Below are 57671 nucleotides of genomic sequence, written 5' to 3'. Positions count from 1 at the left end.
GATAAGGCGACGAGTGCGAGTCTGTTGGTTAATTTTGCATTGGCGTCCCAGGACGAGGAGAAGCTGGTGTCGGCTTTAGACGTGTTCGCAGAATCGCTGGATTCGGTCTTGCCTGAGGTCAGCGAAATCACGTCATCCGCCTCGACGCTGAACTCGATCACATCCCAGATGCAACAAGAGTCTTATCGCAAAAGCGAAACCATCAATCTTGTTCTCGGATGCATTTGGCCACTGCTGCAAGACCCGAGCGATCTAGCGAGTGCGCCTCAAGTTGCGGATCGGGCGGGTGAGTTGCTGCAACGCACCGCTGGCTTGATTGACTCCGATAGCTACACCTCGAATCGCCATCGAAGCATCGCCAGCAAGCTTCGCCGTTTGATGTTGAAGAGTGCCGCGAAGAGTAGCGACCTCGAACATTTTCAAAACGTGCTCGAGGCTGAGATCGTGACCCGTGAAGCACGCTACGCGAACTATGACGGCGACCGCCGCGATGAATACACCCAGCGTGAACTGGAGCGGTTGCTGGGTGAATTGATTGATGACGGGATGGTGGAGCAAATCCCGGGCTTCATCCGCAAGTTGATCGCAATGAAACTGGCTGATGATTCGAATCGCGATTCGATGACACCGGCCAAGCTGGCGGTTGCAATCAAGGAGTTGCCTGAGTCGACGCAATTTGACCTGCTCATGCAGATTGCAATGGGAGACGACGCCGACAGCCCGATCATGCATTGGACCGGGTTCATTCGGTTTGACACGCCGCCGGAATCCGTTCGTCGGCAAACTCCGCGTTTAGAAGACTTCAAGTCACTGGCCACTTCGACTTCCCAAATTCCAACGGTCAATACTCTGTTGATGCTCGCCGATCTGGCAGCCAAGACAAACAAGTCAGCCGACGTCGCCGAGGCATTGATCGGACGAAGCGAGCGAGCTGGCGATGACGCTGATATTGCCGCGGCATTGGTTCGCTTGGCCGGTCAGTTGAAGGATGGGGGCAACCCAGAGTCTGATTCGCTTCTCAAGACGTTGGACGCCATCAAAGCTGACTTGATTGCCAATAAGCCTACCAAGCAAGACACAACGCTCGAGTATCCAATGTTGGCAACCTATTTGATCGCTCGTTGCATTGATGCCGGAGTGGCGGTCGACCAGACAAAGCCATTGCTCGCAAAACTTTTGCCGTATGCAACTCGAAGTCAGCGAAACACTGTGACGTCTGCTTTGGGAAGAACCATGGCGTTTGCCGGAGTGGGGCGGGCAGCCGGTGCGACGGAGGGTTCGCCGTTGGCGCATTTTGTGCCAGTCAGGTTGCCGGCACGGGCGACTCCTGACACGGAAACCTTGCATCCACTCTTTGCGATGGATGACGAAGGCTGGGTCAGTGCTACGAGTGGTGACAATCAATCGCTTCTAATGCTGCGTTTTCCCGTTTCAGGCGAGTTTGGTTTTTCAGCCGACATCTGGGATGGCAATCCGGGGGCAAGCAACACCGCTTACGGTGGCGTGCTGTATCAACCCGACGGATGGGAAAAGAAAGCTCGCATCACCGCCATGGCGGGCAGCACCGTGAAGGTGTCCGTACCGTCCATTGAAAATGGAAAGGTGAACGAAGAGGAGCTGAACGTCACAGAAAACGAAGTCATCGGACTGTGCAATGACGAACCCTATGTCAAAGATTTGAAAACGCAGTCCTACCCATGGTTGTCGTTCACGCAGGAGATGAGTCGGACGGTCAAGTTCAGCAACATTCGCTTGACGGGGAACCCGGTGATTCCAGAGCAGATCAATCCAATCGATCCAACGATGAGAGGCTGGGGGATTTTGACTTTCGGACGTGGTTTGCCTGATCCTTTGTTGCCTATCGGGGAGGATCAAAACGCCGAGAAAATCGAGGAGGCCCGCAAGGTTGCGAGTGAAAAAGACCAAGGCAAGTGGTCGGTGAAGGATGACGAATTGAAATACATGTCGGCAAAAGCGGACAATGTCTACGATCCGTCGAGCCACATCGAATATCTGCGTCCGTTGCTCGACGGTGAGTCGATGGAGTATTCCTTTTGGTGGGAGTGGGATGATACCGAAGTACAACCGACCGTCGGTCGCATGGCGTTGAAGTTCACCAAAGAGGGCACCCTGCCAAACTGGATCCGCATCACCAATGATTTGGCATCAACCGAATTCATTGCGGTGGACAAACTGGATCCACCAGCCGATCCTGTCGCGCCGGAAAACGTGCCCAATGATCAGGCGTGGAACACGGTGAAGTTGACCCGTAATGGTGACACCGTGCGAGTGGAGTTGAACGACACTCCATTGATCAGTTTGCCAGTCGCTGATCCACCCCGTCCCGGTTTGCTGAGGGAGGTCAAACGAGACGTTCGCATCCGCGACATGAAGCTGACGGGAGATTGGCCCAAGGAAGTTCCCGCGAATTTAATGGAGCGAGCCGAAGTCGGAGACTGATGACCGTGAGAGCAATCTCATGACGCTTGGATAATTGATCCGTTTGGCTAACCGGACTGAACGGCTCCTACGAGGGTGTTGGGAGCTCAATCGCACGGTGGGTTTTTGCTGATTCGTAGCATGCGTCGATCAGGGCCATCGTACGCAGGTTGTCGCGACCGCTTAGGTTGGGTTCGATACCCGTTTCCAACGCGACCAACAGTTCTGCCATCGGTCCGGCGAACGCGTCGGGGAACCAGACTTTGTCCCAGCGTGGTTGTTCCCATCGGCCGATGTCGGTCGTCGTCCAGTCGATCGTGCTGGGGCAGCGAAGAGGGTACTTGGGCCAACCAATGGTTCCGCGAGCCATCCCCTTGGTGCCCTCGACTCGCCAAGTGATCCCCAAGTCTTCGGCCGCACCTTCGCGAGCCGGTCCTGCCCACACGTCATCGCAAATTTGACAACGCAAACCGTTGGCGTACTCCAAGATGTACAACCCGATGCCGTCCATGTGCGAGAACGTCGTTCGCGGATCGGTCCGGAAACTGGCGAAGACACGAACAGGATCACCGAACCAGTACCGCATCGCATCCAAGTGGTGGATCGACATGATCCTGCAGGTCATCCAACCCTGCCGTTGTTGCCAAGGCATCCAGTGCGGGATCGCTCGCATGTCAATGGTCGCTAAAACAGGCTCGCCGAGTTGGCCTTGATCCAGCAGTGTCTTGCACGCCCGAACCGACTGGTCGTAACGCATGTTTTGATTGACACAAAGCGTGATGCCAGCGTCGCGGCAGAGATCAACGATTTGCTTGGCCTCGGCAAGACAACCCGCGATGGGTTTTTGAACCAAGATGCCACGGATGTGCGGGTGCCGCACCGCTTCCTGAATGATGCTGAGTTGAACGTCCGGCGGGACCGCGATGTCGATGACTTCAAGCGAACTGTCGGCCAACAGCTCGCTTGGATTGTCAAAAACCTTGCTGATTCCATGCCGCTCTGCCACCGAGTCGGCTTGTTCTCTTCGCCGGGAAGCGATCGCTGCGGGACAAAAGCCCGCGGCTCGGTACGCCACCAACTGGCAATCATCCATGATGAAGCCGGCGCCGATGCACCCGATGGGCACCTCGCGATCTTTCGGCATAACGGGATCGATACCCAAGTCGACTGAGTCGCTTTCACGCCGCGTCAATTCTCCGCGTCCTTTGTTTGGGCTTTCAGTGAGGTCGCGCTGGCATCTCGATTGGGATCCAGCCACGCCATGGACTGACTTTGCGAGTCGTTTTGGCGGGAGTCCGTGTCTTCAAATCGTTGCTCCCCGATTTCACGCACGGCGGAGTCCGGCAATCGATCCAGTGGTGTGTAGCGAGGGTGATGTGAATCCATGTAAGGATCATTGGACTTGGCGTTGTAGCAACAAATCATGGACCAACGAGGGTTCTCGCTGTGATTTTGATCGCTGCGATGCAACAGATTGGAATGGAAAAAGAGCACGTCGCCCGGGCTCATTTCAACATGCACGAGCTCAAACCGTTTCAAGATTTCAGCCACACGTTCCGGATCCGCACCGGCTTGTTGGCCAGTCAGTTGATGGTGAACGCGTCCGCACGCATGGGAACCCCGAATGACTTGCAGGCATCCGTTTTCTCGCGTCGCGGGATCGACGGCAATGAAGCAACTGACCAAGTTCGGCGTCAAAACACCGTTGCCGTACCAGTAGCCGTAATCTTGATGCCACGCCCACGCACCACCGACTCGGGCGTCCTTCATGATCATCTTGGAGTGGTAGTGATACGGTTCGTCACGCAACAGTTGCTCGGCCCTTTGGACCAACCGGTCGCAGCGTGCGAACGCTCCGTAGATGCCATCGCCGGGATGATTCCAAACCGACAACCGAACCGTGCCGCCTTCGCCGTCGTCGCGACCAAACGCATGGTCATCCAAACGTTTGTCTTCTTTTGCCGAGCGGCGTAGCAGTTCGATCTCATCGGCATCGAACAACGAGGCAGCCAACAAGAAACCTTGGCTGTCGTAGTCGGCAATCTGAGCTTCGTTGAGTGGACCGGGCATTTTCGCTGGGGTAGGTTCGCGGGAACGAATGACAGCGCGTCATTGTATGCGATCCTCAACGCCACAAACTGCTTGAGCTCCTGCCGGTTCAGGAGCTGGTTCGTTTTCACTAACGAATGGCGAAAGCATGCCGTCAGTTGCAGCTCTTTGGTCTGCAGTCGATGTCGCCGCGTTACCCTGTCCCAAGCGGTTTGGTAGATCGCTTGGGCTGGGATTCATTCTCCATCAAGTGGAACTTCGGGAGGAGCCGGGTTGGCATCCGCGTATTCTTGGATGGCATCCGTGGGAGTTGAGGTGGTTTCGGATGCACCGGAGCAGCCGATGGTGAAGCTCAGTGCCGACAAAACGAGAAGGAAATGGAGTGTTTTTTGCATTGGGTTAGCCATTATGGTTTCTAAGAAGAGGGGCTGGTGCATCTTGCGACGCGCCAGCCCCAAAAGAGTTTGAGCCGTGTTGTCTACTCGAGACTTGCTTCCGTTTCTTTTGCCGAGCGAGTACCGAGGGCACCCCAGACGCCGAACGGGCTTTTCGTTCCAGGGGCGAGAGAGCCACCTGCGGTCCCAACGTGGGCACTCATTTGATTTCCAGCTTCGATCGATTCGGTGACGAACTTCACGCTCCCGTCTGCCAACAACACGTGGCATCCACCCTGGTGACGACTGCTTGGTGGCATCGTCCCTGTGTCGAAGTTGTTGCCGTTCGCACAAAGAAGACTGTTGGGAGGACTAACGGTATGAACGCTTCCCCACAAGGTTCGCATCATGAACCACTTGTAGCCTCGACGCTGCTCCGCTTCGGTTCCGCCACCTTGGTGAAGTGCAAAGGTAGCCGTCGATGCCCAGAACTGTGGACGCTCTGGATCGATGTTAACGTTGCAGCTTTCGGTGCCGCCTTCGAATCCAGGGTTGATGGTTGCTCGAGCCGCTCGCGTTGTCACATCATTGTCGCCAAGATCGCTGTTCACTTCGCCTGCAGCAATCGTGTTGGAAAGCCCATCAAGGATGTCTCGAAATTTCACGGTGCGACGCGCGACAAATACACCACGGTTGGCAGCTTGGCTCTCGATCGCGGCACCTGCATTGGTGTTGCCTGAATCGTCAAGCGGTCCCGTTGGTCGGAAGACCGAGTCACCAACGCAGGCGACGTAGTTCCCACGAGCGGCCGCTGGCAGCCCGCTGCCCGGATCACTTGGGCAACGAAAACCGCTGACTTCAGTCGCCCATGGGCTGTAGTAAGCTGCGGCTTGTTGGCCAATCCATCGTCGGGGGCTTGGTCCCATCGGTGGAAAGATCGCTCCGGTGACGGGATCAGCGAGTGGATTGCTGATTTGTTCCCACAATCCCTGTTGCTCGATGTAAGGCAACAACCCAACCAACATGCTGAGTTCGAGACGATTGTTGGATCGTGGAACCTCTCCAGCGTTGTTCGCATCGGGAGCCGCTCCTGCTCTGTTTGGCGTGCCGGTCCCGTGGATGGGCAACTGGTTGAAGCCAGAGTGATAGTTGTGGATGGCGAGCCCAATTTGCTTGAAATTGTTGCTGCAACTCATTCTTCTGGCAGCTTCACGAGCAGCCTGAACAGCAGGAAGGAGCAAACCGACGAGAACACCAATGATGGCAATCACGACGAGCAGCTCAACAAGAGTGAAGCCGAGTTTTCTTCTGGAATTCATGGACAACATTTTGAGAAAGGCGTAAGAATCAAATGATTGATCGGGACGTTGCGAAACACCGACCCGTGCGTGGCAAAAACTACCGCAACCAGCAAAGTTTTCGGGCATGTTGAGATTTGCCATGGCCAAAGGCTCGAAAGCGATGTTAGGCCGGTTGCAAAATGTTCATGCTGGTGCGAATGCATCTTACTAAGGTGCTTGAATTGCACCATGTAAAATGCGCAATTATGACCTCGCTTTATTCCCGAGGCAGGGGGGCAGCAGGCCCGTTGAGAATTAACGAGCACCGATGAAGACACCCTTTTGCTCTGATCGCGAGCGATGCGGTGAGAGCTCGGTTCCGTACTCTCGCAGAGGATGTCGCCGGTCCCTCTTTCAGCGACGTTGCCCACGCAGACCAAGTGCCCGGCAATGAGGCACCCCATCACAAGGTTCATTCACGGTGCGAGATGGCCGCATGGTGCGAGACGGCCCGTCCGCGTTCAAAAGCTATTCGGAACCTGACCTATGCTCTTCAGGCAGCCGCTCGTTGGGACGCGCTGATTGGCAAGCGGATGATGAATGCGGTGCCACGACCGACCGAGCTTTCGACTCGCACGCGTCCTTTGTGTTCGTCGATGATGTCTTTGCAGGCGGCCAAGCCCAATCCAGTGCCGCCCTTGCCGGTTTCGTCGGGACCGGCTTTGGTTGAGAAGTACGGATCGAAGATCTTTGGCAAGACGTCTTCCGGGATGCCTTTGCCTGAATCGCGAACGGTCAGTTCAACGTAGCCCGGTCCGTCCGTTCCGGTTTCGCACGTTGTGACTCGAATCCACAACGTGCCACATTCCCCGATCGCTTGTCGCGAATTGGTCAGCAGGTTGAGCAGCAAGCGTTGGATTTGATTGCCGCTGGCGTGAACGGTGGCCGTTTCCGCCAAGTCGGTTTCGATGCTGATTCGGTACTTCTGCATTTCGCGTTGCATCAGCACCAACGTTTCGCGAACCAGGCCGCTTAGATCAACCGGTCCCATCGTGTCGCTGCGATTGCGAGCTTGGGCCAAAATCGTGTTGGTGATTTGTGCGGCTCGCTCGGAAGCTTCCAAGATCTTCGTCAGTGCTTTGTCGCGGCTGGCTTTGTCTTCGTTGCGAAGTCCCAACTTGGCGTAGTTGATGACCGTCATCAGCACGTTGTTGAATTCGTGCGTCGCGGTGCCGGTCAATTCGCCGAGTGTCGCCATCCCTTGCAGACGCTTCACTTGCTCCCGAAGCACCGTCAGCTCGTTGGCTTGCGATTCAGGAGCGTTGTGAGTCGAAGCGGCGGTGGAAGCTTGTTGCGACATAGCTGAATTGGAATCCAAGCAGGAAGGGAGTGGCTGTTTGATCTATCGGAACAACCCACACGGTTGATAAATCCCTGCTATCCGGCCCGCAAACCTTACCCTCCACGGCTCGTTTGCCCCGGTCACTTGTTCGCCCTGAATCACGCAAGCGAAAAGCCTGTCTCCAGCGAGTGCAGAGATCTCGAAATGAATCGGTTTGACGACGAGAACGTGCTGGAACGCTTGAAGCGGATGACCCGCATCGCACGCCAAAATGGTTTTGAAATTCGCGGCGAACCATTAGAGGGGGCTGGCTGCACTTGGTGCGAAATTCGCGGCAAACGCGTGCTCTTTCTAGATTTGACCCAAACGGCAGCCGAGCAGGCCCTCGCGATTGCGGAGATTCTTGAGATGACTCGGATGATTCGTCCCAACGCGCCGTCGGCAGCACCGGAGAGCGTGAAACAGGCCGCTTGAGCCCGGGGAAAGAGCCTCCATCGACCGCTTGTCCGTCTTCATCGGGGCGGATCCCTTCGTCTCGTTGTCGTTTTTGTGAAAAAAACTCGCGGCGGTTTTGGTGTTTCGATTGCGAATTACAATCGGACGGCCGTTTTCTTTTGATGTTGGTTTTTAGGTAGGTTTGGACGTGCTATGCGTGTGATTGTGACAGGTTCCAGTGGGCTAATCGGCTCGGCCGCGGTGCGGCATTGGGACGCCCTGGGTGACGAAGTCATCGGCATCGACAACGACATGCGCGCCACCTTTTTCGGCCCGGATGGCAGCACCAAGTGGAACCAATCGCGACTGGAGCAGGAAACGAACAACTTCCGAACCGTGTCGCTGGACATCCGCGATCGCGAAGGCGTGCTGGACCTGTTCAAGAACGAACCACCAGATTTGGTGATTCACTGTGCGGCACAACCTTCCCACGACAAAGCGGCCGCGATTCCGTTTCTGGATTTTGAAGTCAATGCCAACGGCACATTGAACCTGCTCGAGGGAACTCGTCAGCATGCACCCGAAGCCGTGTTCTGCCACATGAGCACGAACAAGGTTTACGGTGACGCACCCAACGAGTTGCCTCTGGACGAATTGGAAACCCGCTGGGAATACGCTCGCGAAGAAGACTACGACGGCATCAGCGAATCATGCCGCATCGACCAAACCATGCACTCACTGTTCGGTGCGTCGAAGACCGCGGCGGATGTCTTGGCGCAAGAGTACGGCAAGTACTTCGGTCTGAAAACGGGCATCTTTCGTGGCGGATGTTTGACTGGGGCCAGCCACAGCGGCGTCGAACTGCATGGTTTCTTAAGCTACCTCGTTCACGTCGCTGTGACGGGCAAGCCTTACACGATCTTTGGATACAAAGGCAAACAAGTTCGCGACCAAATCGAATGCAGCGACGTGGTCAAAGCGTTCGAAGCATTCTCAAAGAACCCCCGTCCGGGCGAGGTCTACAACATCGGCGGTGGACGCGACAACGCGGCCAGCGTGTTGGAATGCATTCAAAAGATCGAAGACATTTCGGGCCACAAAGTGAAGTGGACGTTGGGCGATGACAATCGCAAAGGCGATCACATTTGCTACATCAGCGACCTGGGCAAGTTGCGACGCGACTACCCGGACTGGGACATTCGCGTTTCGTTGGACGAGATCCTGCGTCAGATGATTGCGAGTGAAGAGTCGAAACTCGCCACGGCCTGATTTGCCAAGACGATTGAGTTAGAACCACAAAGAAAGCCGCTCACCGGATGATTCCAGCGAGCGGCTTTTTTGATTGGTTTTGCGGGTGTGCAAAGGGTGATCGAGGGATTCACAGGCTCGTTGCAATGGTACGCGATCCCTCGCTAACGCTTTTTGACGTTGCGCATTGGCATTGGGTTTTGTTGGCCAACGGCCATCCTCAACGAAGCCAGGGGCATCGCCCCTGGGATCGAGAACGAAGGGAAATTGGTTGGCCAACGGCCAACATCAACCCACACGTTTTGGATTGAACTTGGCCGTTGGCCAAGATGGGAGTGTGCTTTCCTGGTCCAGGGGCGTTGCCCGCTGGCTATGTTGAGAAAGGCCGTTGGCCATTCAACGAAAAAACGCAACTTCAAAACTAACGCTTTGGGGTAGGATTCAATCAACAGGCCGAGACGCGTCGGGGTTGCGTTTCGACGGGCTTGGAAGCCCATCGTACGGGGCGGTGAGCAACCGCGACTGGTTGTGCGTGTCGGCGTGATCCAACAACCGCGGGGCTGTGATATTCACCACTTTGACGGGCAAGAGTGCCCATCCTACATGCGTTGATACGTCGTTGACGATTCAAGCAACTGGCTGTTGCTGCTTAGCGGCTGCGGCCGGCGTCGAGAAGCTTTTGAAGTTCCTGTTGCATTTGCTTCGCTCGTTCGGGTTCGCTGTCACTCAGATCGTTCTGTTCGGCTGGATCTGATTCCAGGTTGTAGAGTGCGAATCGGGGCACCGGTTTTCGTGTCATCGACAGGTCGAAGTTGTAAGACTTCTTTTGGTCGTGACGAACGAGTTTCCAATCGCCGACGCGATAACCGTAGTTGCCGACTTTCCCGTTGTCTTGTTGGACCAAGTGTTTGCGACCGGAGGCACCGGACTGATTCATCAACGCCCCGAGCACGTTTTGGCTGTCCAGACAAGCGTCATTCGGAAGTTCTTGTCCGACCATGGCTGCGAGACTGGCGGCAAAGTCAATGGTGCAAACCATTTCGTCGCTGACACCGACTGGAATCGTGCCCGGCATCCGAGTGATGAATGGTGTTCGCGTTCCGCCTTCGTAAACCGTGTACTTGCCGCCTTGGTAGGGGCCATTGGGATCGTGGTCACCAAGTTTTTCGTTGGCATCGTCTTTGTAACCATCGTCCAAAACAGGACCGTTGTCGCTGCAGAAGACCAACATGGTTTTCTCGGTCAGTCCGTTCTCTTCAAGCGACTTCATCAATTCGCCAACGCACCAATCCAGTTCTGCGATCGCGTCGCCGCGTGGTCCCAGTTCGGTGCTGCCTTGGAATCGCTCATGGACGACTCGAGGAACGTGCAAGTCGTGCGAAGCAAAGAACAGAAAGAACGGCTCGTCTTTGTTCTCAGCAATCCATCGTTTGGATTCAGCAACCCAGCGATCAGATAGGTCTTCATCGCGGAACCGAGCCGCATGGCCTCCCGTGTAGAAACCAATGCGGCTGATGCCGTTGTGGATGGTGGAGTTGTGACCGTGTGACCAATCCATTTTCAATGTGTCGCGGTGGGTGATCCCGGTGGGATGATCTTCGGATGGCTTTTTGTTGCCGACCCAAAGTGGATCCGCAGGGTCCAAGTTTTCGACGTTGTGATCGTTGACGTAAACTTGCGGGACGCGATCGTTTGTCGTTGGCAGCAAGATGCAGTGATCGAAGCCAATTTCCAACGGTCCGGGTTTCAGGTCGCCGTTCCAGTCTGGACCTTCGTTCTTTTCACCCAAGCCAAGGTGCCATTTGCCGATGACTGCGGTCTTGTAGCCAGCGTCTTGGAGAATGCTGGCCGTTGTCGTGGTTCCGGCGGGAATCAACGCGGGGCTGTTCGGTGGAGCGATGCCGGTATTGGGAAAACGGAATGCGTATGTGCCAGTGAGGAACGAATACCGGGTCGGAGTGCAGGTCGATGCTGAGCAATAACCGCTGGTGAAACGGCAACCTTCGGAAGCCATGCGGTCAATGTTGGGAGTTTCCAGACCCTTGGCACCGTAGCAACCGATGTCGCCGTACCCGAGGTCATCGGCCATCACGACGACGACGTTAGGTCGATCGTTGTCCGCCGCTGACGTCACCGACGAAGTTGATGCAACGCACGTAAAGAGGAGCAAAAGTGGAAGCAGGAAAGTTGGTGCTCGACCATGGGAAATATTGGATCGTTTCGCTTGATTGAACGGCATGATGCTGTTGGTTGGGGGAGGGTGAGAGGTGGGGATCAGACGTTCGATTGTACTCGCGTCTGCGAATGTGGGCACCTGTTGTTCGATGGTTGCTGTGTCGTCGAAGTTGGATTCGACTCGAATATCGAACGATTGGGTCTATAGAAACGACTGGTCGGCGGGCTGACGCTGGACTGCTTTTTGGCGGGTCGCGGTTTGGTTGCATGCGCTACTCGGAATGATCGCCAGAACCCTGCAATCAACAATTTGCGGGAGATACTTGTGCGGCACAGACCCATCGAAATGCGACACGGGAATTGATGTTTGGTCGTTTTGCGGAAAGCGGCGTGGATCGTCAGGCGATCGAGATGAAGATGGATTAAATTCAAAGACGCTCGCGAGTTTCTCGCGTGTCAGTTGCCCATCACGCTTTTCGCGTGAACGATCGCGACGCCACCTTCCATCCACCCCACCTCGATACTCCCTTTGATCTATGAAGACTTGGCTTTCTCTGTTTTTGTTGTCCGTTGTTGCCATTCCGCTTTCCACCTTCGCCGCCGAGCCGGAAAACGCTCCGCTGGTTTACGAAGGCGGCGAGGGAATCGGTAAGGGCAAGCACATCGTGTTCGTCGCGAACGATCACGAGTACCGATCCGAACAAACATGTCCGCTGCTTGCGAAAATTTTGGCAAAGCACCATGGGTTTCGCTGCACCGTCTTGTTCGGAATCGATGAGGACGGCGAGATCAAAGCGGGCGATTCACCCGTGCCCGGAATGGAAGCTTTGAAGGACGCCGACTTGCTGTTCTTTTTCACTCGATTCATGAAACTACCCGACGAACAAGTCGACCTGTTGGTGGACTACTTTGAACGCGGTGGTCCAGTCGTCGGGGCTCGAACGTCCACTCACTGTTTCAACGGACAAAAAGGAAAGTGGGCGAAGCTCAACTTCAACTACGAAGGTGAAGACTACCTCGGTGGTTTGGGCGAACAGATATTCGGCAACACTTGGCACTCTGAGCGTGGACAAAGTCACTACGGCGGCAACCACAGTTCGAGCAGTCGAATCACCGCGGTGGAATCGGCCACCGACCATCCGATCATGACTGGTGTTGGAACGATGCACGGCTATAGCGGTGCGTATTCGTCTCGTCCGCCAACCGGATCAACTCCATTGGTTGAGGTTCAGGTTCTGAACACGTTTGAACCAAGTGACGATGTCAACACGGACAAGCCCAAGGTGTCTGCCGGTTGGACTCGAGATCACTACGTCGCGCCATCGGGCGAAAAGAAGGATGCTCGTGTGGCTTATTTCTCCTACGGTGCGTCGGAGGATTTGCTTGACGAAGACACCCGCCGCTGTCTTGCAAACGCATGTTTGTGGGCACTCGGCATGGAAGATCAGATCAATGCCAATTTAGACATGAGCATCGTTGGATCGTTCGTTCCGACACCGTTCACCACCGGTGCGTTGTATCGAGACAACGTCCGGCCTTCTGAGCTGGCCGGCTGGGATAGCGAGATCATGCCGACGGATCATGTGCTGGGCGGAATGGATAAACCGAAAATGGTTCGAAAGGTCCAATCAGCACTGAAGGCACGTCCGAAATTGCGTGAGCAAGTCGCCGAGGACTATCCCAAGCTGTACGGCGAAAACGCCAAATAGCGTTTCCAACCATCATCGCGACCGTGAAAATGCGTCAGGCCGCGGACTGTTCTTGATGACAGTCCGCGGCCTTTTTTTTGCGCGACGGCATCCTCGCAAACCGACTGGAGGTAATCAGAAACCTTACTGAATTGCAAGCGATATGCGCAGAATGAATACGCACGCGGATTGCTTGCGTTTCCGGCCACGATAGTGATTTTCGCGATTGCCTGATCGGGGGGGTGATCTCTATTTTGGGCGAGTGCTATCAATTTGATTGGTGGCTGCGCGTCCAGCGGGTTGGTCGCAACGTGGGGAACGCATTGGGGCAAACAAGCATCGGATGGTCCATCGATGCAATCTCGAGCGTTTTTACCAGTCTCAAGAGAGCCCTTCAAAACTCTCGCTCTGATCTCAGTCAACATTCCAGTCAGCACGATCAGCGAGCTGCACAGCAATTCACTCGGCATGGCTCACTCGTTCAATCCCTCGATCGCGATTGTTGACACAAACGAACGCTATGTGTCGGTCAACGCCGTCTACGCGGAGCAATTCCATCGCTCGCGAGCGGAAATGCATGGCAGCACGATTCGCGAAATGGTGGGCGAAGACAGCTACCGCTTGATGAAGCCGCACTTGGATCGAGCGTTTAGCGGCGAGCAGTCGACTCAATCGGTTTCTGAGCCAATGGCCGATGGTGCGACGACTTACCGACAAGTTAGCTATGACCCACAGCTTTCCGTGGACGGACAGGTCACTGGCGTGATGATCGTGGCGGTGGATATCACCGACAGCAAACGTCGTGAATCAGATCTGCGGGAATCAAACGAATTCACTCGAGCGATCTTGGAGAGTAGTCCCGACTGCGTGAAGGTGCTGAGCGAAGCAGGCGACCTGATGTCGATGAACGGCAAGGGAATGTGCTTGATGGAGATCGATGATCTGGAGCCGTTTCGAAACCAGGCGTGGTGGAGCTATTGGCCGGAGCAGGTGCAATCAACGGTTCGCAACTCGTTGGAAGAGGCTCGTGAAAAAGGTGAAGGACGTTTCGAAGCGGAATGCCCAACAGCGAAGGGGACTCCGAAGTGGTGGGATGTGATCGTGACTCCCATCCGGCACAAATCGGGTGAGGTCAAACAGTTCGTTGCAGTTTCGCGAGATGTCACCGCGCGGCGTTTGCACAAACGAGAGCTGGAGGAGCGTGAGAAGCGGCTTCATCGAGTGATCGACAACATGAACAGCTTTGTTGGCATCGTTGATCTTGATGGAACTCTGCAGGAGGTCAATCAAACTGCCATCGATGCGGCATCCGTGGCTCGTGAAGACGTGATCGGGCGGCTGTTTTGGGAAGCCTATTGGTGGTCACATGATGATCAAGTCGTCGAACAAGTGAAGTTGTCAGTCCGAGCGGCGATTCGTGGCGAAACGTCTCGGTTTGACATCGCTTATCGAACCGCGGACGACTCGTCACGAATGGTGGATGTTTCGTTCGTCCCGGTGCGAGATGAATCAGGCGAAACGTTGTACGTCGTTGCTTCGGGTTTTGATGTGACGGATCGGTATGAGTTTGAACGCTCGTTGAAAGAAGCGACGGATGCTGCGGAGCAAGCCAACCGGGCGAAGAGCCAATTCCTTGCGAATATGTCGCATGAAATTCGGACGCCGATGACTTCGATCTTGGGTTATGCCGACCTGATCTCGCAAAAACAGATTGATGACGACACGCGTTCGCACGTTGCAACCATTCGTCGCAACGGTGCGTTTCTGCTGGGGCTGATCAACGACATTCTTGATCTGTCAAAGATCGAAGCGGACCGCATGGAAGTCTTTGATGAGTCGGTGAATCTGATTCAGTTGATTGAAGACGTGCTCAGTATCATGCAGGTTCGTGCGGAGGAAAAGAATCTTGAGATTCGCGTCGACTACTGCGGGGAGATACCCCGCGAAATCCAAGCGGACTCAAAACGTCTGCGGCAAATTTTGGTCAACCTTGTCGGCAACGCGGTGAAGTTCACGGAGGCGGGGCATGTGCGTGTCACTGTTCGGTCGGAACAAATCAATAGCAGGACTCGAGTCCATTTCGATGTGGCTGATACCGGCATTGGGATCTCCGACGAACGGATGAAGAAACTGTTTCAACCGTTTTCGCAAGGTGACCCATCGATCATGAGGACGTACGGCGGGACCGGTCTGGGGTTGGTCATCAGCCAGCGTTTGGTTGCCATGCTGGGTGGCGAAATCACTGCTCGAAGCCGAGTCAACGAAGGCAGTTGTTTTTCGTTCTGCATCAATGCTGGCTCGGTCGAGTGCACATCACCGACGACGTTGGACCAGGAATCAATTCGATCAGTTGTTTCGAAAGCTTCCCGCTCTGAGTCATCCTCGTCTGATTCAGATGAACGCCAACTTCCGCCATCGCTCGATTGTCAGGTGCTCGTGGCAGATGACCGGCGAGACATCCGCTATCTGTTGAAAAGAATTTTGACCGGTGCCGGTGCGGCGGTGCATGAGGTCGAGGATGGCCAGCAGGCGGTCGACCACATTTCCAAAACATTGTCGTCTGATTCTTGTCCGCAAGTGGTGATCTTGGACATGCAGATGCCCAACTTGGACGGCTTCGAAGCGACGCAAGAGTTGCGAGCGTTGGGCTTCACCGGTTCGATCATCGCGTTGACGGCGGACGCGATGGATGGCGATCGCCAGCGTTGCCTTGATTGCGGGTGTGACGACTACATGAGCAAGCCAATTGACTCCGCCAAGTTGATTGGCAAGATCGCTGGTTTGTTAAAACCCACCGGCGTCGAGTAGCCGATTCGCGAAGCCGAACTTCTTGCGAATCGAACCACCCGAGACCTGCTTTCGAACTCGAAGCTTTGGTTCGAACCGAAGTCCTGTTTGAAAGCTGTTGTCTTGCCGATTTGCAAACCAGACACCATCTTAGAAGCCGAAGATTGGGGCCTTGGGTTGTTCCTTCAGTGGCATGCCACAATCAGGAGTTGGGCACAGTGCGTTCGATGTCGTGACACCGCAATCGATCAGTCCACCTTCGGACGTTCCGACTAAACCGAGCAAGTATTCAGGCTCGATTGGGCCCGGATCGATCCAGAGTCCATCGGGCGTCAGTTCCATCGTGCCGAGGTCGAGATCCAGTCCGCGGCGAACGACTTCGAAGTTGACGAAGATGTTCAAGAGCGAGTTCTGTGAGTCCAGCAAGTCACCCAGTGCCGAAATCGTATCGCGAGCCGCGGTGGGACCGCTGTTCAAACCGCGAGCGTCTCGGAACGATCGAATGTCTTCGTTGAGTTCCAACTGGTTCGCGGCGATGCGAACCGATTGGCGTCCCAGTTCGAAGTTGATTCGGTTGGCTTGAAGCTGGCGGATGCTTGAGCGAAGGCCCTGCCACACGCTGTCTTCAAAGTTGTAGTACGACCGTTTGGCTTGTTCGTATTCGATCAAGGCTTGGCGATACGTGTTGCGTTCTTGAAGTCGAGTGATCGGGGCATCCCAGCGAAGTCCAATGCGAAGGCTAGTGTTGTCGTTGTTGGGAAGGTCCGTTACCGCCGCACGACTGACTCCGCCGGAAACCACCAAGTCCAAATCGCTCTCGAGATCGTCTGCGAAGAATTCGATCCGTCGATAAGTGTCCACCAATGCGGCTCGAGCATTCGCCCAGTCGCGACGGTTCACGCGAGCAATTTGAAGTGCTTCGGCGGGATTGATTTCCACCTCGGGTAACAACAAGGATTCCACCCGAGCACGTGCTTGGATCAATTGCAATGCGAGAACGTCTTCACCCAAATTGGCCAGCAAGTCTTGGCTAGCGAGAATCACTTCGCTACGAACTTGAGCGGCAATCTTAACTCGGTTTTCAGATTGTGGACCGGTTGCGAGGAAGACATCGATGCGATCGTTGAGTTGCTTCACAGCAACCTTGTAAGCATCCAGTCGGCTCGAGATTTCGCGGAACTGGGCATCCAATTCCTCACCGAGTTCCATCACTGGGTCCAAGTCGAAGATGGATTCATCAACCGTTTCGATTCCCAACAGCGAACACACGGTCGCCTGTTCTTCGCGGTAAAGTTCCAGCAATGAATCGGTCTGGTCCTTTCGTTCGGGAATGAGTTCGGCCAATTGCTTCAGGTCGTCTTCGACTCGAGGCAAGTCTTCGTTGATCAGCTCTTCCGTGAACTGGGAAAGAGGTTCGACCGAGGCTCGAAGTTGTTCGATCAAGCGAATGGTCTCGTCGTTCCATGCGAGCTTGGTTTCGGGCAGACCCGTTTCCTGATTCAGAGTGCTTTCGCTTGATTCGAGGAGTCCGATGTTAATTTGACCGACAGCCAATCGGACTTCGATCAACTGTTCCCGACGATTGCGAAGGGTACGGTCGATCAACTCGAATCGTTCCAGCATCGGGTCGTTGATTTCGACACAGATGTAGGGCGGCAAACCGAGATCTCGCAGGAACGAGTCGACTGAGTTTTGATAGCCAACGCGTCGCGAAACCAACGAGCTTTGTGAGTTCAGCAAAGCGGATCTTGCTTGTGCAATTTGCAATCGTTGACGAATGATCGCTTCGGGGTCATCGGGAATCGTCGTCAACAATTCAATCAACGTGTTGTCGAGAATGACCAAGTTCTCACCCAGCCGTGCAATGTTCTCTTCCAAGTTGCGGATTTGCAGTTGGTCTTGCAGCAGACCGATGAAGCCGCCGGCTTGAGGCACACCACCACCTCCGCCACCACCCAGGTTGGCGAATCCCGAATCAAATCCGGTGAAGGCACCGGTGTTGGCCGAGAATGTACCACCCGATCGACTGACGCTGCTGTCGTTGTTTCTGCCAGTGACGATGTCGAGGTAGAAGCCGCGACGGAACCGTTCGAAGTTTCGGACGTTGGCGAGCAGTCGACGCTCGGACAAAGTCAGCAATTCCATGATGCGATCACGACCGGCACCTCTGAGCAGTGGTTGCAGCAAAGTGAAGTCCAGCACCGTCGATGTTGTTCGCGTGTCCGGTCCGCTTAAGTTCCAGACAACCTCGTTGGCGAAATTGACCAGCAAGTTGGCTCCGGTCGCGAATTGACGGCGAAGTGCCACATCGCCTCCGACGCTGGTGGTCGAGTCAGAATCGCGGAATGCTCCAAAGCGTTGGTCGTTTTGAGTGAACGATGCTCCGGCACCTGCGAAGTATTGGGTGTCGAACTGGAACCGTTGGCTGGAGACGTCCAAAGCCGACAAGTACAGCTGTTCCATCTGACGTTGATAGTCAGGCGAATGCAGCAACGCGATTTTGACCGCGTTCTCGGAGTTGAGTTCCAGGATGCCGTCTTCATTGAGCGGCAGGAATTGCCACCAATCGGGACTTTCGGCAGTGTTCGTTAGTCCATTGGCTTCCCACATGGGATAGCCGCGTCGGCCATCGACGCACTGCATGTACCGACTCGACGCGGGATCATCCAACGGCATCGGTTGGAAATCGAGGTCAAATGGGTTGAACATTCGGCTGCGTCGGTCCAGTTCGATCCGAAGCGGTGCGTTGACCGGACGCGAGACGTGCGAGGCTTTCTCGTCCATCAAGGCGTAGGCCTCGTTGTCAGCCTGTTTGCGATAATGTGTGCGGTTGCACCCCATCGTGGCGGGCAGAAGCACGGATGCGGTGAGTAGCCAAATGGATAGTTTTTTTCGCATGGTCACGATCGATCGCCTTCGGAGACCTGGATGTTCGGTACACGCCTCTGGGTCGGTACCGACGTGTTCACAGGATCATTTCGGACGATGCGGGCGATCGGCTTGACCGGCAAGTCGGTGCATACCGCGCGAACCGCTTCAATCGGCGCCCCGTCGTGAGGGATGTTCCGGTTATGCCGATCGGTCGGTCAAAGAGATCGTTGTGGACGACCGGAACGGAAAACTTGATGAAAATTCTCCAAGCCGGCGTTGGACTGGATTAAGCTAACCCGTCAAGGATCCCTGTCTGGTAGTTCTGCCGCTTCTCTATCTATCGCTCTGATGCAGTACGTACTTCTTCTCGTTCTGATTGTCGTCGTGATCGCCCAGGCCATTTTGGTCTGGAAAGCGGCACCTCACTGGCGGTGGTATCAGATCACTCCGGTCGTCATCACAACGATTTTGGCCGTGATTTTCGTGTTTCCCGTTGCCGGAGCCCTTAAAAGTCGCTCTGAATGGCACAAGGTCAAAGAGGATCTGGAGACTCGGCTCGCGTCCGTGGAGGCGGAGCAATTGGAGCTTCGTTACGGCAATCCAAATGATCCATTGTCCGGTGAAGGCGTCCTGCCGATGGCCCAAAAGTTGGCCAAATTGGGGACGGAAGCTGGTCGGCGTTGGCGTGGCCTGCGTCTGACAAACGCAAATTTCAACAATGGTGGGCAACTCGTTCTGACGAACCCCCAGCCAGAGGAGCCAGTCGACGGTTTGCCTCAGGATCCGGACGCAGAAGCCGAAGCTGATGCGGATCCGTTGCCGCTGATTCCAGATGGTTTGGTCGTTTATGGCTTCGCCGAAGGGCAGCAGCCGAACTTGGACGTTCTTGTCCCCGTTTTCTACCTCGGTGAATACCGCGTGACTGCGACATCACCCAATCAAGTCACATTGCAACCGACCGCTCCCTTGTTGCCGCAGCAGCGTCAAGCGATCGAGAGTCGCCAAGCGGTCAGTTGGTCGGTTTACGAATTGCTTCCGCTGGATGGTCACGAGCCATTCATTGCCGAAGGAAGTGTGGAAGACGACAACAACGTGTTCGGCCGAATCGACGATGAGCTGGTCAATCGTTTGCTGAGCAATCCGATGTCAGCACAATCGCGGGCCGAATACCTTCGCGATGGAACTCGATCGCTTCCCGATGACGAACCGCTGAGCAAATGGGTCAAAATCGAATTCACGAAGAACCACGAGATCGTGGTCGACAGCCCCGATCAACGCGGTGCTCTCGACGGAGGTTTCTTTGACGGTAGCGGACGTGCGGTAGACAGTCGTCTGCAGCACGGGGACAGCGGCAAAGTCAAGTTTTCCAAGGACGACATCCTGATCGTTCAAGAAGAAGCGGCCGATGCCTTGATTGACGCGGATGTGGCTCGTTTGATCGACACCTATTACATCCGCCCGCTCAACGATTATCGCTTTGTTCTGCGACGCATTCGATTGCGTTTGGCAGAGCTTCAGACGCGAACCAAGGAATTGACGTACGAAAACGAAGTGCTTCAGCGGGCAATCGATGCGACGGTGAACATGAAAGCAGCGGCTCAAGGCGAGAAGCTGAAATTGGAGCAAGACTTCGAGCAGACCGAAATCGAACGCAAAGCGTTGGAGGTTTACAACGCGAAGCTGGAAGGCGTCGTGAAAGAGACACGCCAAGAGCTGGTCAAGCTGTATCGAAGCAATCAGCAACTCGAGAAAGAGTTGCAGATGTTTCACGAGGCAATTGCCAAACCCGGCGAATCGCTCACTTCCGTTCGCTGATTGACTTGGATTGGTGATCAGCCTTGAACCAGATCTTGGGTTTGGATTGCCCAGTTCTTAACTTTTGTCCAAGTCAACGCGTTGACTTAGACGGCAACCAGCGGCCGCAGTCTACTTGCCCGCAGCTTGCATCTTGGCGGCCATCAGTGTGTTGTGCAGCAACATTGCGATGGTCAGCGGGCCGACTCCACCGGGTACGGGTGTGATCGCCGAAGCAACCGCTTCCGCTTCGGCAAACGCGACGTCCCCTACCAATTTGTCTTCGACTCGATTGATACCGACGTCGATGACAACGGCTCCGGGCTGGATCATGTCCGCGGTGATCATTTCAGGACGTCCAACCGCTGCGATCAGGATGTCAGCCTGCCGGCAAATTTCGGTCAGGTTGGACGTGCGGCTGTGAGCAATCGTCACGGTCGCGTTGGCGACGGTGGGGCCACAGGTGCTGTCCTTTTGTGCCAGCATCATTGCCATCGGCTTGCCAACGATGTCGCTTCGACCAACCACGACGACGTGTTTCCCGCTGGTTTCGATGCCCGTGCGATGCAGCAACTGGACGATGCCGTGTGGTGTGCAGGGCAAAAATCGCGGACGGCCCTGCATGAGCAGCCCGACGTTGACTGGCGAAAACGCATCGACATCTTTAATTGGATCAATCGCATCCAGGACCGCTCGTTCGTCAATTCCTGTGCCGCCGTTGGCTTTGGAAGGCAAAGGCAGCTGGACCAGAATGCCGCTGACAGCTGGATCGGCGTTCAGTTCCGCCACTTTGGCCAGCAATTCGGCTTGAGTGGTCGCCGCAGGCATCCGGTCCAATCGGCTGGCGATTCCGGCTTTCGCACAAGCTCGTTCTTTGTTTCGTACGTAAACCTGGCTGGCAGGGTCTTCTCCGACCAGAACCGCCGCCAATTGGGGAGGGGGATTCCCGCCTGAAACAAACGTTTCAACGTCAGCAGCGACTTCGCTGCGAATTTCCGCGGCAATCTTCTTGCCATCCAGTCGCGTTGCGGGCATCCCGGGGCCTTGATTTGGCGTAAGTCGACGAAAGGTCGACGTGGTGAAAAATTGGAATTGTCGGTATAAAGAGCCGAACACGAACCTTCGGTCCTTTGACCGACGCAAATCACACAGGATTTTTGACTCGATGTCTACCGACGCTTCCGAAACGAATGCCGCACCGACCGACGCGCCCGCGAAGCCGATCAAGCTCAGCCCGGTCGAAAAGATCAAGCAAGAAAGCGGTTTCCTAAAGGGTTCGATCGATGTCGAGCTGGCAGATCCAGTTGATCATTTCGACAATGCCAACATTCAGCTGCTGAAATTCCACGGCACGTACCAACAGGACGACCGTGACAAGCGAGCCGAACTGAAGAAGTCCGGCGGCGGCAAAGCTTACTCGATGATGATCCGTTGCCGGATCCCCGGTGGACGCTTGAGCTCGGATCAATTGGTCGCTCATTTGGACATGTGCGATGAATTGGGCGATTCGACGCTGAAAATCACCACACGTCAAACCTTGCAATTGCACGGCATTTTGAAAGGTGATCTTCGCGAGACGATTCGCAGGATCAACGAGGTCGAACTGTCGACGCTGGCTGCCTGCGGTGACGTGAACCGAAACATCATGTGCTGCCCCGCGAAACGAGTCGGCGGCATTCATGCTCAGCTCAATGAATTCACGGACGAGTTGACCGAAGCTCTCGCGCCACAGACACCGGCTTACCACGAGCTTTGGCTGACCGATCCCGACACCGGTGAAAAGACGTTGGCCGGCGGTGGTGAACCAGAAGCATCTAGTGCTCCGGTCATCGATGAGCCCTTGTACGGACCGACCTATTTGCCGCGGAAGTTCAAGGTCGGCATCGCGCTGCCGGATGACAACTGCATCGACATCTACACCCAGGACCTCGGGTTCTTGGCCGTGATTCGTGATGGAGAGATCATTGGTTACAACGTTTCGGTCGGCGGTGGCATGGGCCGCACTCCAAGTGCGAAGAAAACCTTCCCCGCTCTCGCGAAACGGATGGCATTCGTGACGCCGGAGCAGGCGATCGATGTCGCCAAGGCGGTCATCATCGTCCAGCGTGACAACGGCAACCGGAGCGACCGCAAAGTGGCTCGCCTGAAGTACTTGATCGCGGATTGGGGCATCGAGAAATTCCGAGCCGAAGTGGAGAAGGTATTCGGCGGACCCCTCGCCGATTGCACGGAAGACGACGTGCACGAGTTCGATGACCACATGGGTTGGCAGGAACAGGGCGACGGCAAGTTGTCCTACGGCCTGAACATCGAAAACGGCCGCTTGTACGACAATGAGAAGGTTCAAGTGAAAGCAGCGATTCGAGCCGTTTGTGCTCGTTTCAATCGCGAAATCCGTTTGACCAGCCATCAGAGCATGATCTTCTGCGACATCGATCCTTCTGAGAAAGAAGAGTTGATCGAGATCCTGAAGTCACACGGTCTTCGCACCACGGAAGAAACCAGCACGGTTCGTCGTTGGTCGATCGCGTGTGTCGCTTTGCCAACTTGTGGTTTGGCCATCACCGAATCCGAGCGTCGTTTGCCAAGCATCATTGATTCGATCGAAGAGCCTTTGGCCAAGTTGGGCCTCAGCAACGAACGATTCACCATTCGAATGACTGGCTGCCCCAATGGCTGTGCTCGTCCCTACAACGCGGACTTGGCTCTGGTCGGTCGCGCGGTCGGAAAGTACACACTGTTCGCCGGTGGCGGGTGGTTGGGCAACCGATTGGCCTACATCTACAAAGATCAGGTCAAAGACGAAGACGTGACCGCGGAACTGACGGGAATCTTCGCCGCGTTCAAAGCCAACCGCGAAGAAGGCGAATCGCTTGGTACGTTCTGCGATCGCGTGGGAGCGGAGAAATTGGCTGAATTGGCCGAAGCTGCTCCACGTCCCGCCTGATCCGATGACGGGCGGGCTTTGAAAGAGCACGCTCGACCAAACGAATCTTGAAACGACAAACGGCTTGGTGAATTCACCAAGCCGTTTACTTTTTGATTGATGGTGATGATTGCGATCATGCCGCGATGCAGTGATCGCGAGTCGCATCGGATGACTCAGCAGATGGAGTTCTTGGTTCCGCCGGATGCGGTCCGTGCAGCATCGGGATCCTCATCGTTGGGAGGAGTGTCGTCCGGCGACGAGCCCGGAGGATTCTGCACATTCGGGTTGGCCTCGATGACCGTTTTCAAAACGTCGATCAGTTGATCCAGCCGGAATGGTTTGAAGAGCACCGCTTTAGGATGCAAGCCATTTTGCTTGGCTTTCACGATGGAGTGACCTGGGTCGTATCCGAACCCAGTCATCAAAATCATTGGCACATGAGCCATGACTTTTTCCAATCGCAGCATCAATTGGTACCCGCTGTAATCGGGCAGTTTGATGTCGCTGATGATCGCATCGTAGCTGTCGTCGCCCGCGCTCCGGCGAACCATCAAAACTGCTTCGTCGCCTTCATGGGCGGTTTCAACAACACATCCGTAGCGTTCAAGCAACTGGTGAGCGTCTTCGCGAACTTGTTCGTCGTGATCGACCACCAAAATTCGACGGCCACGAAGAATCGCGTTCTGATCCAGCTTTTCGTCCGCGGGAACGGCTTCCAACGGAGTCATTTTCTGACCGATCTGCTGGATCGTTCGTTTGATGTCTCGAGAGTTCTGCAGGATCCGGCGAAGGCGGTCCATCACTTCGGGGCTGTGTCCGATGTAGCCTTCCATCACATGGACGGCGTCGTTCAGAATCGCATCGACTGGCAGGGCAACCGCACTGTGAATCGCGTCACAGCTTTGCTGGGCGGTGTTGGCCTTTTGAGCCACCAGCAGTTCCAGCGTGTTGAGTGCGAAGGCGATGTCGCGGGCGAAAATTTCTAGGAACTGCAGATCGCTGTCACTGAACGCCGCAACGTCGGGGCTTTCGACGTTGATTGTCCCGAGCACCTGATCATGAAGGACCAAAGGAACCGTTAGGGAACTGCGAGCGTCCGCGACACCGGGAATGAACAGCGGGTCGTTCTGAACGTCGTGACAAACGTAGCTGACGCCGCTGGCGGCGACATAGCCAGTGATACCGTTCTCACGTGGATGAGCGGATAGTCGGCGGTCCGAGGCTTCTTCGTCGATGCCGACGCTGAGCAGCGGAATGAGATCGCCGGTGGTTTGTTCCAACACGCGAATCTCGATGACTTCAAAATTGAGCAAGTCACTGAGGTAGTGCTGGATGTTGTCCTTCAAGAGATCGATCCGGTCGTCGACCTCCATCATGAAGATCTCGTTAGGACGCAAATCCGCCAATTCGCGACCGGCCTGGTGGATTGCCGCCAGCTTTTGCTGCTGAAGGATCTCGTCGGTGATCTCGCCGACGGTGACGATCAGGTTTCGCGGCGACTCGGCAGAGCGGACCGGTGCGGCGTGAACCTGGAAATATTGGTTGTCCATGCTGTGAAGCGTGGAGCTGCTTTCATCGCCGGTCGCCAGTGCGGTATGGAACGGGCAGAAATCCGGTCCCATGATCTCGGGATTGTGCAGCAATTCGTAGAACGTCATTCCGAGTGGCGTTCCCGATGGACGGCCCGCCCACTGCAGCAGACGATGGTTCGCCCAGATCACGCGAAGATCCGCGTCAAGCAACGCGACACCTTCGGGCATATCGCGGAGCATCAGCCCGCTTTGCATCATTCCGCGAATTTCGGAGGTTTGCGGAAGACTGGTGCGGCTCATCCAGATGCCGGCCACGTCTTCTTCTTCGAGCAATGGGAACGCGTCCACAATTGACTCGCAAAACACCCATTCGATGTCGGGTGATTGTGTTCCCTCAGCCGAGCTGTCGCCTTGCAGCAACGCTTCTGGCAGCGAGGATCGATCCGGAGGCGAATTTGGGGCGCCGACACAGATGACCTTTGGCATGGATCTTCCCTCCCCCCGTTTCAATCTTGACCGTTGGCTGGGTCGTGCAAACAGTGTTTCTGTAACGTCGTCTTTCACGCCCGGTTTGGGAACCACATCCAGGGAATTTTTGCAAAATTCCTGTGGGTTTCATTCCCGCGTCTCATTCTACGCATGAATCAATCATCCAGGTTGAATGCGATTTATACGCGTGTCGGTGATGTTCGACCTCAGAGCTTCGCAGAAAAAGACTTTTGTGAAATTTTGCGAAGCGGTGCGCGTTTGATGTCAGTTTCACGCTTACTCTCACTGCATCGATCCTGGGAGATTGGGTTTTCTAGGACGACTGAACAAAAACTAAGCTTTATCGGGCTGATTGAATCGCCTCATTGTTGACACTGCCAACCTTGTACCTACATTTTGGGGAACGGGCGTTGTCCGCCCAGAGTACGCAGCCGTTAAAGCTTACCCGTGTTTCTTCTGTTGCCTCACTGGCTGTGAGCGTTTTGGAGGTTTTTTGATGAGAACGAACGTATTACGGATGTTTCTTGGACTGACAGCGGCGATGTTGTTCGCTGTCAATGTCTACGCAGGATGCGGAGATTGTGGTGGATGCGCTAGCGGCGACGGTTGTGTCTCCGATGGTGGTGGTGCCACGGTCATGGGCGGCGGCGTTGCCGGCGCGAGTTATGGGGGTGCATGTGGCCCAACCGTTTCCTATCAAACGCAAACGGTAATGCGTTCTCAGTACGTCACTGAGACTCAAATGGTGCCAACCACCACTTACCAACGCCAAACGCAAACTCGCATGCGTAGCGTAACCAAGCAAGTTGCTCGTGTTGAAACACGCGAACAAGAGTACACGGTCAACGTGCCGCAAACTCAAACTCGTACTGAAACCTACGACGTTCAAGTCGCGGTTCCATACACCGAAGAAGAAACCTACTCGGTTCAAGTTCCTGTCACGACCGAAGTCGAACAGTCTTACCAAGTGTCGGTTCCTTACACCGAAAACGTGGAACAGTCGTACCAAGTTTGCGTTCCATACACCGAGCAGCTTGAGCAAAGCTACACGGTTCAGGTCCCTTACACAGAGACCAAGACGCAAACCTACACCGTCAACGTTCCTTACACCGAGCAACAAGAACAAACCTACACGGTTCAAGTTCCTGTTCAGCAAACTCGTGAAGAAACCTACCAAGTGTCGGTTCCTTACACCGAGGACGTCGAGCAAAGCTACACAGTTCAAGTTCCTGTCACGAGCACGCAAACTCAGACTTACCAAGTTTGCGTTCCTTACACCGAAACTTTGACTCAAACTTACTCGGTTCAAGTTCCTTACACCGAAACCAAAACGCAGACCTACACGGTCAACGTTCCTTACACCGAAACCGTTGAGCAGCCTTACACGGTTAGCGTTCCTGTGACTGAGCAAGTTGCTCAGACCTACACGGTCAACGTGCCTTACACCGAGAACGTCGAGCAAACCTACACCGTTCGCGTTCCTGTTCAAGAAACCAAGACTGCTTATCGTACCGTTACCAAGTGCGTCCCCGTGACCACCATGCGTACCGTCACGAAAGACATGGGCAGCTACCAGTGCCAAGCCGTCGTTTCCGGCGGTGCAGCTTCCTACGGTAGCGGCGCAGGCGTCTACGCAGCTGGTTCAGGTTGTGGTTCGTCGGCTTGTGGTGGCGGATGTGCAAGCAGCTGCGGCTCTTGCTCAGCTTGCACCAGCAGCTGTGGTTCGTCGGCTTGTGGCGGCGGATGTGGTGGAGTTGTCGGTGGCGGTGCTGCTTCGGCTGGATCGGCATGCGGACAAACCGTCTCGTATCGTCAAGTTTACGTTCCTAACTTGGTGACGGAACAAGTTCCAACCACCTCGTACCAACGTCAAACTCAACAGGTTCCTTACACCTACACGACGACTTCGTACACCACGCAAACGCAAACTCGTACCGTTCCTGTTACCAAGGTTCGCACCGAAACTCGTGAGCGTATGGTCAACGTGACCAAGTATCAAACCGAAACGCGTACTCGTACCGTTCAGGTTCAAAAATGCCGTCAAGAACAACGTACTCGTGACTACACCGTCACCAAGTACCGCACCGAAACGAAAACTCGCGAAGTGCCTGTTCAAAAGACTCGTTTGGAAACTCGCACCCGCGAAATTCCTGTGACGACGATGAAGACCGAAACTCGTACTCGTACGGTTCCTGTCACCAAGACTCGTCTGGAAACCCGTACTCGTACGGTTCCTTACACCACGATGACGACCGAAGAACGCACTCGTACGATCACTGTTCAAAAGTGCCGTCAAGAAGAGCGTACTCGTGAGTACACCGTGACGAACTATCGCACTGAAACTCGCACCAAGTCGATTCCAGTGACGAAGACTCGTTTGGAAACTCGTACTCGTTCGATTCCTGTGACCAAGACTCGCATGGAAACTCGCACTCGCATGGTTCCTCAAACGACCATGACGACCGAAGAACGTACCCGTACGGTCAACAAGACCCGCATGGAAACGCAACAACGCACTCGCGAAGTTGCTTACACCGTGAACACTCCTGAAACTCGTACTCGTACTTACAACGTGACTGTCTATGACACTGTCACCGAAGAAGTGCCAGAAACCTACAGCGTTTGCGTTCCTGTGCAAACAATGAAGGCCGTTCAAGTTCAGGTCTGCAAGCAAGTTCCAACCACTGTTCAAGTTCCTGTCTACGGCTCGTCCGCTGCAGGCGTTTCGACCGGTGCTGGTTGCACGGACTGCGGTTCGGCTGCTCCTGTCAGCTACGAAGCTGCACCTGTCATGCAAGCTGCTCCTGCAGCACCTGTCATGCAAACTGGTGCTGGTTGCACCAACTGTGGTCAGTAATTGCTAACGATTGTTCGCCGGATGGTGGTTCACCATCCGGTGAATTCTGAAATCACAAACGGCTCGCGTTCTTTTCGAATGCGGGCCGTTTTTTTGTTGAATCAGAACCCGCGCCGGGCTGCCTCGTCCGGCGATGCACCAGAGTGGATGGCCGGTTGGTTACGGCGACGGGTAGTCCGCGGCTTCCGCCAGCAGATTCACGGCCCGGTCGATTTGTTCTCGGCTGGTCGTCCAGCCGACCGAAACGCGAATCGCGCGACCGATCTCTTTTTCGTTGCAGCCAATCGCTCGAAGCACACGAGTCATCTCATCGGGTGGAGATTCAGATTGGGCCAAGCCAACGACCAAGTGACGTGCTGCCTTTTGAATGCGTTTGGCTTCCGCGGGCATTTGCACGGTGACCGTGTTGGGCAAACCGTCGACATGTTCGGCGTGGATAATGACCTGTTCGCCGAGGTTGCTTCGCAAGCCGTCAATCAATCGCTGACGCAGTTCCGCGAGCGTCTCGTAGGCTTCGTCGACACATCGTCCCGCCATGGAAGCGGCTGAACCAAATCCGACAATGCCGGGCACGTTTTCGCTGCCTGCTCTCAAGCCCATTTCGCGACTCTCGCCGAACAAGATGGGTTTGAGTTCCAACCCGCGGCGAACAAAGAGTGCTCCGTTGCCTTTGGGGCCGTACATCTTGTGAGCGCTCAACGCCAGAGAATCAACGCGAAGCTGAGTGACATCGACGGGAATTTTTCCGACTGATGTGGTCGCGTCGCAGTGAAGACGGATGCCTCGGTTGTGGCATCGATCCGCCAGTTCTCGAACGGGTTGAAGGGTGCCGAGCACGTGGTTGGCCAATTGAAGGCAGACCATTTGTGTCGATTCGCGAAAACGTTTTTCAAACTCGTCTGCGCTGACCAATCCATCGGCATCGCACGGGACGAGTTCGACATCCCAACCGAGACGCCCAAGCTGCAAACCGGCCTGCATGACCGCGTCGTGTTCAATGTTGCTGATCAACACATGGGGAGGCCCGTCTAGCGGATCCATTGTGTTGTCGAATTCAGCCGCTCCGAGAATGCCAAGGTTGTTGGCCTCTGTTCCCCCGCTGGTGAAAACCAGTTCGAAGGGTTCACATCCGATGAGAAAGGCGACTGATTCGCGAGCCCCTTCGATTGCTTCGCTGACCGCCGATGCGTGAACATGGGATTGTGTCGGCAGCATGAAGTGCGTCGACCAATACGGCTGCATTGCCTCGATCACCGAAGGAGCCATCGGTGTTGTGCGATTGAAATCGAGGTAAATCAGCGACACGGCGAGTGAGACTAAGGTGGCAAAGCAAGAGAAGCGGGTTCCCCAGATTAACCCCTTTGCCCTGTGAATCTAGCCGCCAACGCAGCGATTCTCACCGCGGGTCGGAAACGCTGCGGGCGGTTGTTCCACCATGGCTCAGCTCAACGAGGCTTTTTCTTGCGTCCTTTGGCCAAACGCTTCATCTTCTTGACCTCGTCTTCGGAGACGACCCATCCGCGACAGTTGCGAGCACCGCACTGGCATTTGGGATTCCAGTCAAAAGCTTCCCACGCATAGTCGAACGAGATTTCGGTCTCGGCTTCGATGTTGCAGATCGCGACAACACCCAGTGAGAACTCGGTCAGTTGGACCAATTCGCAGTTGGGGCTGCACGAATGGTTCATGAAAGCGCCTGGAGTACTGGGTTCGAGGTACCAGTCTTCGTCCAGGTCCATGACGTATTCACTACCTTCGTAGTGTTTTTTGTTGATCAGTTGGCCGGTGACTTCGAACACCAACTCACCGGGTTGGAACTGCCGGGCAGCGTATACGCCAAAGCCGCATCGCCCGGTGCTTTTGACTTCGATGTCGTCGTCGTAATACGAACGGTAGGAATAGTCCTTGTCCACAACAGCTTGGAGCTTTTTGCGACGTTGTTTATCCAGTGCGGTCATTCGGTTTTATGAAGAAAGATGAGATGGAGACCATGGACGGATTTTACCAAGCTTTGCGAAACCGAAGCGGACCGTCAACGAGCAAACGGGCGAAATTTCGCGCCCGATCTTGGGAGTGCCGATCCTAATCGGTTTGAAACGAATGTGAGGGCTGCGCGTGATCGAAAAAAACGTTCGATGTGCAGCGGGGGAAGCGTCGATCAAACCGAAGCCATCCAATTTGATTGGTTTCCAGTTCCAAGGGATCTTCCATGTCACGTTCGCTCTTCACTTTCTTTTGTGTGATGACCTTCTCTTTGGTCACCACCAATGTTCACGCGGACTTGGATTCGCTGTTGGGGAGCTGGACGGAAGCTGCTTCGGCGGAGCACGCTGCAGAAGAATCGTTGGTGCTCAATCATGCGTCGGAGCAACCTGCTCAGGTCCAACACATGCCCGCACCGGCGACCGCGTTTCCTCATCAGCCCGTCGCGACAGTGAATCCTTATGTGGTGACGCCGGGAACGATCGATTGCGGTGGTTGCGATTCCGCTGGTCCTTGTCAGAACCCAGGCTGCAAATCATGCGGTCCAAAGTTCAAATGGGCCAAGCGACTCGGTAGCGGCTGCAACACATGTGGCGAGTTGGTCGATCCTTCTTGCCAAGCGTGCAAGACAAGCGGCTTGAAAGGCAAGCTCAAAGGTTTGGGATCGAAGGGGTGTAACACCTGCGGCGAGATCGTCGAAGGTTGCCAAGCTGGTTGCAATGTTGGGCTGAGCGAGTGCCGCCCTCACCGCGCACCAGCGTTGCCACCACCAAGCTCGATGTTGGAATACTTCCGCAGCCGACCTTCCTACGCAGGGATTTGGGCTGGGTATGCAGAAGAAACTCGCAACCGTTGCCGCAACAAGAGCCCACACGTTTTGGGAACTTGTGATTGCTTGGGATGTCAAACAGGTGGCTGCCAGTCGGGCAACTGCGGGACCGCTTCCCCAGCGGCGGGCGGATGCCAATCAGGCTGTGCTTCCTGCGGACACTGATTTGAATCTGGGTTCAAACAAGGTCTAGGCAGCTTCGCCGACCCAGCTGCGAATCACGTTGGCGGCGACTTCTGGGTTGTCTTCGACCAAGGCAACCAGTTCATCTTGTAGTGAACCACCGGTGATCTCCATTGCCTCGACTTTCTCGGTTTGCTCTTCCACCGCGATCGGCGGTGATGGAAGTTCCAATCCAAACCCTTCTTTGAAGTCGGTCGGATCAGCGTTGCCGCTCAGCGATTTGACGCTGCTTCGAGCGATCAAGAGCGCCGCGGCAGCCAAGCCGAGCATCGCCAAGGTCTGCCACGAGTCCGACAACCAGGACAGAGCAATTGCGGCGGTCGCGGGTGAATCCATTTCGGGTTCGGGCAAATCGATGTAGTCCCAGACTTGAACCAATGGGAATCGATCTTCGCCAGCCGCCACATCGGGGAGAAGAGCGGTGACGGCTTGTTGGATTTCAGTTTCGGTTTGTTCTTTGAGCGTGACGAGATCGGCCGTCTCCATCTGCTTGATGTCATCCACGGTTTGATCGGGATTCGTCTCAAGCTGCTGTTTGGTCCAGACCTTTTTGTAGTAGCTTCTTGGCAGTCCGATCGAGACCTTCACTCGTTTGACAGGCAGCCCAGCCATGCGAGTCGTTGAGTATTCCTGGCCGGCGACTCGATTGCTGGTCCGTTCGTCTTCTTTGGTCTTGGATGTTTGGGCGGACGCGTCCAATTTGACCGGACGGTTACTGCTGAGTGCGTTCGTTTGGGCGCCGGGTACTCCGCCGGGCGCTGGTCGCGATGATTCGGTTTCCCGTTTGCGAGATGTTTCGTTCAGCGTGGTTGGTTGGTCGGCGTAGCTCAAACTCGCTGTCTCGGTGCTCATCGTTGGATCGATTTCGACGTGGGTCGCCACGTGAATCTTTCCGTAACCCATCAAGTGATTGCGGATCTTCATCTCGAATCGCTCTTCTTCTTCGCGGCGCTTCCGAGAAAGAGGGTCTTCGTCTTCTGCCAAACTGAATGACGAGGAACCATTGGTATCAGTCACAACGACATCGTCCGTCGACATGCCCGCAAAGGCTGCTCGAACGAGGTTTTTGATTTGAGAGATGCGATCGCGTGACAAAGGGGCGATGCCTTCGGGTTCGACGGTGACGCTTGCCGATTGCGGGCGGGTGCGTGAAAGGCCCATGCGTTCGCCTTGGTCGTATTCCACTCTCGCAGTACGAACGTCAGGAAACATCATGATGCTGCGAGCGATGTCAAGCAGTTTGGCATTTCGCTCCCGAGCCATGCGTTGTTCGTTCGATTCAAACGGACTGGACTGTTCGATTGCGGCTTGGACGCTGGTGCGCAAGGACAGAGGCAGCGAGGAAGAGCTTTCCAGGGCCTTCAAGAAATCGCTTCGTGATTCGATTGGAATCTTGATGCGGCGACCTTCTCGAGTCCATCCGCGAAGGTCCGCGTTTCCAAATGCGACCTCGGCCGCGTCCAGGTCTCGTTCGCTAAAGCTGCGACCGCCCAGCAAGTACTCCGACGATGGCGTCGAGTTGCCACGCACCAAGAAACCCATTGCCACGATGATGGCGGTCAGCAACAACCCCGCGATAATTCGCGAAGGAACGGGCATCGTGGAATAGATGCTTCGAAATTGATCGAGAGCGGTTTGAAGCATAGAAGTTTAGCTAGATCTGAACTTGTTGGATTTCTCTGTAGGCGTCCATCAGCTTGTTGCGAATTTGCATCAGCATCCGGAATGCCAAGTCGGCTTTTTGGACCGAGGTGAGGACTTCGGCTTCGTTGACATCGCCACCGGTCAACATGGAGTGAACCATGGAGTCGGCTTGGTTCTGCATTGAGTTAACGCCCTTGACCTGGTTCATCAACAGATTCCCCATCTCACCGAACGAAGAATCAGTCGAAGTGGACTCGGTCGATTTTGGGTCGAGTAGCGAGAACGCTTGATTCGTTCCTCGTTGATCAACGCCCGCTGTCTTGGTCGCCTGTGACGACGCACCGCCCTGCAACGCACTGAACGTTGGCGGCGGACGGAAGGAGGCAACGGGACGCATGGAGTTGGGAGGCGATGCAGAGAGGACGGGCAAACGTTTCGCGAGCGATTCGTCTTAAGCAGAAGCAATCAGGCCAAAATGGCGAGTCGTTGTCGACTCATTCCTTTGCTGATCTCAATGACACCGACGTTGGCTTCGTAGGCACGCGTGCTTTCCAAGGCGTCGACCATTTGGGTTGTCAGGTCGATGTTGGGGTAAGCGACATAGCCTTCCCACTTGCCTTCGTTGATGGCCAACGGGTGATCGGGTTGATAGCGATAGAGCGGTTCGGATTCGTCCAGCATTACTTCCGAAACTTTCACGCCAGCGGCTTCACCGGGGCTGGCGGTTTCGTCGGTTTGAAAGACGACTTGTCGTGCTTGGTAGGGACTTGGGTTTCCGTTCTCGTCGACGAGCGAGGAAATGTTCGCGATGTTGCCCGAGATTGCATTGAGTCGCGTGCGTTGAGCGACCAAAGCGGAGGTGCTGATATCGAGTGCACTGATCATGGCGATCTCCAAGCAAAGAGGAAAATGAATCGAAAACGGAAGGCGTATCAGGCACGCTCGGTGATCGCGGCACGCAATAGTTCAAACTGGCTGCGGAGCGTTGTCACGGCGAGGTCGTGCAGGTGTTGGTTCTTGGCAATTTCGGTGACTTGTTGTTCCAGCGAAACGTCGCTGTTGTCGTGGAAGACGACCTGTTCCATTGCGGCTCGCGGTCCACTGAACTGATCGTCACGCGTGATCGATTCGGCGGTGTGCGATGGGGTGAGAGCCGACAATTGTTCGGGGCTCATTTGGTCGCTGGACGGATTGGGCATCCCGACAGTGCCGCCTCGGATGGCGGTGCCAAATGGATCGTGAACCCACGAAGGAATGTGGCCTTGGCTCAAATCAGGTTGAGCGATCTCGGGTGCAGGTGATGGTCCCTTTCCTCGGTCGCGAATCGACTCTGCCAACGCGGTTTGAAATTGTCCTTGGTCCAGATCGCGACTTCGGTAATCAGGCGTGCTCAGGTTGGCAATGTTGCCAGCCAACAGCTCGTGGCGTCGTTCTGTGAACGCCAACGTCTGTTCGAGTGCACCGATGGTCGTCGAAGCGACTGGATTGAACATTTTCAAGCGGCCCGGCGTTTAGCGGCTTGGTAATGTGGGAATTTGACGGTCACGGCGCTGCCGCCTTGGGGGCAGTCCTGCCAGTTCAATTCAGCCGACAGGGCGGCGGCGATCATGGGTAGCTTGCAAGCTCGTTGCTCCACCTCAGCACCGGTGTCGGCAATTTCGATTTCGATGCCGGTGTTGGTTTGGCATCCGGTGATCGTCAGCTCGCCGCCTTCGGGCATTTCGATCAGGGCCTGGCGGATCAGGCTTTCCAACAGTTGGCAGAATGACGCTTGGTCGACGGGCAGTCGAAGTGCGTCGTCCATGTCCACTTCCAGGCAAACGGGTGCCGGATGAGCGATCAGCATGGGCGATGCGAGCGTTTCCACCAAAATGGCTAAAGGTGGATCGTTGTCCTGGCCGATGAAATGATGTGACATGATAGGTTCCCGATGACGTTCATTTTTGGACGCGTCCGTGCGTTCCCGTTTGCTGTTAGCTTTCGGGAGACGTTCATCGCAAGGTCAATCTTTTCCGGTGCTCGGTTTTCATGTCCATTTCATTTCAGCCCAATGATCCGGCTGTCATCGCTTCGCGAATTTCTCGCCGTCGGTGGCTGACGGGGGCAGGATGTTTGGCGATGAGCGTCGCAGGGTGTGAAACCCGGCGTGAAACATACGCCTCGTATCAGGTGGCTGGTCCGTCGATGGCGCCGACCCTGTGGGGACCCTCGGTTCAGTTTTCATGCAACGCGTGTGAGGTGCGCATTCGAGTGGATGCCGAACACCGGCGGTCGATCCAGTCACGAATGGCGACTTCGGGAATGCCCGCTCGCTCCGCACCAAGATGCTGGCATTGCGGAACATTGGTCGATCTAGAATCCGCCAGCTCGCTCACGCGAATCAATCCTGACGTTGTCACCGTTGTGGCAACGCCGACTCGCCAGATCCAATCTCGGTTGGACAAAGGTGAGAAGCCGCTGGTTGTGGTGAAGCGTGAAGGAAGCATGCATATCAAGAGGCTTCTTGCCGGCCCGGGACAAATCGTTACCGCCGATAGCGATGGGCGAATGCTCGTCGATGGGGATGCAATCGCGATTTCAGATTCGCCTCGCTTGCCAATCGATCTGGATGACAACCGGTTGGGAGAGATCGCGAGCCGATGGAGCAGTCCCAGTGGCACTTGGCGGCGGAATCAGCGCGGAATTTGGTCTGGCGCGGATGGCAACGCTGACCCCGACCGCGGAATCGCTTGGCTCGTCTATGAACATCGCAACGTCTATCGAGGCAACGTTGTCAGCCGAGTGCTGGATGATTGCCCCGCCAACCTAGGGCTGAATCGGAGGCTGAATCCGGTCGATGAGATCGGTCTCACCTTTGTCATTCAACCTCGAGACGGTGCAGATGCTGAAGTCGCGCAAGCGGACAACCTTGTTCATGCGATGGTTTGGACGGAATCCGGAATCCGGGTTGTTTCCAGTTCGGTTCCTGACCAATCCGATGAAGGTGGTGTCACCATCGAGTTCACCCCGCAGGATTTTTGTGAAGGCGAGACCATCACGGAGGCTGATGTGGCGACCGAAGCAATGCCAGCTTTGTCGCCGACATCACCCATCGCGATTGGACTGAACCCACGAGCAGTGATGAACGCACAACGCCTACAGCTTTGGCGTTCGATTGCTTGGCGTGCACCTGCTCAATCATGTTGGGAATTGCAGGCCGATGAGTGGTTCGCGGCAGGCGACAACGTTCCGGTGTCAGTGGACAGCCGAACATGGGGGCCCGTACAAACCGATCAGATCGTTGGGATATGCCAGCCGAATGATCGCAGCGTGACAACCAAATTGAACGACTGATTTTTGCGGTGGATCGCCATTCTTTGTTGGCCAGGGTTTGGCCGCGCCGGTGATGCGACGACTTGATTGAATCTCGTTCGAGCCGCGGTCTAGAGTGCGGTGCGAACGGTAGCGACCGCGACGCCGACCACTTTGGGATTCAGGACCGTGACGGGTGGCGAATTGCGGTCACCGTTTCGCAGTTCAACGTGGCCATTGGTTGGGTACCAGTATCTCAAAGAGATGTTGCCTGGTGAGGTTTCAATCGCAGCGAGTTGTCCAGCTTGGACGTTGTCCTGTTTGTTGATGACGATGTAGTCGCCATCGTGGATTCCGCGGCTAGCCAGTGAATCGCCCGATAATTGAACGACGAACCGGTCACCATCGGCGAGAATCTTGCCTAAATCAACCACGTCCGTCGCGTTCACGTCAATGTCTGTGGGCTGGCTGCGAACGATTCCCGCCAAAGGCAATCCTGTGGGTGAGCGAGCATCCTCGCCCGTCAGCTCAATCGCACGTGACTTGTTGGCTTTCCGAGTGATCAGTCCTTTGCGTTCCAGAGCCCGTAGATGGCACATGACACCATTTGGACTACGTATGCCGAAGTGCTCGCCAATCTCACGAACCGTCGGTCCGTAGCCGCGTTCTCGAATCAAAGACCGGACAAGCTCATAGACTTCTCTTTGTCTCTCGGTCAGTTGAGCTTTGGCCATTGGTTTCGTGGAGGGAAGTGAGGTGGGCGGAGGGGGCAAGGAAGTGATCCGATCACTATGAGTCAAGCCTAGCATGTGAATCACTTTGATGACGTTGGATTTCTCGCTGATTTTCACATCGACTGTGACACTCTAACTCTGTAACAAATTGCGCGAGTACGCAAATGATTCGGGTTAGAATTTTGGCATAGCCACCCAGTAGGGCGGTTCTCAGCGTTTCAATCCGAAAGCTGCAGGTGGTGAAGGAAGGCAACGAATGCGGCGCGTCATCAAAGCGACATGAAGAAACATAGCCAAAACTGAACTGGCAATGTTGCTGTTTGATAGCTTTTTTTATCCTCGTGCTCGCTAAGTCTTTGCCCCCCGGGCGCACTTTGCAACTACCTGAGGTTGAGGATGACCACCAGCAGCCCGGCGGGAATGCACCAGTACGCGAACCAATGAAGGCGATCTTCGCGGCTCCACCGTATCAGCCACTTCAATGCGGCGATTCCGACGACGAAGGCAACCGCGGCTCCGATCAACAGGACTTCGATGGAAGTTTCGCCCGAAGGACCGTCCTCAAGCAGGTCTTTCATTGCCAACACGGTCGCCCCCAGAATCGCGGGAATTGCGAGCAAAAACGAGAAGGTGACTGAATCGTCGCGATCCAGTCCCATCAGTCGGCCACCCAGGATCGTCGATCCGCTGCGGCTGATTCCCGGCAAGATGGCGAATGCTTGGAAACAGCCGACGAGGAACGCAGCGCCGAAGCCCAGGCGATCGTAGGTTCCCGATTTGGGGGTGAGTCGCCCGAGGACGATCAGCATCGCACCGGTCACAATCAGCATCGCTCCGGCGAGGAGCGGGCTGCGCAAAATTTCGGGAAACTGGGTTTTGATCGTCAGCCCAATCACGACCGCCGGAAGCGTCCCAATCACCAACAACCCGATGACGCGACGGTCCTTCAACAACAACGCCCAAATCCGCTGCCAAAAGACAACAAGGATCGAGCCCAGGGTTCCGGCATGAAGGATGATTTCCAGCGTGACTGATTCGCCAAGTTCGCCCAGCATCGATCCGAGGATCACCAAATGGCCCGACGAGCTGATGGGAAGGAACTCAGCGATCCCTTGCACGATTGCCAAAATGACGACGCGAATGAGTTCCTGCACGATTCGAGGTCTCGACTAAAGTGTGTGGGGTGTGCGTCTGGACAGATGATGTCCTAGGTTACTTTGTCGCGACAAAATTCGGCATTCGTCGTCGCAAATCCAATCCGTTTCCTCCGCCTGAATGACTCTTGTGAACGCATCCACCGGCTCCGACACTTCTTCCGAAAGTATCGATTCTGACGGCCACGAGTCACGGCTTTCTCATGACTCAACACGTCCCGACAGCATCGGAATGATGATGCTAAATGTCTTTCGTGGATTTTGCATGGGGGCGGCAGACACCGTCCCTGGAGTCAGCGGTGGAACGGTGGCGTTGATTCTCGGTCACTACGACCGCTTGATTGCCGCCATCAGTCATGTGGATACCGAATCTCTTGGCATGCTTCGATCGGGCAAATGGGCAGAGCTGATCCGCAGATTGGACCTGCGGTTCCTGATTGCTCTCGGGATTGGGATCGTCGTCGGGATCGGTTCTCTCGCCGGACTGATGCACTGGCTACTGCAGCACCGAGTCAACGAAACGATGGCGGTGTTCTTTGGGCTCGTGCTCGCAAGTGTTTGGGTTGTTCGACGCAACGTGACTCAGTGGACCATTCCGCGATGGATCCTTTTGGGTGTGGGTGTGTTGGTGGCTCTCGGCATTTCACAAATCCCGGCAACAACCGGCGATGCCGATCATGTCTTTTTGTTTTTCAGCGCATCGATCGCGATTTGCGCGATGATTCTGCCTGGGATCAGCGGTGCATTCATTCTGCTGCTGCTGGGTGTCTACGAGCCTGTGATCGGCATGATCAAGGGTGTGGTCAAAGGCCAGATCGATTTGGACATCCTGGGACGGTTGGCCGTGTTTGCCGCGGGCTGTCTGTTCGGTTTGCTGGCGTTCAGTCGATTGCTGAATTACCTGCTGAAGCATTTTCGAGACGCGACGATGGCCGCATTGATCGGTTTGATGATTGGTTCAGTCGGCCGACTTTGGCCGCTTCAACGTGTGACTGCAGAGACCGCCGATTTGGAATTGAAGTACCAAGAATTCGAATGGGTTTCGCCAATCGAATATGACGGCAGCGTGTTGATGCTCGTGGTGCTCGCGATCATCGCCGCTGCGGTTGTCGTCGCCGCGGATCGCTTCACTCTTCGGATGCAGTCTTCAGCGTCCGCGGCTTGATCGATCACCGGAGGATTCAATGCGGCGCACGGCTCGGCCGACCAGTTTGACGAATCCTCGTTCAATCATTTTCCAGTCGGCAGTGACCTCCTTCTTGGGGCGGACCACATAGTCAAATCCGCTTGGCAATTCCGATTGATGCAGTCGGAACGCTTCCCGAATCAGACGCTTCCATCGGTTCCGAATAACCGCGTTGCCGGTCTTCTTGGGGATCGTTACGCCCAGTCGGCATTTGGGCGTTTGGGATTCATCTGAAGGCGGTGAAGCATCTGCAGACGGATCGTCGTGAGGCAACGCGAAAACGACCAAGCAATCGTTCGCGGCGACACCACCACGTCGAAGTGCTTTGGTGAATTCGCCACTGCGAACAACGCGAGATGATTTTGGGAATTCGAACGGTCGTTTTCCACCGGTTCGCGACATTACGAAGCGGCGCCAGCAGCGGTCGGATGAAGCTCGAAGTTCAAGCGTCCGCCTACCAGCGTGTGGGTGACGCGTGCCGAGAGCGTGCGTCCGGTCATGGGACTGGAATGGCATCGCGAACGGAACTCTTTCGCCTCGACCGACCAAGCATTCGACGGATCGATGACGGTCACGTCGGCATTGGCACCGACCGACAAAGTACCGCCTTCCACACCAGCGATTCTGGCGGGCGCGGTTGAGAGGCACTCGATAGCGCGTGACCAATTCAGAATCTTGGTTTCGACCAAGTCCGTTGCGATGGCCGCGAGCGTGGTTTCCAAGGCGGAGGCACCAAACGGAGCCAGGTCCAGGTCGTTTGCCTTTTTCTCCTGAGCCCGAGGCATGTGCCCGGATTCGATCGCATCGATCACGCCTTCGGCAACCGCGTTGCGAAGTGCCTCCACGTGCGATGGGCTTCGCATCGGCGGGTGAACCTTGTATCGCGAATCGTAGGACCGAAGCAATTCGTCACTGCCAAACAGGTTGTGCGGGCAGACCGACGCGGAGATTCGGATGCCTCGAGATTTCACGCGGCCGATCATGTCGATCGAACCCATGGTGCTGACCGGCCCCACGTGCAATCGACCCTTGGTGGCCTCGGCTAGTCGGACGTCTCGTGCGACGGCCAAATCCTCCGCCTCGGTGGGCAGCCCTTTGAGTCCGAGGATCAAGCCGATTTGACCGTCATGCATGACGCCACCGTCAGCAAGTTCGGGAACTTCCGGTCGATCAAAGATTGGCAAGTCGAACATGCGGCAGTAGTCGAGCGCCCGCTTGAGCAATGCATCGTTGGGCATCGGTCGCGGCGTGTCGCTGAAACCAGCCGCACCGGCGGCGGCCAAGATCCCGAGCTCGGCCATTTGCTCGGCTTGTCGACCTTTGCTTAGACAAGCGATCGGCAACACACGGACTCCATCAACACGTTGTGCAATCTGGCGAACCAATTGCACCGAAGCGGCGGAATCCATCAACGGTTTTGTGCTGCTGCAGCACAGCACGGTCGTGTAGCCACCTGCCAACGCGGCATTGCTGCCTGTTTGAATGGTTTCGTCTTCTTCACTACCCGGTTCGCGCAGTTCCGTTGCCAAATCGACCAAGCCAGGAGCAACAATTTTGCCGCTGACATCCAGCCGACCAGCGTCCGGAGGCAAGTCACCGTCGGGCGTGTCGATCGAATGAACTTTGCCCTCGTGCAGAACCAAACGTGCGATTCGGTCGATGCCGCTGGCGGGGTCGATCAATCGTCCGCCGTCGAGAACCCAAGTGGAATCATTCATGAGAGGTTCTCCGCGGATGCGTCTGCGTTTTCTTTCGCGTTGGCCAACAACCACAGCGATGCCATGCGGACTGCGATCCCATTGGTCACTTGTTCGAGGATGACCGAATGCGGCCCGTCGGCGACTTCGGGGGTGATCTCAACGCCGCGATTGATTGGCCCGGGGGCCATGATCAAGATGTCATCTTTGGCATGCCGCAGCCGCTCACCGTTCATGGCGTACAACGCCGCATATTCGTAAACGCTTGGGAATGGTCTCGCCTTTTGCCGTTCGAATTGAATGCGAAGCAGGTTCAACACATCGCAGCGATGAACGATCTCATCGAGACGGTGAGCGACTTCGAAACCGAGCTCTTCCCAGCGATGACTCACCAGCGTTGGTGGACCGCAGATGATGACGTGGGCACCGAGCTTGCGAAGCCCCCACAAATTGCTGCGGGCGGTGCGACTGTGGGCGATGTCACCAACCAAAGCCACCGTCATTCCCGCGAATACTTTCTCGGGATCGGCGGACTCGTTTTTCCAGTCCGAGCCGATGCGATGTTGAAGGATCGTCAGCATGTCGAGCAAACCCTGCGTGGGATGCTCGTGTGGACCGTCGCCGGCGTTGAGCACACAGCAATCCAGTTCGCGGGCCAGCAAGTGAGGCGTGCCCGGAGTGGAGTGCCGAGTGACGACCCAGTCGACACCCATCGCTTCGATGGTCTTCGCCGTGTCGACGAAGGTTTCGCCTTTAGCAACGCTACTGCCGCTGCTGCTGAATTCCACCGTGTCGGCGCCGAGCCGTTTGGCGGCCAACGAGAAACTGTTTCTGGTTCGCGTGCTGTTCTCGAAGAACAGGTTGGCACACGTTTTCCCCGTCAACAGCGGGACTTTGCGACGGCAACCTTCGGTCATCGTCTTCAGTTGGTCCGCCGTGCGTAACACCGCGAGAATTTCAGCGGCGGAGAGCCGCTCCAAATCCAACAGATGAGGATGCCGCCAGGCGGCCGGGAATGACAATTGATCGGGTGAGGGCGATGCGTCCATGGCCGGAAGTTTAAAGCATCATCGACTTGTCGACGAGTCACGGCAGCCGACAAACATCAGCCAACCCACAATCCAGCAAACGCCACCGATTGGGGTGATCGCACCCATCACCGGTGTATTAGTCAAAACCAGCGCGTACAGGCTGCCGGAAAAGAAAACCAATCCAGCCACCATCAACGCTCGAATGGTTCGCAGCCACCCGGACCACCGCATGGGAGCGACCGCCAAGGCAAGCAAAACAATCGCGTGAGCCAAGTGGTACCGGGCTCCGGTTTCGAATTGATCCACGCGACGAGCGACCGTTTCGGGATCCAAACCGGATTGCTCGAGAAAATTGGGCAAACCATGAGCACCAAAGGCCCCGATACCGACGGCCGAGGCTCCCGCCAATCCCGCAATGATCATTCCGGTTCGACCCGCCGAAGATTCCGTTTCAGTCGGTGTCGTGATTGGTTCGGACGGTGAGGTGGTCTCGTAGGGTTTGGTGGGCGTCATTTCACCGCCAACATGCGTTCCAACGCGATCAAACTCCACTTGGTGGTCTCTTCGTCCACGCGAATTTGGTTGACCAAGCGGCCGTCTCGCAAGTTTTCGAGTGTCCAACAAAGGTGGGTCAGATCGATCCGGTACATCGTTGCGCACATGCAAACGACCGGGCTGAGAAAGTGAATCTCTTGCTCAGGGTGTTCGTCCTTCAATCGATTGACCAAGTGCAGTTCGGTGCCGATCGCCCACTTCGTGCCCGCGGGTGAATTCTTGACCGTCTGAATGATCTTTCCGGTACTGCCGCTGACGTCCGCGATGTCGTTGACTTCTCTCGGGCATTCGGGGTGAACCAAAATCTTGATGCCTGGATGTTCCTTTCGGAAACGATCGACATGTTCGGCACGGAACATTTGGTGCACGCTGCAGTGACCTTTCCAAAGGATCACGCGACTCGATTGAATTTGTTCGTCCGTGTTGCCACCCATTTCCAACGCGTAGGGATCCCACACCGGCATTTGTTCTTCGGTGATATCCATCGTCAACGCGGTGTTTCGACCAAGGTGCTGGTCGGGGAAAAAGAACACACGTTGGCCGCGTTCGAACGCCCATTTCAAGACCGCTCTCGCGTTGCTGCTGGTGCAGACAATTCCACCGTTGCGGCCGCAGAAAGCTTTCAGGCTTGCGGCACTGTTGATGTACGTGACCGGGATGACTTGTTCGGTATCGATGACCTCAGACATGTCGGCCCAGGCCGCTTCGACCTGAGCGATCGCGGCCATGTCCGCCATCGAACAACCCGCCGCCATGTCCGGAAGCAACACATCGACTCGCCGGCCGTCACGAGCTTCGATTCGATCCGGTCGATTGGCCAGGATGTCGGCCGTTTCGGCCATGAAGTGAACGCCGCAGAAGACGATGGTGCGACACGCTTGGCTCTTGGCGGCCATCTCGGACAACTGGTAGCTGTCACCGCGCAAGTCGGTGTGCTCGATGACTTCGTCTTGCTGATAGTGGTGCCCCAAAATCAGCAATTCGTCCCCGAGTTCCTGTCGCACCGCTTCAATTCGTTGCTGAAGAACCTCGTTTTCCAGCGATCGGTACGGTTTCAAAGGATGCAGCGCATCGACTTCGTCGTTTCCGGTCGTGGGTTGTGCGGGAGGCGTGGTGGTTGGCAAATCGACCATGGGGATTTCAATCAAAGAGGATCGGCAATGCGTCGTGTGACGACACACCATTATTGAAACCGATCCACCCCATTGTTTCCATGCCTACGGTTTGGATCACCCACCACGAAAAACGTCTCATTCGTGGCTGAGATCAAACCCGGGCGATGAAATCCGTGGCGGGATCACACCAAGGATGTCATTTGAGCGGCAATTTCCGCGACCGCGGCCACCACCACATCTATTTCATCGGAGGTCGTGCCGTGACCCCCGCTGATGCGAAGTGTTCCGGCGGTTTCGGTTCCAAGATGACAGTGAAGCCGAGCGGCACAGTGGTGCCCCGATCGGACCTCGATCCCAAACTCCGAATCCAGAATCGCGGCCGCATCGTCGGGCGGAAGAGCTGGTCCAAAGTCGAGACTGGCAATCGGAAGTGGCCCCGGTTGACCGAAGACGTTGATTCCATCGATGCCGTTCAGACCAACGTGAAGTCGCTGTGACAGGGCGGCTAACTTTTGGGACGAATCATCAAGTTCATTCGGCGTCGCCATGGATTCCATCGCGGCCAACCATCCCGCGATGGCGGGCAGATTCATGGTGCCCGGTTCGAGTTTCGCAGGCATCGATTCGGGCATCTTGTCAGACCGACCATCGTGTCCGGTGCCACCTTGCATCCAAGGTTGAATCGCGGAGTGCCACTTCGGCGATACATACAACATTCCAATCCCCGGCGGCCCACCACAACCTTTGTGAGCGGGTGCTGCCAACGCGTGCACGCCGAGTGATGCGACGTTGATTGGCAAGTAGCCAAGCGATTGTGCCGCGTCGCAAAGAAAGAGGATTTGCTTAGAGTCAGCACGGGATCGGTTGGCTTCCGCGATGGCCGCCCCGATCTCCGCAATCGGCTGCACCGCACCCGTCACGTTGGACACGTGAGACAGTGCCACCAATCGAGTCTTATCGTTGATGCGTGAGATCACTTCATCAGCATCAAGCAAACCGTTGCTGTCTGCGGGGACCTCTTCGACGGTCGCGTTGCAGGACTTCGCCACTACCAAAAGTGGACGGATGACTGCGTTGTGTTCGACCGCGGAGAGCAAAAGATGCGAACCGTCGCCGATGGCTTTTGATGTTCCAACCAATCCATGAATGACGCAGTTCAATGCGTGAGTGCAGCCGCCATGAAAGCTGATGCACGACTCTGATTCGGCATGGATGAATCGGGCCAGTTTGTAACGCAACGAGCGAACGAGTTCGCTCGCCTTCATCGCAGAAGCGTAGTTGCCACGAGAGGCCGATGCGCCAACGCTCGAAAGGAACTCAACCATCGCATCGGTCACGCCATCCGCTTTGGGCCAGGATGTCGCAGCGTGGTCCAGGTAGATACGGCGTTTGGTTGCAGGCAAATTCGTTTCGGCAATGGAGTTGGAACGTGATGGCATCACAAACCTTCAGCGGTGTACCGCCAGCGTTTCAGGTAGGCAATCAAATCGGACATTTGATCCACCGACAGTGTTTGCTCCATTCCACTTGGCATCAAGGATGTGTCCACGGCTCGGAAGGTTTCGATGTCGTCGCGAGCCACGCGGCGTTGCTGATTGCCCGCTTCCAGCAGTGTTACCGTTTCAGAGTTCTCGTTGTGCAACAGCCCCGACACGACTTCGCCGTCGACGGTCAAAATTTGGTAACGCGTGAACGACGCGTCAATGGCGGCATCGGGATTCAAAACAGCGACCAACAAGGCTTCCGCAGTCTTCGTGCGGCTGTCGCTGATGTCAGGTCCGACCATGTGTCCAACGTCTTCCATGCGGTGGCAATTGGAACAGTGTTGGACGAACAACTGTCGCCCTTTTGCGACATCGGCCGTCGAGAATCGATCCGCGACGACCGCATACTTTTGCAAAACCTCGGCGCGATCTTCCGGTGGAGCAAAGGTTTGATTGGCAAGTTCGCGAATGGTTTGATCGCGATGTGCTCGCAAAGCGTTGGCCGTGGTCGCGTCCACAAATGACCGCGGCAAGTTTCCGTTCTGGACCGCCGCGAGCAACCACTTTGCCATGCCGGGATCAGAACGAGCGTGTCGGCAAACGACGCTGCGTTCTTCAGGACGCCACGGGGCCGGATGTGAGACCAAGATGGATCGCGTCCACTCGGGGTCGCTTTTGAGCAATCCTTCGAGAATTCGTGACCGCAAGTTTGCGTTCGTGGACTCGGTCAGCTGCTCTCGCAATTCGGTCGAGCTGGGAGCGAGTTGCAGCAAAACGTCCACCGCATTTTCGCGTCGCACAAGTTGCTGGTCCAAATCCGCCAGCGTCGTTTTCGCGACATCAGCAACGCGAGCGAAGAAGTCCTGTTTCGGACCGGTCGTCACTTTCTCCACAGCCGATGTCGAACGCGTGCCATTGATCCAACTTGCAACAAATTGCAATGCGTCATTGTTGTCTTGAACGTTTGAAATCAGATCAAGCGTTGTCTCGGGATCTGACGCGGCGGAACGTTCCATCCATTGCAAGCGATTGGACCGATAGTGTGCAGAGAGTTGCTGACTTTCGTTCTCAATCGACCGGCGAATGAGAAGTTGAAGCATCGGTTGGGGAACCGAAGCCAGGAGTTTCGCAATCAATGATGAGTCCGCTTGTTCCACCGCAACGTTGTGCAGCGTATCAACAACGGAGAGGAACTCATCAGACTGCGGAAGTTTCGCGATTCGTGCACATTCATCGGAGGCGAGAAAGCTTTCCAGTGCGACTCGGCGAACCAATGCACTCTCGTCACTTGCGAATTCGCGGAAGTTGTTGGCGTTCCAGGTCGTCGTGTGTTGGGCGGCGATGGCGCGAAGGCGAGGTTCTGATTCCGATTGAAGCTTTGAAAGCTGGGCTGAATTCAGGTTGTTCTGCTGAGCCAACAAGGATGCAGCTCGGGCCTTAGTCGCTGGCTTCGTTTCACCCGAAAACAACAGTTCGGAAAGGCCTTCAAGAACGAGTGATTGAGCGGTCGGATTTGTAAACTGCTGCGTCAGGTGGAGAGTCGCCAACGATCGTCGGACGGCGTCGTCGGAACGAAATGCTTCGATCGCTTCTTCATTGCTTTGGATGGCGTTAAAGCCGGGTTCGGCTTGAGGAGGAACCAAACGCCAGATGCGTCCAAGGTCGTTTCCGTGCCATGTGTCCGGTCGGTTCTTCAGTTCCTCGGGGGCCCAATCGGGATGCTCGATGACCGCGCGAGCCATGTCGATGACCAGCACCGATGCATTTTGATCGGCAACCAAATCCACTGGGCGGAACCAGGTGTGCTCATTGGCGAGCCATTCGGCGTCGTTCTCTTCTCGCGTCGCATGCCAGTTCTCGCCATCTAGTCGCAATTGTTGACGCTGGACCAATGATCCGGTCGGTTCGCATACGAACAACCATTCGTCATTGACCGCTAAGACACCGCAGGCCGCACTGAATTGTCCCGCGTGCAGGTGGCTGGTTGTCCAAGCGTCACTGATCGGATGAACTTCTGAATGTTCACCCGCGACGGCGATGTCCAACAAAGCATCCGTCGGTGCCAGCTCGCGATCTCTTTGAATTGTGTTGGCACTCAGTACCGCTTGGATCGCTGGATTGCGGTTGCTGCATCCGATTCGACGACCAAAATCGTCGATCGTCAAACCGTGTTGGCTGTTGCCAGAAACCGGACCCCAGTAGCCGCCATGCGGATCAAAGCAGAAGTCGTTTTTCGAAAGCGTCAAAGGTCCAGCGGCTGGATCAAATCGTGAGGCAACAGCCTCGATCTTTCCGCCACGCAATCCATTCGCAACGTAAACCAATCCGTCCGGTCCGAGGATCGGATGGTTGGCTCTGAGTTGTTCGTTGCCGGTTGTGAAGCCGCGAAACCACGTTTGGTGATCGTCAGCGATTCCATCGCCGTCAGTGTCGCGAAGCCAAGCGATTTCGCCGGCCAAGGTTACGATCGCACCGTCCATCTGCGATTCATTCTTGCTCGCGACCTTCGATGGCCATGGCAACACTCCAGTCGCGAAATTCAGCCCGTCGGCGAAAGTGGTGGCTTGATCCATCGTGCCGTCGCCGTCGATATCGCGAAGAATACGGATGCGTCCCTGGATCGGTTTCGAGTCATCGACCGGCTGCGGGTAGTCGGGCATCTCCACCACCCACAATCGTCCTTGGGGATCAAAGGCAGCCGAGACGGGATCGACGACCATTGGTTCCGAGGCGACCAATTGCAGGCTCCACCCGTCGCGCATCCGCATCGTGTTGGCGATCTCGGCGGGACGAGGGGAATCGATCGTTTGAGGAGCGGGTTGTGCGATCGCTTGCTCTGTTGGTCCGAGCCAAATGACCAGCAGAAGCAGGGCGGACGCCCACATTCGCAAACGTTTTCGAAGCGGTTTCCAAAAGGCTTCGAATCCGCTGAGCATCACCGCGGTCACCATCAACGCTAGTGCGAGAGGCATCGGTGCCAAGACTAATGCGATGCAACCCAACACAAAGATCCAAGTGGCGGGGTTGGCGATCAAGTCTTGGACGTTGGTCACCCAGGTGGCCTCTTCGGTTTGATGTCGATTGCGCCCCGGTTGAAGACGCAAGACAATCAGCAAACACGCACTGGTCAACAGCAATAAGAACCGCATTCCGTGTTGAGCCCATTGTGTCGCGATGGAAGACCGGGACGCGACCGACCATTGCGGTGGAAGCTCGTTCCGGGTTGACTGATATTGACTGTCGATGATCCAGCGATCTGGTTGTTGGCTTGTGAGGGCGAAGGACCATTGGCCATCGGGACGTTTGTTTGAGTCACTGACTTGCCACCAGTTGTCGGTGTCGCCAGCCGAGTAACGCTGGATTTGCATGGCCAGGAAAGACTCCATTTCATTCCATGAGAACACCGCTTCGGGTGGCCTACTGGAAAACTCAGCGGAAAGGCGTTCCAGCGAGACAGAATCTTCTGCCGAAGCATTCGCGGGATCAAATGGAATTCCGGCGGCTTGACTGATTGAGGCGTATCGCTGCAACCAAAGCTTCATCCACGAAGCGACTTCTTCGTCACGTCGGTCGGCCAGTGAGTCCGAAGCGGCAGCGATCGAGCGGACGGTGTTGGTGGCGAGGATTTGCCAGCGTTGGTCTGGCTTGATTGACCGCCACGGACTCCAGTCCGTGACGGTTTGGTTCGAAGTCGAGTTTTTGGAAGCCATCATGGGAGCGGCAGAGCTTTGGTGTGACAACGAAAGTGAATCCGTCCCATCACTCCGCCGAGATAGCAGGCGGGTGAACGTGGATCGAATCGGCGTTTGAATCTCGTGCCAAGTCGGTGTGTTGGAACTCAAGACTTGTGAGTCCATTTCCAATAAAACTTCTACTCCTTGGCTGAGGCGACTCAAAGGTAACAAGAACTGATGCCGGTTGTTGTCCAACTGGATCACGTCTGCAGGCAATCCATTCGTCCAGCCCGCGACAATCCGGGCTGATTCAGGCAGTTTCAGCGTCAAGTGCGATGCATCACCGGGGACAATGTCAAAGCGACTGACCAGGTAGCGATCGTTCAGCAGTTGGTGATCCGCGTGCATGACGGAGGCCAAGTTGTTGGTCTTCCGCATTCTTTCCAATTCGACCGACCAGTTCTCGTTGGCGACGCGGAAGTAGGCGGATTCTTCCGCGTCCGTTGCGTCGTCGTCCGAAGACTCTTCCGAAGTTTCATCGCCCGATGTTGATGGCAACCTCAATTTCCATCTTGGTTGCGGCATGGGTTCGACACCGTTGGTCTCCCAGCGAATCGGAGCGTTGGTCAGTCGGTTGGGGACCACGATATCGGTCCGCGAACGCTGAGTTTGTAGCACGCGAATTTTGGGAACGCTCACACGCACCAAGTCACCCGCCGCAAGGCGACTTGTAAGACGAATGGATCGGATGTCCTTGTCCGCCAAACGAATGCGAATGACTTGCCGGGCCGGAGTGAGGGTTGGTTGTCGGGTCGAGGCACAGAGTGGGGATATCTGCAAAGCGTCACACCAACGCGTGGGCATTTCGACATCCAAGAAATCAGGTTGCTGTTTCGATTTCAATTGCAGATCGGTTTGGGCGACCCACCGGCCTTCCTCCCAACGCAACGCAACGCGAACGTCGGTTTGAAATGGATGCCGTACCAGATTGGATCGGAAGCGAGCGTCGCCCAATGCCTTGGTGGTTGATCCGCGGACCAGCCATTGATCCATCAATATCATTCCTGATGCCAGCATCGAAGCCGGACCCGCGTCGCCGGACTTTTCGCCTTCGATCTCTGGCGGCGTCTTCCACTGGACGTTGGTGTCGGCAGAACGAGAGACAACCACTTCGCTGATGGATTCGACTCTGTCGACGGAGTGGACTGGTTCGACTTCGATCAATGCCAGGGCATTGTCATTGTTCTTTTTTAATGAGACCTGAGCTTCGATCGACAACTCCATGCCTCGTCCTTCGTGCCGAATCAGCAAACAATCACGATTGTCCTTTCGCACCAGTTCCCACCGAGTTCCGGATTCGTTTTCGGAGGCACCTATCGGTTTTGATGCAGGGTTCGTTGTCGCTTCCGCATCCGCCGCTTCGTCACTGGTCGCATCGGTGGGGTCCAAATCAGACGCATTCCCGTCGAGCAGATCGGGTGAACTGTCGGGCAGTCCAGGTTGTTTGATTTGCCAATTGAAGATTTGGGTTTGGGGTGGAAGCACAACCTTGATGATGTGAGGTTCGATGCTTTCGTCCATGGCGGCCACGGTCGCTTCACCGCTTGCATCAGGATTTCCTGACGGCGGGTCGGTGGTCGATGAATTGTTGTTGGCCGGAGTTGGCTCAAAGGTCGCGTCGAGACGAATCGTTTGATGCGTTGCATCCAAATGAATCTCTTGCCGCGAACTGAAGACCAGCGTCGATTGATTGGAGAATCCGATTTGAACGATCGGAGTCGTTCCGGAACTTTTGGCGGCCCTGTCGAGACGGCTGATCGGTCCTGACCATTGCGAATAAAATTGTTCGGTTGGAACGCGTTCTGTCCCAAGCGATGCTGGCCAGAGCGGTTGCAAATCACCCGACAATGTCCACGCCACCAACGTCTCCGAAAACTCGGTGCGTGAGTTGACGAGGGCTGATTCGTCGTCTGGTGTGGGCTCTTCCCAGCGGTCATGCAGAGACAGTCCGGGACAGGTCAGCAACCTTTCGGAAGCGAGCGGCAAGGAATCAGGCGATGTTGATTCGACTGCATTGGAAACGGGCGATGTGCGCTCGTCCTCAGTTGTTCGTGCTGACCAATCGGCACTGAGGTCCCAAACCAATCGAATGGGTTCGTCAGACGAACTGACGCGAGTGAGCTTCCACTGGGTCGGTGTTTGCTGAATCAATTTCCAGTCTCGGGAAATCAAACGCGGTGGTGAACTGGTTTCTCGGTGGAAACGAAGGATGACTTCTCCGCCCGATGGTGGCGGTAGCAGCGGTTCGAGTTCACATTCGACGGAGCATTGTTTCGCTGTGGCGTTCAGCCAGTAGCGACGGTTCCATTGCGATGCAGAATTCCAAGCGACGGGGAGTTGATCTGCGCCAGATGTGTCGCCCGTTTGGTTGCCTGTGTTTGGGTTGGGTGCAGATCCACTCGCGATTGCGTCTGCGGTCGCTTTACTTTGCAGGTGAATCTGCAATCGATTGCACGGGCCGATGGAAAATTGGTTGGAAGAAATGATTCCAAATCCAACCGGACGATCGACCGCTGGCCAAGCAATTTCATCGGTGACCAATCGAAAGTTGTCGATGCGATAATCTCGACGCACGACCAAACGAGCTTGCGGAATTCGCGGAAGATCGATTGCGATTTGCGTGCCCGTCGCATTGTGTGTCGTTTTGCAACGCAGGCGAAGTTGCAAGTCAAACCGATTTCCCGAAGGCACAACGATCAGTGTGCCCGGCTGTTCATCCGTGGTGGTCGTCAATACCCGCGTGCTCTCATCCGGACGGATCAGTACCAGTTCTTCGATCGTTTCAGGCGAAAACGGAAGCCGAAGTCGACTGCTGGGAGTGGTTGTTTCCACTGTGAATCGGGCGAGCAGCTCAATGGCGAACTCGTCGTGAGCCAAACTGATGGCTCGTTTGGAACTTTCCGACGTCAGGTCCAATTCATAGTTGGTGTTCAGAAACGAAACTTGTCGAACACGTTCATCGGGACGGACCAAAAACAACTCTTCGTACAGTGACTCTGGGATGTATGCCTTGTTACCCATCGGTTGGTTGGCGGAATCCAACGGAACCAAGATGTCCATCGTTTGAGCGGAGGCAACATCGCCACTGATCGCAAAGCAACTGACAATCGCCCAACCCAACCAACTACGCAATAACGCGGAACTGGAGAAGTCACTGGTTGGATCATTGTCGGGGGAGCGCGATGGCACGTTCGATTGATTGGATTGGCCGGATGTACCCGGCGTTTGATCAAACGATGATGTGGGAGTCTTGGATGCTTGCCATTGTTGGGTCGCGATCCGCAGGAGACCGATGGTTAGCGGCAGAGCAACCCAGGTCGTCAGGGGGACTAGCGTCTCAGGCCAAAGCAGCATGGCGAAGAGACACAAAGCCAAACCACATGCCAGTCCCCATCTCGCGGCCCAGCCGGCAGCCAGACTGATTGCGAGTATGACAAGTGCGCCGACCCATCCGATTCCAATCACCATTTGGGAAAAGATCAGAGGAGGTTCTTCAGAGGATCCGAGCAATGGCAGTTGCAAGCTGTCTTCGGCAGGAGAGACGCGAAACTGCGAACCCAGGGTCAGGCCAACGACTTGCAGGTCAGTGACTTCCGGTTTGCGGATCCATGATTTTTCAAAGGAGGTTGTCGTCCACTCAATTTCAAGCACCAACTCAGATTGTTTGACGGCTGGAAACCGAAGGTGGTGCTGACGCGTCATTTGCGGTTGGACTTCCACGCCATCGATGCGTGCTTCAATCAAATGAGCATCCCAAGGAAACTTCACTTCGATCGGTTGCGTGGGGATCATTTCGAATCGCGTGCGAGCTCGGTCGGTTCCACTGGCTGAAGCAATCACGTGTGTGTGCTGCTGAAGCACCAAGTTGGACGGTGGCGTTTGGTTCCGGTGACGGACTCGCACAATCACATGCGGTGAGGTTTCGTATCGATAGCGGAACGGTTTCGATGCGGTGTCAGTGTCCGCCGTTGGGATTCCAACCAAATTCGCGACGGGACGAGCCAGTTGCAGATCGGAATCGATCAACAGTTCACAGGTTTGCGAAGTCGCATCCGCCAAGCGGAACAAACCGATCGGAAGTGCACGCGTTGGATGGCCGTTCTTGGAACCCGCGTCGTTTTCTTTGGTTGCATGAAAACATCTTCCGATCAGCAACGACTTGTCGTTGAAGTTTCGAGGGACCGGAATGCTCCATTCAAACCATCCATCGGACCCGCTTGCGATTTCATCCGAGTCCGACGTGTCGGAAGATGCCTGGGACTCGGCGTTCGATTCTGATTGGGGATCCATCGATTGACGCGGCACCCAACGCCGAGTGACAGCGTCCTCATCGACTGAATGGACGGCGGCGGAGGATGACAAACGCGTCTGCCACTTCATGTCTTGTGGTGAAGCCTGTTCCGAGCGGGCGGCCAAGCGGACTTTGACGAAACGTGATGTCTGCGGCAAACCTTCGACTTGCACCTGAACCTGTTGTTCGATTCCGGTTCGTTCCTTGCCACTTCGAGCAACCGTGAGGCTGGTTTGGCATGACCCGACGATCGTGCTGTCGGGAGTTTCCAACGCAAGAGATGGGGTTTGGCGAATCGAATGGCTGAGCACGATCGCGTCACCGGGAAGCGGGGCGAAGTAGCGTCGTTGTTGAGCGGTTAGCTCAGAGAACTCAATTCGCGAAGGCGTGATGGCGGTTTCCGCCGTCCAACCCATATCGGCGGGAGGAATGACCGCTGCCGTCATTTGGCCCGGACATCCCAACACTCGAATCATCCACAATTCATTGACACGAGGGTTGTTCGGGTCCCGCCGCGATTGTCCGGTGGCGCGGATTTCGAGAGTGCCTTCACCGGTGGGCAGTTCCTCGATCTCGTCGGGGCTGGGCCACACCGTGATCCTGCGACCACGACGATTGGGAGCGTTGATGGTCAACGTTCGTCGTGTTTCACCGACGGTGATGGAATCGAACGAGAACCCATCTTGGATCTCTAATTGGATGGGAGCCAACCGGTCGGGAGACATCGTCATCTGAATGGTGCTGCGAGCCTGAATCGCGTTGTCTTCCAACAGAAAACGAGATTGGTGGTTGGCATACAACAGTGGTTGCGATTCCGCTAACTCGATGCCCCACGAGCTCGCGACGGAAGCAGGCGACAAACGAGGTTGGGCTGGGGTAACTGGGGGATCCAAGAGCGAATCCGCCGTCAATGATTCTCGTGAAGGCGGCGGGCCAACCGCGTTCCAAGTCGCCTGCGAGTCGGGTGACTGTGATGCGTCCAATGATGGTGGAGTGAGTTGCCATTGTTCGGGCAACTGCCAACTCGTTGTGTGCAGATGAGCAGGCATCGTCCATTGCAATTGCCAAGGCGTCGCGGAAACCACAAACGAAGATGGAAAGACCGGTTCGGGCAAAGAAATCAAGTTGCCTTTTTGAGGCAGCGGCGATGTTCCTTCCAGCACGATGATTCGCGAGTCGGCGGTGGATGCGGGTTCAGATTCTTCGATCGCCGTCACTTCGATGAGTGAAGCGAACGGTGATTGCGAGGACGTCTCGGTTGATTGCGAAGCGATGGGGCGGGACGTGAAAGGAATCTCTTGCTCATCGATTGCGATGCGAGTCACATCACCGCGAAGCCAGACCCAAGGTGGGATGGACGCGATTGGTTGCGGATCAATGACCAAGCGACATTGCCAATTCAATATCGACCCATCGTGATCGAAGGACATCCGGCAACTGCGGACGATCGTTGCCGTTTGAACCTCCGCAGCATCGTCTTTGACGGTTTGTAGTTGCAGATCTAAACGCGACGAACCAGCTGACTCTAGGAAGATCCAGCGATCGTTGTCCGAAGCCGAATCGGTGGAGCTGATCGACGAAGCTTCGCTGTACCAATTCGGCAGTTCGTCCGTGGTGACTTCACGCAGGACCGCTTGTTCGCAGCGAAGAGTTTGGTTTGCCGGAACACGAATCCATAAACGAGAAATCAATGCTTGCGGCAGAACGAGTTCCCACCGACTGCCGTTCCAGGTCGGCAATGCTTGCTGTCGCCAATTCCATGCCAGATTGCGATCCGCAAGTGGTTGGCTCACATCGTTTGTGGTGATCCTGAGCATTCCCGATTCATCGGATTCGAATGCTGCCGTTGTTTCGGATTCGACGCCAGATTCATCGTCCATTTCACGAAGTCGCGAGACGGCAAAACTGACATTGCCAAACTGATGTTCGCTGCCGGCTTGTGATGAAAACAACATTCGACTGGCGTTGCTGATCAACGATCCGTTTCGAATCGTTGCCACCATTTCGCATTGCAGAATATCGTCGGTGGACGTTTCAGGAGTGACTTCGGCCGCTTCGCCGAGAGCCTGACTCAATTCGTCGGCCGCAACGGGCCGAAAGTTGTCTGGGACGAGTCTTGCAATTTGAGATCCGAACAAAGAGATCCACCGCAATGAATCATCGCTGCGGACTTGTTGAGCCAATGCTTCCCATTGAGACAGCCTTTCAGAAACCTCGCGAGAGACCAGTTCGTCCTCGTCGGGCGAGTCGGGAACGATTGATTCATCCGTGACCGATGGTTCGTCTGACTCCGTCGTGTCTGGTGTCGGTTCGACCACCTCGCTTGTTTCGGCTGTCGTTGCGTCCGCTTCTTGCGCGGCAACATCGCCTTTGAAAGAAAGCGACGTTGTGACGAACCAAATGGCGACCCAAATTACCCAGGCCGATCGGATTGATCGAGACCGCGTCATGACGACGTTCCTGGAGAATGACTCGCCGCGGCTCCTTCTTCGTCGTGGCCTTCGTCCGAAGGGTTTGGGCGAGGTTCGGATTCGGTGTTGGAACGTTGCCCGGAGTCTCCACGATGCCTGGAAGATCCGCCCGGAACGTGCGTCCCTGCCGATTCGTTGATCATCGATCGCGAGCCCGGTGAAGAGCCCTGCCCTTTGCGATTGACTCGGGTGGAACCAAACGGTGGGATTTTCTCCGACGCTCGTGATGCGCCCGACGACTGCAACACGCGGTCGGAGGCGGGCGGTGATATCAATGCCGAGATCGCGTAGAAGACCGCGACCAATACAAGCGAAATCATGATCAGTTGAGCCGTCACGATCACTCCATCGGGAGCCGCAACGAGAACGCCAGCCAAAACCACCGCCAACAACACAATCGCGAAAGGATGGCGACTGCGAGGGAACAACTGAGTCGACGCGGCGAGCAACAGCGACAAGCTTCCAACGGCCAACCACATCATCGTTCGCGAAACCGTGAGAGCGGAGAACGAGTAGGGATCGCTGGAATAGAAAAGGTACTGGTTGCTGGGAACGGTGAAGGCGGAGTTCGTGGTCGACTCATTGAGTGAACCCAACAGCGTCGCGTTCTCTTGGAATGGGAATGTGACCCATTCGAGCAATTCGGCATCGTCGGCCATCGGTTGCCGCGACAAACGCAGTTGCTCACGTTCCCAACGCATCAATCTTCCGCATGACGAGGAAGCCCAAAACAGGTGTGAGTCCGTGGGGACGGAAAGCTGCCAATCGATTTGTGCCGACCCAACAGGCAGTCTCATCAACGGCTCGATGCTGGTCCACCATGGGCTGGAATCGGTTTCCGTCCACAGCCGAATGTCCAGCAGAAATCGTGTCGGCGATTCGGTGTCGCTCGGTTGCGAAGTTCCCAAACTGGTGGTGGGCACGTCAATTCGCAGGCCGCTTCGACCGCGAGACGTTGCGACGATGTTGCCATTCAGACGCGTTTCGATTTGGATGGCTTTGAGTGGCTGCGAAAATCCAATCGTGATTTGTTGGCCGCCTTCAACCACGGCCACCAACTGTTCGTGACGAACGCGTTGCCCGACCAGACTGCGGATCAAAGCTCGCGTGACTCGCACAGGAGTCTCTTCCAACGACTCTTGATGAAACTCCAGTTTGAACGGTGCATCCGGAATGGATGTGAGCGTCCACTCGTTGCTTGGAATTGGTGCCGCACTTGTGCCAGCAGACGTGGTTCTTCGTGTTCCCGACAACAATCGTTCATCGCCGATCGTGACCATCCAAACCTGACCGGCTCCATCGGTGACCGAGTTGGGAACGGTCAACAGGTAGTCTGAGTCCAGGGTGACTTGGTCGGCGATCGGATAGGGGATCGCTGCCAAGATCTGATCAATGGATGACTCAGGCTCCCGAAGGCTATCCGGTGACGCATCGAGATCGACTTCGGCCGACTCCTCTGCGAGAGGTTGCTCGGAAGCTTCGTCGTCCGCGTCCAATGACGGATCATCCGCAGCTGTTCGAATCAGTGTTTCAGAGTTTGCCGGTGGCTTGAGCAGGTCACGCAGCATCGTTCGCGAAATCAGCTCGATCTCGTGAGTGCCAACCGACAATCGCGGCGTCACAATTTCGTAGGTGGTCCAACTATCTGAGTTATCCGACGAATCAGATTTGCGAACCATCGCGGGAACGCCGTCGACCACCGATGTCCACTGAACGGATTGTGCATTTGGAGTCGGGATGGCGAACTGAGCGATGCCTTCTAGGTCAACCGCTGTGGTGAGATTCCAGCGTGTTTGAGTGACCCATTGGTTGCCTTGCGTGTCCATCGATGTGCCGCCCGATAGATTCAGACGCAGTGGACGTTCAGTGAAGTTACCCGTCACGCTCCAAGGGCTATCGACTGAAAGCAACCGAAAACGATTGGACGAATCATTGTTGATTCGTTGCAGATTTTCACTTTGCGAAAGATCCACCGTCCATTGCAGCCGTTTTGCATCGGT

36 protein-coding genes and 1 pseudogene (1 of these 37 running past the window's edge) are annotated in these 57671 nt (G+C 55.6%); 11 read left to right on the top strand and 26 right to left on the bottom strand.

Annotation, left to right across the window (positions count from 1 at the left end; genetic code table 11):
• A protein-coding gene (locus B2R17_RS07185) for a tetratricopeptide repeat protein (protein ID WP_414707247.1) crosses the window boundary here: on the top strand, nucleotides 1-2460 show its 3' portion. The gene continues 6429 nt to the left of window position 1, outside the view; the window shows 2460 of its 8889 coding nt (coding positions 6430-8889); its start codon lies off the left edge, out of view; the stop codon is at nucleotides 2458-2460.
• Between the two features lie 67 nt (nucleotides 2461-2527).
• On the opposite strand, the gene B2R17_RS07180 is transcribed toward B2R17_RS07185, so the two are convergent.
• The 5 genes from B2R17_RS07180 to B2R17_RS07160 all read right to left on the bottom strand — a co-directional run bounded on the left by B2R17_RS07180 (nucleotide 2528) and on the right by B2R17_RS07160 (nucleotide 7502).
• Nucleotides 2528-3631, bottom strand: a complete 1104-nt coding sequence (locus B2R17_RS07180) for a Gfo/Idh/MocA family protein (RefSeq protein WP_286763422.1) — start codon at nucleotides 3629-3631, stop codon at nucleotides 2528-2530.
• The gene (locus B2R17_RS07175; protein ID WP_286763421.1) at nucleotides 3628-4509 is read right to left on the bottom strand and encodes a phytanoyl-CoA dioxygenase family protein; all 882 of its coding nucleotides are present in this window, start codon (nucleotides 4507-4509) and stop codon (nucleotides 3628-3630) included. Before B2R17_RS07175 ends, B2R17_RS07180 begins: the two co-directional genes overlap by 4 nt.
• 215 nt (nucleotides 4510-4724) lie before the next feature.
• Nucleotides 4725-4883 carry a hypothetical protein gene (locus B2R17_RS07170; RefSeq protein WP_286763420.1) on the bottom strand — a complete coding sequence of 53 codons (159 nt, stop codon included), beginning with the start codon at nucleotides 4881-4883 and terminating at the stop codon, nucleotides 4725-4727.
• Between the two features lie 83 nt (nucleotides 4884-4966).
• Complete coding sequence (locus tag B2R17_RS07165) at nucleotides 4967-6181, bottom strand: DUF1559 domain-containing protein (protein ID WP_286763424.1); 1215 nt, start codon at nucleotides 6179-6181, stop codon at nucleotides 4967-4969.
• 514 nt (nucleotides 6182-6695) lie between these two features.
• Nucleotides 6696-7502, bottom strand: coding sequence for a sensor histidine kinase (locus B2R17_RS07160; protein ID WP_286763419.1), 807 nt, complete (start codon nucleotides 7500-7502; stop codon nucleotides 6696-6698).
• A 186-nt stretch (nucleotides 7503-7688) separates the two neighbouring features.
• Here B2R17_RS07160 and B2R17_RS07155 point away from each other — a divergent pair, with 186 nt between their 5' ends.
• Nucleotides 7689-7958 carry a hypothetical protein gene (locus tag B2R17_RS07155; protein ID WP_286763418.1) on the top strand — a complete coding sequence of 90 codons (270 nt, stop codon included), beginning with the start codon at nucleotides 7689-7691 and terminating at the stop codon, nucleotides 7956-7958.
• A gap of 174 nt (nucleotides 7959-8132) precedes the next feature.
• Nucleotides 8133-9188, top strand: a complete 1056-nt coding sequence (locus B2R17_RS07150) for an NAD-dependent epimerase/dehydratase family protein (protein ID WP_286763417.1) — start codon at nucleotides 8133-8135, stop codon at nucleotides 9186-9188.
• A gap of 628 nt (nucleotides 9189-9816) precedes the next feature.
• On the opposite strand, the gene B2R17_RS07145 is transcribed toward B2R17_RS07150, so the two are convergent.
• A complete protein-coding gene (locus tag B2R17_RS07145) occupies nucleotides 9817-11406 on the bottom strand; it encodes an arylsulfatase (protein ID WP_339887144.1) in 1590 nt (529 codons plus the stop codon).
• Nucleotides 11407-11878: 472 nt separating this feature from the next.
• On the opposite strand from B2R17_RS07145, the gene B2R17_RS07140 reads away from it, so the two are divergent.
• Together B2R17_RS07140 and B2R17_RS07135 are read left to right on the top strand one after the other, a co-directional pair.
• Complete coding sequence (locus B2R17_RS07140; RefSeq protein ID WP_286763415.1) at nucleotides 11879-13051, top strand: hypothetical protein; 1173 nt, start codon at nucleotides 11879-11881, stop codon at nucleotides 13049-13051.
• A gap of 333 nt (nucleotides 13052-13384) precedes the next feature.
• Nucleotides 13385-15838 carry a hybrid sensor histidine kinase/response regulator gene (locus tag B2R17_RS07135; protein WP_286763414.1) on the top strand — a complete coding sequence of 818 codons (2454 nt, stop codon included), beginning with the start codon at nucleotides 13385-13387 and terminating at the stop codon, nucleotides 15836-15838.
• Between the two features lie 129 nt (nucleotides 15839-15967).
• Here the strand turns inward: B2R17_RS07135 and B2R17_RS07130 are convergent, their stop codons facing one another.
• Entirely contained in the window at nucleotides 15968-18715 is a 2748-nt protein-coding gene (locus B2R17_RS07130) for a hypothetical protein (protein WP_286763413.1), read from the bottom strand.
• 321 nt (nucleotides 18716-19036) lie between these two features.
• Here B2R17_RS07130 and B2R17_RS07125 point away from each other — a divergent pair, with 321 nt between their 5' ends.
• Entirely contained in the window at nucleotides 19037-20503 is a 1467-nt protein-coding gene (locus tag B2R17_RS07125) for a hypothetical protein (protein WP_008663956.1), read from the top strand.
• Nucleotides 20504-20614: 111 nt separating this feature from the next.
• Here B2R17_RS07125 and folD read toward each other — a convergent pair whose 3' ends face one another.
• Nucleotides 20615-21517: a bifunctional methylenetetrahydrofolate dehydrogenase/methenyltetrahydrofolate cyclohydrolase FolD gene (gene folD / locus B2R17_RS07120; RefSeq protein WP_286763412.1), complete on the bottom strand. Its 903-nt coding sequence runs from the start codon at nucleotides 21515-21517 to the stop codon at nucleotides 20615-20617.
• A gap of 130 nt (nucleotides 21518-21647) precedes the next feature.
• On the opposite strand from folD, the gene B2R17_RS07115 reads away from it, so the two are divergent.
• A complete protein-coding gene (locus tag B2R17_RS07115) occupies nucleotides 21648-23429 on the top strand; it encodes an NADPH-dependent assimilatory sulfite reductase hemoprotein subunit (protein ID WP_008663958.1) in 1782 nt (593 codons plus the stop codon).
• A gap of 155 nt (nucleotides 23430-23584) precedes the next feature.
• On the opposite strand, the gene B2R17_RS07110 is transcribed toward B2R17_RS07115, so the two are convergent.
• Nucleotides 23585-25429 carry a response regulator gene (locus B2R17_RS07110; protein WP_286763411.1) on the bottom strand — a complete coding sequence of 615 codons (1845 nt, stop codon included), beginning with the start codon at nucleotides 25427-25429 and terminating at the stop codon, nucleotides 23585-23587.
• 520 nt (nucleotides 25430-25949) lie between these two features.
• Here B2R17_RS07110 and B2R17_RS07105 point away from each other — a divergent pair.
• Nucleotides 25950-28289 carry a hypothetical protein gene (locus B2R17_RS07105; RefSeq protein ID WP_008664783.1) on the top strand — a complete coding sequence of 780 codons (2340 nt, stop codon included), beginning with the start codon at nucleotides 25950-25952 and terminating at the stop codon, nucleotides 28287-28289.
• A gap of 159 nt (nucleotides 28290-28448) precedes the next feature.
• On the opposite strand, the gene B2R17_RS07100 is transcribed toward B2R17_RS07105, so the two are convergent.
• Entirely contained in the window at nucleotides 28449-29594 is a 1146-nt protein-coding gene (locus tag B2R17_RS07100; RefSeq protein WP_286763410.1) for a cysteine desulfurase family protein, read from the bottom strand.
• A gap of 140 nt (nucleotides 29595-29734) precedes the next feature.
• Nucleotides 29735-30247, bottom strand: coding sequence for an SET domain-containing protein (locus tag B2R17_RS07095; RefSeq protein ID WP_007327407.1), 513 nt, complete (start codon nucleotides 30245-30247; stop codon nucleotides 29735-29737).
• Between the two features lie 251 nt (nucleotides 30248-30498).
• On the opposite strand from B2R17_RS07095, the gene B2R17_RS07090 reads away from it, so the two are divergent.
• Entirely contained in the window at nucleotides 30499-31266 is a 768-nt protein-coding gene (locus B2R17_RS07090; protein WP_286763409.1) for a hypothetical protein, read from the top strand.
• A 24-nt stretch (nucleotides 31267-31290) separates the two neighbouring features.
• On the opposite strand, the gene B2R17_RS07085 is transcribed toward B2R17_RS07090, so the two are convergent.
• From B2R17_RS07085 to B2R17_RS07065, 5 genes are all read right to left on the bottom strand, one after another.
• Nucleotides 31291-32928 carry a flagellar M-ring protein FliF C-terminal domain-containing protein gene (locus tag B2R17_RS07085; protein ID WP_008664788.1) on the bottom strand — a complete coding sequence of 546 codons (1638 nt, stop codon included), beginning with the start codon at nucleotides 32926-32928 and terminating at the stop codon, nucleotides 31291-31293.
• A gap of 10 nt (nucleotides 32929-32938) precedes the next feature.
• On the bottom strand, nucleotides 32939-33325 hold the full coding sequence (gene fliE / locus B2R17_RS07080) for a flagellar hook-basal body complex protein FliE (RefSeq protein ID WP_008664790.1): 387 nt from the start codon (nucleotides 33323-33325) through the stop codon (nucleotides 32939-32941).
• 68 nt (nucleotides 33326-33393) lie between these two features.
• Nucleotides 33394-33813 carry a flagellar basal body rod protein FlgC gene (gene flgC / locus B2R17_RS07075; protein WP_037198901.1) on the bottom strand — a complete coding sequence of 140 codons (420 nt, stop codon included), beginning with the start codon at nucleotides 33811-33813 and terminating at the stop codon, nucleotides 33394-33396.
• Between the two features lie 47 nt (nucleotides 33814-33860).
• A complete protein-coding gene (locus B2R17_RS07070) occupies nucleotides 33861-34421 on the bottom strand; it encodes a flagellar basal body rod protein FlgB (protein WP_008664792.1) in 561 nt (186 codons plus the stop codon).
• A gap of 2 nt (nucleotides 34422-34423) precedes the next feature.
• The gene (locus B2R17_RS07065; RefSeq protein WP_008660364.1) at nucleotides 34424-34846 is read right to left on the bottom strand and encodes an ATP-binding protein; all 423 of its coding nucleotides are present in this window, start codon (nucleotides 34844-34846) and stop codon (nucleotides 34424-34426) included.
• A 110-nt stretch (nucleotides 34847-34956) separates the two neighbouring features.
• Here B2R17_RS07065 and B2R17_RS07060 point away from each other — a divergent pair, with 110 nt between their 5' ends.
• Entirely contained in the window at nucleotides 34957-36261 is a 1305-nt protein-coding gene (locus B2R17_RS07060) for a S26 family signal peptidase (protein ID WP_286763407.1), read from the top strand.
• A gap of 89 nt (nucleotides 36262-36350) precedes the next feature.
• Here B2R17_RS07060 and lexA read toward each other — a convergent pair whose 3' ends face one another.
• Nucleotides 36351-36953: a transcriptional repressor LexA gene (gene lexA, locus B2R17_RS07055; protein ID WP_236615546.1), complete on the bottom strand. Its 603-nt coding sequence runs from the start codon at nucleotides 36951-36953 to the stop codon at nucleotides 36351-36353.
• A gap of 380 nt (nucleotides 36954-37333) precedes the next feature.
• On the bottom strand, nucleotides 37334-38107 hold the full coding sequence (locus B2R17_RS07050; RefSeq protein ID WP_286763406.1) for an undecaprenyl-diphosphate phosphatase: 774 nt from the start codon (nucleotides 38105-38107) through the stop codon (nucleotides 37334-37336).
• Between the two features lie 121 nt (nucleotides 38108-38228).
• Between B2R17_RS07050 and B2R17_RS07045 the strand changes: the two genes are divergently transcribed.
• Nucleotides 38229-39272: a DUF368 domain-containing protein gene (locus B2R17_RS07045; RefSeq protein ID WP_037250160.1), complete on the top strand. Its 1044-nt coding sequence runs from the start codon at nucleotides 38229-38231 to the stop codon at nucleotides 39270-39272.
• On the opposite strand, the gene rnpA is transcribed toward B2R17_RS07045, so the two are convergent.
• The 8 genes and pseudogenes from rnpA to B2R17_RS07005 all read right to left on the bottom strand — a co-directional run.
• A complete protein-coding gene (gene rnpA, locus B2R17_RS07040) occupies nucleotides 39255-39695 on the bottom strand; it encodes a ribonuclease P protein component (protein ID WP_286763405.1) in 441 nt (146 codons plus the stop codon). The two genes, B2R17_RS07045 and rnpA, sit on opposite strands and share 18 nt — an antisense overlap.
• Nucleotides 39695-41011 carry a dihydroorotase gene (locus B2R17_RS07035; protein ID WP_286763404.1) on the bottom strand — a complete coding sequence of 439 codons (1317 nt, stop codon included), beginning with the start codon at nucleotides 41009-41011 and terminating at the stop codon, nucleotides 39695-39697. Before B2R17_RS07035 ends, rnpA begins: the two co-directional genes overlap by 1 nt.
• A complete protein-coding gene (locus B2R17_RS07030) occupies nucleotides 41008-42039 on the bottom strand; it encodes an aspartate carbamoyltransferase catalytic subunit (protein WP_286763403.1) in 1032 nt (343 codons plus the stop codon). The genes B2R17_RS07035 and B2R17_RS07030 overlap by 4 nt, the downstream gene beginning before the upstream one ends.
• An 18-nt stretch (nucleotides 42040-42057) precedes the next feature.
• A complete protein-coding gene (locus B2R17_RS07025; RefSeq protein WP_286763402.1) occupies nucleotides 42058-42534 on the bottom strand; it encodes a DUF423 domain-containing protein in 477 nt (158 codons plus the stop codon).
• Nucleotides 42531-43709, bottom strand: coding sequence for a quinolinate synthase NadA (gene nadA, locus B2R17_RS07020; RefSeq protein ID WP_286763401.1), 1179 nt, complete (start codon nucleotides 43707-43709; stop codon nucleotides 42531-42533). Before nadA ends, B2R17_RS07025 begins: the two co-directional genes overlap by 4 nt.
• Nucleotides 43710-43873: 164 nt before the next feature.
• Nucleotides 43874-45130, bottom strand: coding sequence for an aminotransferase class V-fold PLP-dependent enzyme (locus B2R17_RS07015; protein ID WP_286763400.1), 1257 nt, complete (start codon nucleotides 45128-45130; stop codon nucleotides 43874-43876).
• Complete coding sequence (locus B2R17_RS07010) at nucleotides 45130-55650, bottom strand: PVC-type heme-binding CxxCH protein (protein WP_286763399.1); 10521 nt, start codon at nucleotides 55648-55650, stop codon at nucleotides 45130-45132. Before B2R17_RS07010 ends, B2R17_RS07015 begins: the two co-directional genes overlap by 1 nt.
• A pseudogene (locus tag B2R17_RS07005) lies at nucleotides 55647-57671 on the bottom strand (hypothetical protein); the annotation flags it as partial. The pseudogene B2R17_RS07005 and the gene B2R17_RS07010, both read right to left, overlap by 4 nt.

The organism is Rhodopirellula sp. UBA1907 (assembly GCF_002337565.1).
Classification (GTDB): domain Bacteria; phylum Planctomycetota; class Planctomycetia; order Pirellulales; family Pirellulaceae; genus Rhodopirellula; species Rhodopirellula europaea.
Note: the sequence above shows the minus strand (reverse complement) of the source record. Positions and strands in the feature narration are given on the sequence as shown.

What these genes read in the sequence shown, in the direction of transcription:
- flgC (WP_037198901.1), bottom strand. Translation starts at nt 33,813, where the DNA reads ATGATCAGTGCACTCGATATCAGCACCTCCGCTTTGGTCGCTCAACGC.
- B2R17_RS07110 (WP_286763411.1), bottom strand. Translation starts at nt 25,429, where the DNA reads ATGCCAAAGGTCATCTGTGTCGGCGCCCCAAATTCGCCTCCGGATCGA.
- B2R17_RS07105 (WP_008664783.1), top strand. Translation starts at nt 25,950, where the DNA reads ATGTTTCTTGGACTGACAGCGGCGATGTTGTTCGCTGTCAATGTCTAC.
- B2R17_RS07045 (WP_037250160.1), top strand. Translation starts at nt 38,229, where the DNA reads ATGACTCTTGTGAACGCATCCACCGGCTCCGACACTTCTTCCGAAAGT.
- B2R17_RS07025 (WP_286763402.1), bottom strand. Translation starts at nt 42,534, where the DNA reads ATGACGCCCACCAAACCCTACGAGACCACCTCACCGTCCGAACCAATC.
- B2R17_RS07150 (WP_286763417.1), top strand. Translation starts at nt 8,133, where the DNA reads ATGCGTGTGATTGTGACAGGTTCCAGTGGGCTAATCGGCTCGGCCGCG.
- B2R17_RS07095 (WP_007327407.1), bottom strand. Translation starts at nt 30,247, where the DNA reads ATGACCGCACTGGATAAACAACGTCGCAAAAAGCTCCAAGCTGTTGTG.
- B2R17_RS07060 (WP_286763407.1), top strand. Translation starts at nt 34,957, where the DNA reads ATGTCCATTTCATTTCAGCCCAATGATCCGGCTGTCATCGCTTCGCGA.
- B2R17_RS07130 (WP_286763413.1), bottom strand. Translation starts at nt 18,715, where the DNA reads ATGCGAAAAAAACTATCCATTTGGCTACTCACCGCATCCGTGCTTCTG.
- B2R17_RS07175 (WP_286763421.1), bottom strand. Translation starts at nt 4,509, where the DNA reads ATGCCCGGTCCACTCAACGAAGCTCAGATTGCCGACTACGACAGCCAA.
- rnpA (WP_286763405.1), bottom strand. Translation starts at nt 39,695, where the DNA reads ATGTCGCGAACCGGTGGAAAACGACCGTTCGAATTCCCAAAATCATCT.
- B2R17_RS07010 (WP_286763399.1), bottom strand. Translation starts at nt 55,650, where the DNA reads ATGACGCGGTCTCGATCAATCCGATCGGCCTGGGTAATTTGGGTCGCC.
- B2R17_RS07065 (WP_008660364.1), bottom strand. Translation starts at nt 34,846, where the DNA reads ATGTCACATCATTTCATCGGCCAGGACAACGATCCACCTTTAGCCATT.
- B2R17_RS07145 (WP_339887144.1), bottom strand. Translation starts at nt 11,406, where the DNA reads ATGCCGTTCAATCAAGCGAAACGATCCAATATTTCCCATGGTCGAGCA.
- B2R17_RS07070 (WP_008664792.1), bottom strand. Translation starts at nt 34,421, where the DNA reads ATGTTCAATCCAGTCGCTTCGACGACCATCGGTGCACTCGAACAGACG.
- B2R17_RS07155 (WP_286763418.1), top strand. Translation starts at nt 7,689, where the DNA reads ATGAATCGGTTTGACGACGAGAACGTGCTGGAACGCTTGAAGCGGATG.
- B2R17_RS07085 (WP_008664788.1), bottom strand. Translation starts at nt 32,928, where the DNA reads ATGCTTCAAACCGCTCTCGATCAATTTCGAAGCATCTATTCCACGATG.
- B2R17_RS07015 (WP_286763400.1), bottom strand. Translation starts at nt 45,130, where the DNA reads ATGCCATCACGTTCCAACTCCATTGCCGAAACGAATTTGCCTGCAACC.
- B2R17_RS07165 (WP_286763424.1), bottom strand. Translation starts at nt 6,181, where the DNA reads ATGAATTCCAGAAGAAAACTCGGCTTCACTCTTGTTGAGCTGCTCGTC.
- B2R17_RS07115 (WP_008663958.1), top strand. Translation starts at nt 21,648, where the DNA reads ATGTCTACCGACGCTTCCGAAACGAATGCCGCACCGACCGACGCGCCC.
- folD (WP_286763412.1), bottom strand. Translation starts at nt 21,517, where the DNA reads ATGCCCGCAACGCGACTGGATGGCAAGAAGATTGCCGCGGAAATTCGC.
- B2R17_RS07030 (WP_286763403.1), bottom strand. Translation starts at nt 42,039, where the DNA reads ATGGACGCATCGCCCTCACCCGATCAATTGTCATTCCCGGCCGCCTGG.
- B2R17_RS07170 (WP_286763420.1), bottom strand. Translation starts at nt 4,883, where the DNA reads ATGCAAAAAACACTCCATTTCCTTCTCGTTTTGTCGGCACTGAGCTTC.
- B2R17_RS07035 (WP_286763404.1), bottom strand. Translation starts at nt 41,011, where the DNA reads ATGAATGATTCCACTTGGGTTCTCGACGGCGGACGATTGATCGACCCC.
- B2R17_RS07140 (WP_286763415.1), top strand. Translation starts at nt 11,879, where the DNA reads ATGAAGACTTGGCTTTCTCTGTTTTTGTTGTCCGTTGTTGCCATTCCG.
- B2R17_RS07135 (WP_286763414.1), top strand. Translation starts at nt 13,385, where the DNA reads ATGCAATCTCGAGCGTTTTTACCAGTCTCAAGAGAGCCCTTCAAAACT.
- lexA (WP_236615546.1), bottom strand. Translation starts at nt 36,953, where the DNA reads ATGGCCAAAGCTCAACTGACCGAGAGACAAAGAGAAGTCTATGAGCTT.
- B2R17_RS07160 (WP_286763419.1), bottom strand. Translation starts at nt 7,502, where the DNA reads ATGTCGCAACAAGCTTCCACCGCCGCTTCGACTCACAACGCTCCTGAA.
- fliE (WP_008664790.1), bottom strand. Translation starts at nt 33,325, where the DNA reads ATGCGTCCCGTTGCCTCCTTCCGTCCGCCGCCAACGTTCAGTGCGTTG.
- B2R17_RS07090 (WP_286763409.1), top strand. Translation starts at nt 30,499, where the DNA reads ATGTCACGTTCGCTCTTCACTTTCTTTTGTGTGATGACCTTCTCTTTG.
- nadA (WP_286763401.1), bottom strand. Translation starts at nt 43,709, where the DNA reads ATGGTCGATTTGCCAACCACCACGCCTCCCGCACAACCCACGACCGGA.
- B2R17_RS07125 (WP_008663956.1), top strand. Translation starts at nt 19,037, where the DNA reads ATGCAGTACGTACTTCTTCTCGTTCTGATTGTCGTCGTGATCGCCCAG.